Raw genomic sequence first — 57184 nt, 5'->3', positions numbered from 1 at the left:
AGCGGTGGATCGGCAACGGCAAGGCCGAGCGGTTCGACCCGGCCTGGCGGCCGTTCGCGAAGAAACTGCCGCCGGCAAGCCGGGAGACTGCCCGCAAGATCCTGTCGGCCCTGTGCAGCTGGTTGGTTGAGGAACAGTACCTGCTGGTCAACCCGTTTCACGGGCTGCAGAAGGTGGACAGTGCGAAGCCGCTGGTCGACGTGACCGGGCGCACGCTCACGCACGCCCAGTGGCGGTTTGTGCTGCAGACCGTCAGCCGGCCGCTGAACCTGCCCGGCGGCTCGCCCGCCGACCAGCGCGACTATTTCGCGCTGCTGCTGGCGTATGCGACGGGCCTGCGCCGGGCCGAGCTGGCCACCGCCACCACCGGCGCGCTATCGCGCAAGGCACTGGATGCGGCCCTCGAGGACGCCTGGACCCTGCGGGTTATGGGCAAGGGCCGGCGGGAGCGGCAGGTGCCGATGCCGCACCGGCTGATGGAGGCGCTCGCGGCGTCGCTGCTGCTGCGGCCGACGGCCTGCACGTTCGAGACCGCGCCCGCCGGCACGCCGCTGATCGCTCACCTGAAAACCGGCAAGCCCCTGTCGCCCGATGCGCTGGCCCGGCTGTACAAAGCCATCTTCAAGCGGGCCGCGGACGCACTCGCGTCCACATACCCCGGTGCCGCGGCGGATCTGAAACGGGCCAGCACACACTGGCTGCGCCACACGCATGCGAATCACGCGCTCGACGCCGGCAGTGACCTGCGGGACGTGCAGACGGGCCTGGGCCACGCCAGTCTCGGCACGACGACCCTTTACACCAAAGGCGACGCGGCCCGGCAGTACCGCGCGGTGGAACGGTTTTTTGATGCGGCGCTGGAGGATGCTGCCGCCGCGTCGCCAGTCTGATCCGGCCGAATTCTGGCCAGCAGGCTCGAACTTTGAGAAATCTACATGACTGGCCGCGTGCGCTGTCGTAAGGTCCGAGGCGGGGCGTAGCTGACCAGCGGATCGACGTGGACACTTCTGGGGCAGTTGTCGGCACATCTCGGCCCCATATGCGGCCCCAAGTGGCCTGTGCTGCTACGTCCAATCGGCACTCGCGGTAGCAGCCATAATCCGTTCCGAATAGCGTTCGGATCGCGACACTCCACCCATGGCATGCGGCCGCGGAGCATTTTCGCCGCGGTACATGACTCGGGGCCCCTCGCAAGCAGGGCCTCCTCCGGCGAGTGTGCCTAGTAGCACACTCTTCCTGCGCCCCGCCGCTAAGGAGGCGCCGTCGGGGGTGGGCTAACTCCAGCCGTACGGCCCCAAGGATTTCACGGCTATTCATTCGACTCGGGTGAGTCGCCTCGGAAGCGGGGCTCGTCCAAAAAGTGTGCCTAGTAGCACACTTCCGTTCGTCACCCTGCGCCTCCGGTGGACGGCGAACCGCGCCTGCCACCGAGGAACCACGCGGGTGAGCGCACATCGGCATCGCGTGCGCCGGCAGTTGTATAAGCACCCTGAATCTTGCAGCCGAAAAAAAGCCCGCACCGAGGCGGGCTCCACACCTAATGGCAATGCCTCCACTCAAGAGGGGTCGCCGTTAAACAACTCGCTTATGACCTGGCGGATCCGGGTCTCCTGTGCATCTGACAGGACACCCGTTTTGATTTTTACGGTGAAGCTGTTCACGTCCTTGGTAATGCTGCCTGCGTGATTTTTCCCCGCAAAAAATTTTTCAATTGAGCGCTCGCGAGCCGTCTTGCTAGATGCGCGACGACCGACCAGGGCAGCAATCGCCGGCGCGTACTTACCTTGGTCTAGGTTTCCCGATACGACGTCCGGCCAAAGTTCGAGGGCAGCGGCCACCGCTTTCTCACCATGCTTCTTGATCACGTTCGCAATCGCATCGGCGGCATTGCCACCAATAAGCGTCGGATTGATATCGAGGTCGCTGGTGATGAACGCGGGTAGGCTGTCGAATGCAAGGTATCTATACAGCCCGCGCCGACTCATGCCGACAGCTTCGGCCAAACGCGTGCGATTTGGAAATTCCTTTTCGGTGCGGCGAATGGAGATGGAAATCTCATAGTCGGCCAGGTCATCCCGGCCGATGTTTTCCACCAGCGCCAGCACCGCCATATCCTGGTCCGTACAATCAACGACGAGGACTTTGATCTCCTCAGATCCGACCAGTTTGTGTGCGCGCCAACGCCGCTCGCCAGCAACGATCTGATAGGCAGACTCCGCTCGACGAACGACGATCGGTTGTAACAGCCCAACCTCGCGAATCGACTCCGCGAGTTCAGCTAACTTCGCCTCGTTGAAGACCCTCCGGGGCTGCCAAGGGTTCGGCACTATCTCTGACACGGGCAGCACTGATTGCGCGCCGCGCGTTTCCAGTTCCTGAATTTTGATATTGGCCGCAGCCAGGGCAGCAGCCATCCCCGGCCCGGTCTTCGGCTTATCGTTCGTTTGTCTAGAGGCTGTAACTTCGTCTTTCGGGATATCTGAAGCAGCGCGCAGATTGGCAGTCTGCTCGGCCATTCGAGCACGGATATTCATTTGCCGAGTCTCCACTGTTCGACATACATATCGTCAATCCACTTGCAGTATTCCCTGAGCGGCTGACGAACCCGCTCGACAGTTTTCGAACTCGCGTCCTTCTTGCTCAGGTCAAACACCGTCGACAATGCAAGCGCGCCGCTACTCATTGCCGAGCTTGCCGGAATTTCGGTTGTCGTAAGCCAGTCGCCATAGGCCCGTTGTGTCCATGGACGAACCACAGAAGCCGACGAAGTAGGGCTGTTATCGACCTTTGAAAGGATGATCGAAATGAAGTCGTACGCCTTGTTGGCCTCCCTCTCCATGAAGTTACTCGCGATGTCGGAGAACAGCCCCCAGAACGACACAGAACTGATGAAGTCGAGACTTTCCGGAACCAGCGGCATGACCATCGAATCCGCAGCCATCAACGCATTGAGCGTCAGGTAGGACAATGAAGGCGCCGTATCGAGGATGATGTAGTCGTACTGGCTGCGTAGCGACGCGAGACCTTCCCGGAGGATTGCCCAGAATTGAAAACTGGGCTTAGCCTTGAGCATCGACGGGATGTAGAACTCCGCGCTGAACAAGGAGGGGTGGGCTGCGATGACGTCCAGACCGTCCCAGTAGGTCTGCTTGATGAATGATGACAGTCCGCCTTCGATCGTCTGGTCATAGATGAACGGCAAAACAGTTGAATCTTCATCAACCTCCTTCTCTGCATACAGGCCGCAAAGCTCGGAAAGTGATGCCTGCGGGTCCAAGTCGATGGCGAGCACTCGCCGACCGCGGAGCGACAATCCTTGCGCGAGACACATTGATGTCGTCGTTTTGGTCGAACCGCCTTTGAAGTTGGCGACGAGGATGACCTTCCCGTCCGCACCGCGCGACCCGGTGACTAGCGGCGACTGATATATTTCGGATAGCTGCTGCACATACGTCCGCGCCTCGGCCAGTGTGAAATGGCGGCTACGACCAGTACCCGATGCCTCACCCGCAGGCAGCGTGCTTCCTTCCCTTGTGGCCTGGTAATGAATCTTCGTACGGTCCATTCCGCAAAGTTCGGCGACTTCCGCCGTAGTAAATGACGGAGCCGATTTTCGCGGTTTCGGCGTGAGGATACTATTACGCAAGTCTTCCGTGAGCGTGTTGAGCGTCTCCGCGAAACCCGCAAGTTCACCCAAGGTCACTCTTCGCGTAATTGCCGGGAATTCTGCTTTGGACATGGTTTTTAAGGTTTAGCCCGAAATCGATACGAAGCGTAGAATACTAGAAAAATACAAAAATGTGCCCGTGACTTAACCCCGTTTCCTAGAAACCGACGTTAAGTGGCTATTCCGCAACCAAAAACGCGTGCTAATTTCATAATATGGAATAACGCCAACCCCGTGAGGCGTTCTACACATGTTTTTCCGAATGAATTTTGAAAGGTCATGGTGAGGGAAATTGTTGGATTAGTGACGGCTCGGTCACGAAGGTGGGTGAGAAGTTTTGTTGAATACATACCGAGAAGAGGCGAGCGGGTTCAATTTGAAACGGGCGCGATCCGTCTTGCAGAGAATCACTGCGCAAAACCGGGCGCCCCACAATATTCCTCACCATCATCGCTCGCTTTGTCGGTCCGCCCTCCCAAGCCCGCTCACCATAAGTGAGCAGCGTCGACAGCGATCCAACAAAACTTTCTCACCATGCGATCACGGGAGCGCAACTCGGCACCCGCCACAATTCTCCTCACCATCGCGCCGGCAAAGTCGGGTTCTGCCTGGATACTCCCTAACTAGCGAGGCCATAACGCTTTTTTCCTTCTCCTCGTTTCGCCGTAGATAGCGCTGGCCAATACAAATTTGTTCACCGTCGCCAACAAAAAGCCTCACCACCGTCGCGGGTTAGGTCGCAGGAGCCCCGCAACATCAGGCTTTGTCGGCAGATCAGACGATCTTCAACAATTCATCTCACCATCGTCCCGCCCGCAGGAGAAGATCTCACCCTGAACGGGTAAACACTTCACTTTCATAGAGGAATTTCATCCACCTTTGCCTACAAAAGGCCTCACCTTTTAAACAAAATCACTCACCTTTGTAGGGCTAATTCGTTGTTTTTGTTCGAGTTTGATAGGCCCTGTAAGTTGGTAAGTTTGTTTTTTCTAAGACTTTAAAAAACACAAAACAAACAACTCGAGCCTCCCAGACAGAGCAACTTACCGACGCCATGGAGGTTCTGTTCTTGATCAATCAAGTTGCGAGGGTGGGTGAGCCGATTTGTTGAAACAGTATTTTCATGGTGAGCCTTTTTGTTTTGACATCTCACCTACGCGTGCTAGAGTTTCCGCGGCTAACAACTAAGAAGAGAGGGCCACGATGTCAACCGCCGTATCGACAAGCGCAACATCGCGGCAGATGTCGCTCGAACTGTTTGAGGAGATGCTGGCGTCCGACACGCCGATCCATAAATCAACCAAGGAAATCGGCTATCAGCGGAACAACGTTTTCGTTGATGTCACCGACGTCGGAGTCACGGCGCGTCGCCTGCTCGATGCAGCGCACTTCATTGTGGCGCAGGAGCCGACCACTCCGAAATATTACGACGTCGAGCTGAGCTACTTCAGGTGGCTCATGCGTTATGACAGCTACAACTATAAGCATCTGAGAACAGTCGTATCCGAAGCACAGAAGGCACTCATCCAGGTTTCCGCGGCGCCGCACGGTAGCACCTCACCTGAAAACGAAAAATGGGTATCCGTGCAACTGCTCGGCATTGTCGGTATCGACAAGGGACGCATAACGTTTGAAGTCCCGCAACCGCTCATCCGCCACATCAAGGACCCAGAAAAGTCGCACTGGTTGAGCCTTCGCATCACGTCGGCCTTCACCCTCACTTACGCACGTGCAATCTATGACCACGTCATTGCGTACGTGACGGACGGCATCACGGATTGGTTTGAACTCGATGTGATCCGAAACTGGCCCGGCAAAGCGGGCTCCAGCGCAACAGTCTTCAAGTATTTCAAGCGGGACAGTCTCGAGCCTGCGGTAAAGCAAATCAACGAAGTCTCTGACATCGAGCTCAGCTACGAGACGCGCACCGAAAGCCCGAAGTCCAAGAAGATTGACCGGATACGTTTCAGGCTTTCCAGGAAAGAAGGGGCCGACACCGTCCGCGCGAGCTTGATTGGGTTGAAGGAAACCTACACCACGTTGAAAAACGAATTCGCCTTCACCGAAAAGCAGTTCAGTGTCATCTCGCAGAACCGCGCCATCTGGTCCGATGAACGCATCCTTGATGCAATCGAATACACCCGCGCAAAGATTGATGACGCGAAGGTGACAAAGAGTCCTGCGGGCTATCTGATGAAGGCCATCACTGAGGGCTACAAGCTTTCAGAGGCTGAGCGCCGGATGAAAACGGTACTGACCCAGAAAGCTACGGAAGAGCAGGCTGAGGTGACTGCCAGAGCCTCCACGAGAATCGCGGTTGAAGCGAACAGTGCCGCTCGTGAGGAAGAAGCCAAGCTGCGATTGGCCGACGAGGTTCGCGCTGGTCGCGAAGCTTTCGACCACGCCGACGCGCGGGCAAAGAAAGACTTCATGCGCGCGTACATTGCGTCTCCTTCTGGCAAGCTGGCCATCAAACGTCTCAAGTTCGACATAGCCACCATCGGCGAAGCAGATGTGCTCAACCACGCGGACCTTTCCTTTGCCTTCTACCATTTCGTGTACCTGCGCAACAAACCCAAGGCAGCCCGAGCGCGCGCCTGACCGGCAGAAAACTAACGGGAGCGTTGCCAACCTGAGGAAAAACGCGCACACGGTGGTCAACTACAGCGCCCGGCATCGCAAGGGCCTGCCGATCAGCAGCAGCATCGCCGAGTCCGCGGTGAATCAGGTCATCAGCCACCGCATGGCCAAGAAGCGAAAGATGCGCTGGACTGACGAAGGGGCGCACTGCATGGCGCAGGTCAGGGTCGCGGTTTTGAACGGGAAATTCTCGCCCCACCGCATCTCGGCGCTCGAGATAGCCGCCCCGCGTCACGGCAAATGCATCGGCGCAGCATCGCCTGGCCGGCACCGACCAACGAACAGAACAGACCGTGCAACCATGCCGCACGCCAAGGCGGCCTGACGAAATCGGCCTCCCCAACTTTTGCACACTCCCGCCTGCGCGGGTCGTCGATCTCCCCCCAAAGGGGGTTTGGGGGCGATCATTCGCTGAAAGTAACCTGCAGTCCGGCCCGGACCGGCGATGCCCTGGCAGCAACTATCTTCTCTGCCATTTTGGTGTAAAATGGATGCCAAATGGCAGAAGGTGAAACCGATGAACGTCATCGAGAAGGTATCAGCCGATTCATTGCTGGGAGGCCGGTCGGTATTTCCGCGTTCTCCCCGATCCGGCCTTGAATGGGTGGACGTGGTCCGCCACGGCATTTCGTCGCGGGCGCTGGACGCGATGCTCAAATCCATCGGACTTTCGCAAGCAGAACTGGCGCAGGCGCTCGATATCCCGGAGCGTACCTTGGCGCGTCGCAAGCGGGAAGGGGTGTTGAGCCGTGAGGAGTCAGCCAAGCTGCTGCGACTCGCGCGTGTCGCCGCGCGCGCTGCCGAGGTGTTTGACGATCTCGACCTGGCACTCGCCTGGCTTAAGACGCCGGTTGCTGCCCTGGAAGACGCCACTCCACTGAGTCTTGTCGATACCGACATTGGCACCGATAGCGTGATGGATACGCTGGGACGCATCGAGCATGGCGTGTTTGCGTGATGTTCACGGCATGGCGGGTAGTAACTGAACGATATGCGGATACCGCTTTTTCTGGGGAAGGAGCGCGATTGTACGGTGGCCGGTGGAACCCCAAAGGCGTCGCGATGGTGTATACGGCGCAGACGCAATCGCTCGCTCTGCTCGAGATGTTGGTCCAGGATTCACCGCTGCGCGCCCGCTATGTGATGATCCCGGTCAGTATCCCGGAGAAAATCGTCGAACGTATCGATCCCGCCAGTTTGCCTCGCGACTGGCGGGACATTTCAGCGCGGGCCGAACTGCAGCAACTAGGATCGGCGTGGGAGCGGAAGCGAACCAGCGCCGTGCTGGCTGTTCCCAGTGCGGTCGTTCCTGCGGAATCCAATTATTTGCTCAATCCCAATCATCCGGACTTCGCGCTCGTCCTGGTTGGACCGCGTGATGAGTGGTTGACCGACCCTCGGTTATTGCGGCGCGCGGCTGCAAAGGGATCGTGACGGGCATCTCATGTGGCGGTGGCAAGCGGACGATGGCGTGTGATCAACCAATCCGCCGGACATGCTTCGCTGGATGCCGCCATTCAAGGTGCCTGTGTGTTGTCAAAACCGGTTGCATCATGCGTTCAGGGACGTAGCCAGTCAGGGACCACCGGCGGAACCGGTTCTGCAGGATCTTGAACTGACTCGTGCCGATCCAGTCAGTGGGGGATTATTTTTCGTTACGGTCACGGTCGATGTAACGGTTAAATGCGGCTTCGTCGTCGTAAAGTGACCTCGAAAACGTGTCGTCGGCCCAGTCGATCAGGCGCTCGATCACCGCGCGCCGGGACAGGCCGAAGTGCGCGACCAGCCGCTCCAGCGCGAAAAACTGGGTGCCAGTCATCGTCAGGTTCAGACGCCGCTCGCCAGAATCGGCGTCTTCCTGACGCGGAAGCCGTCCGAGGACCGCCGCCGCATCGGAAGGAGCCCGGGCGGACGGCTTCGCCCGTGACACAGTCTCAAGCTCGCGCCGCGCCTGTACCAGTTCACCACGCAGCTGCTCGCACTCCCGCATCAGGGCGTCATGGGCGTCGGCAGGCGGAGGGATATTTTTCGTTACAGTAACGGATTTTGTGCGCGCGCCATGTCGGGCTCGCCACGCTGCCTGACGCTCGGCGTTCGACATCGCATCCGGCTTCCGTGGCCGGCCACGGCCACGCTTTTCAGTGCTGCCGGTTACCTTGTCGTTTGCCGGTGAAGGCATGATCCATCCTGGTGCGGTTGACCACATCAATTTTACGTTATTCATAACGATAGATGTGATATTTCGTTACGCGTAACGTAAATGTGCACAACCTGCCTTGCACGGCACGTATTCACCCGGGCAGATGGTTGCAGGTGTCGGGTCCCAGCCCGGGTGTCGGTCCTCGGAGAGGATCGCTCACGTCGCAAGGCCGATTGCAACCCGACATGGTCTCTTTATCTTTATTCGTTTTGTTACGTGACACACTCGGGGAGGCCGTCAGGGAAGAGGGCATCTGAAGATTCGGAAATACTGGGATGGCCCCAGCCTCGCGTACGTAAACGTCCGGATCTTGAGGGGCACCCCGATCAGTCGCGACCCCCGGCGTGATACAGGAACCGCAGGATTGCGAATCATCAGCGTATCGAGGCTATTCTTCTGTTTCCCAGATGTGGCCAAATCCGGCGGCATGGCAGAGTAGCGCCCATGCGGAATAGGGGATTTCATTTTCGCCGCTGATCCAACGACGTATCTGCCGCCCGCTCTTGTCAGCGAGGTCCAGAAATTCCGCTGCACTACGTCCGGTAAAACCGGCCAGCCGGACTACCTCCTGGATTTCAGCCCCGGTCGGTTTGGCCCAATAGATCGCGGGCTGCAAGCATTCGCGTCGGATTGTCGTGGTTGTATCAACTGCCATATGCTTTTCCCCTGGTACTCTTACGTTCGTCTCAACTACTGGCGCATAAGGCGTGCGCCCGGAATCTAAAGCCACTGCGGCGGGAGCTCGCCTTCCTTCATGTCGAGTGGCCCTTCGTGCCACTCACGCGGCCGCCACGCCCCGCGATGCAGGTCGATAAGATCGCGGCTATACGCTCCGAGTCGCCAGCTGAAAAGTGTAGTTCGATCGGCAGCTGGCGTGCAGAGTCCCCGTCAATCGCCACCGCGAGCGTCATATCGCGATAACCTGGTGCTTCCTGATTCGTCACGGAGCGGGCCTGATAGCGTTCGCCATGAACCGGCGCCGGCTCCGGCGCGGGGCGTTTGTCCAGATTCCAGCGCGTGATTATCTGCTGCCAGCGCTGCTCACCGCCAGGAAAATAGCCGTGCACTTCAACAGTCGGGCGGTGGTCGAGTCGCAGCACGTCGAGACAGTGCTCGAACAGATCGTCGTCTAACGCCCGCAGCGCCGTGAGGTCGAAACGGTAATCGGTGCCGTTGTACAGGCCCGCGAGAAATTCGGCGACGGTCTCCGCCTGTTCGGTGGCGCCTTCGGCCACGTCAACGAGCTGCAGGAGCGAATCGAGGCCGCGGTCACGATCGCCAACGCGGATCTCCGCTGCGCGCTGCGCTGGCGTCTGGCCGCCGTGCGCGTTCGCAAAAGACTCCGTGATGGTGTTCCGGAACGCCTCGAGGAGGTGCTCGGGCACGTCGCTGGTAATCCGGTGCGTTTTCGGGCGGGGCGGAATGTTCATGGTGTTACCTTGATGGTCCGAAGTAGGAGGCTTCGGCCTCGTACCCGCGTTCGGTAATAAAAGCGGCGATGCTGAACGACACTGTTGCATCGAGGGCATCGGCCAATGCAAGCCCGGAAACCATCCCGCGGAAATATTCGCTACTGTACCCAACGCCAGTTCCTTGCTGCCGTTCGCGCCAGGTCACAACCATGTGTGCCTTGAGACGTTTCAGTTCGTCGGCGCGAGCGTAGATCGTTCTGCCTTCCATGTCAGGTCCTGTTGATTCAATCCGTATAAGGGATCGTACGACAGCGCTGGCCTCAGCGGGCCGCAAGCCGATCCAGGATCCAGCCCCCACGGCTTCGCCGCGGAGGAAACACGCAGCCTCCGGCTGCTCGACGACCCCGGCCGCGGTTCGCTTGCGCTGTACCGGATCGTCCCGGCGCTAATGCGCCGCGCCGGCGCTCTCCCCACGCCTACTGGCGCGGGTCCCCGTGCGCCTCGATCCGGGCGCGTCGGCGCGCGCGTGACGCCTGCGGTTATCCGGGCTCAAGGTTTGGCAGGAAGGGGGTGCCCTTTCCGGACGGCTGGGACGCCCATGTCGCCGAGGCTATTTCGGGCAGGCATGAGCCGGAAGGAACCACCGCAGCCCAGGGTCTCAGCGTCAACTCCTGTATTGGTCAACAGCCCCGGCATGAACCGGGGCCGACATGCATCATTCCTGACGCCGCGCGAGTTGCGCCCGCTTGAGTTCGCCAGGCGCGCCGAAGTCGAAGTTATCGACCGTGAAGTTATATCCGTAACGCTCGATGCCTTCACCGTCCGTGAAATCGTTGTTCGACAGCTTCGCCTCAACGATCAGTTGATCGCCCTTCAGAACGTTTCTGGCGATGGCCTCACCACGCGAACCAAAGGCGGTGAACTGGATTTTCACCTGACGCTCTTTCGCTTCACCGCTGCCTTCGTCGCGACCGGCGTACTCGTTGGAAATCAGGGTGAATTTCGTCACCTTCGAATCACCGTGATTCGCAAGCACAGGGGCGGCGGCAACACGGCCAGTAAAGAAAAGCTTGTTCATGATTGGTACTCCTTAAAGTTTGAATGAAACAGAGGATAACTTTCGTTCAAAATCCTGACTCGGGTAGGGCAGGCTGCGGGGCACGGGGTGGCACACGATGAAACTCGGAGAGAGCGTTGCGGGCTATCGCGCGCAACTCTTCCCGGTGCATGTCGATTGGGTGCCCGTCGCGGTCCAGCATGTTGGCAATCCGGTCGAGTGCTTCGGCGGAGCGCGCTGCGGCATCGGCGGACAAGGCCATGCGGAACAGTTCCGCGCGGACCAGAGAACGATCGCCGTATTGATAGACGGCCAGCAGCGGAAGGAGGGCGGACAGCCACGTTGGGCGGATGTGAGCGGTATCCATGTCGGTTTCCATAGTTGAGGTCATGCCCGGCCCGAAGGCCGGGCGCACCTGTCAGCCGCGCAGGCGGCACAGTTCGTCGGCGAGCACCCAGAGGGCGCGGTTAAGCCTGATGTTCTGGTCAATGCCGGTCACGGCGCGGGTTGTGGTCGCCCGCCCATTCGCATTACGACCGCGCAGGCCGCCGTTGATCATTTTCTCCTGCACTCGATTGAATGTTGTCCACAGGTCTGGTGCGCGATCCTCCATGCGATGCGGTGTCAGAAGTTGCTGTTCAGTGATCGGCGCGGGCCTGTCGTCGTCGTACCGCAGCGTAAGCGCGGACCGCGCGAAGGCGGTCTGTTCGCCGTCGGTCAACGCGAGACCGGCCATCTTCTCGCGCTGCTGGGTCGCCGCCTCGAAGCTGTCGAGCACCTTGAACGCTCCCTCGATCACCTCGCCGACCACGTCGCCCTTATGAGGCACGCGGATATCACCAATGGTGTCTCCGCAGACCATACCGTTCTGGCACACAAACCGGAACATCCCGGCGAGCATCTGGTAGCTGCTGCTGCCGTCGTGGCTGTTCAGAAGGATGATTTCGTTGGCTTCGCGGCCCGCGATCTGGTCGGCGTGGCGCAGGCGGACCATATGTTTCGTGTGTGCGCGCTTGTCGTCGGCGCGTACGCGGGTCTGACAGGCCATGAAAGGCTGAAAACCTTCCTTGCGCAGGCCGTCTAGTACGTCGCTGGTTGGAATGTAGGTGTACCGTTCCGAGCGGCTTTCGTGCGCGGACGGCGCGAAGATCGACGGGGCAACCTCTGCAATCTCGTCATTCGTCAGCGGGCGATCCGAACGTGTGCCAACTGCGTTGCGTCCGAAGCGGCTTGTCAGGTAAGTGGTGCCCATGCTGTTCCCCAATATCAGGATCAGCCCCAGCCCACAGGCCGGAGCCGTGAGTGGTCAATGCGTCAGTCGATGGCGCGCAGAATGTTGGCGGCCTCTACGTGCTGCGCCGCGTAGGCCCGCAGCGCGTGGTAGTGGTCAATGATCCTGTCATCGCCGCACTTTTCCGCCAGATGACACAGGGCAAACAGCGTGACGACGATGCCGAACGCGTCAGCGCCCATCGTGTCGCTGTAGCCGTTCATGTGCCACCGCACATGCACCCGTCCGCAGTTCGCTGGAGCCATATAGAAGCCGCTGTTCGACAACTGGAAGAAGTCCCACGAACCGCCCTTGTAGGCACTCGAAAGGCGGGCAGCCCAGTCGTACACCAATGCCTCGCCCCGAAGGTATTGCGCGCCCAGGTAGTGAGGAAGGAAATTCAGACGCAACTCATCGACGACGACTGCCGACGAGATTCTGGTTTCATTGTCAATCACGGTTATCTCCGGAAATGGGCCGCAGCGGAATGCCGGGCCACGCTTTTATATTAGGTCGTATTGACCGTTATATCAAGATTTTAACGATCTTGTTTTTCAATTATAAATATAAACCTATTTAAAATATAAATCAAATCATTGTGTTTTATAAGGGCAATTAGACCTATCATATCCATGTGGCCGGGCATTCCGCTGCGGCCCATTTCCGGAGGCATCCATAATGGAAGTCGTTGAAATCCTTGTAACTGAATCCGTTCTCGAAGCTATTTCGAGCACGTCCCGAAAGATCGTATCGTGACCGTTGTTGGCGAGACGGTTTCCCCGCAGGCCGTAAGCGAACTGCGCGGGATGAAAAAGGGAGATGCCGCTGCTGCCGCCGAGCTTCGCATGACGGACTCGGGCTGGTTGCCGGAAGTGCTGCGCAACCGTGAGGTGCCGAAACATGTCACGGACGGCCATTGGGAGGATGACGAGGAAAGCGACGCCGACAGCACCCAGGATGAGTGCAACGACGGGGATGCGGAGGAAGCCGAAGCCGCCTGAGCCCTGATGCACTTTGCGTAAGTGCAGGCATGTCACATGCCGCCGTCCGGGTGAAAGTCCGGGCGGTTTTTTGCTTTACGAGTACTGCATAGGAAAAAAGAAGCCGGTACGCAGCCCGGCTTTCCGAGGCTCCTACCGCGTGCCTTTGGGGACCAGGCAGCTGCACGACGAATATGCCAGGCCGCGCGTCTGATGAGACCGCGATTTGCGAAACAGAATGTAACTACGCGGTGCGAACCAAGGCGGCATCGCGCGCGCCGCGCGCCCGTATCGAGGGCCACGGGGACCCATGCAGAATGCATGGGGAGCGGCCCGACCCGGCGCAGCGCGGCGGGGCGATGCGGTTCAGGGTTTCGTGTGCCGAGGATATTTTTTCTTGAGCGCATCAATATCGGCATTGCTCACGCGAGGTTCGCCGTACTGTTCGGCGTAGAGGCGGTTCAACTGCATGCTTGAGAGGTGGGTATTTTCGGACTGCAATTGCTCGAAGGTTTTGATGCGAGTCTGGGCCGGTGCCGGTGCATCGGTCGTGGGAGGCGCAGGCTTGTGCGCTTCGAGAGGGGGTGTTGCTCGGGAGGCAGTCACGGGGGCCGGGGCGCTGGGGCGGGCTGCCGCAGCGCCGGATTTGCGTCCGGAACCGGGCGTAGAGGCGGTCTTTCGAAGCCTGTACAGGGTTCCGTGAAACGTCCGAAGGGAGATATCGAGTCCCTGTTCGCGCAAGGTATTCAGGATTTCAACGGCGGGAACGCGAGCGGCGAGCGCCGCCTCGATGTCCGGAAGGAGGGTCTTGAGATGGGAAGCCTTGCTGCGTTTCGGGCTTGTGCTGGCAAGGCGGCGCAGCGCGGAAGCAAGCTGTTCGTGATTCATGGGGAAATGGCGAATAAATGTAGTATGGGCGTAGTATGAATGACGACAGCATGTAGGGGCAAGGTTGTATTGTGTAGTATTCCGATGCAATGCGTGATGTATTGGTGTAGTAGGGCCGTAGAATATGCGTTGGAAATAATGTGTGGCGAAAGCGGGGCGAGGCACGTCGAATATGTTTACGTAACGCTACGCGTTCCGTAAAATATTTCGTGCCAAAGGGGCGAGCCCCTTTGAAACCCCGACGCGATCTACTGCCGCGTCAGACTGGTCGGTGGCTCCGCCACCGACATTAAGCACTGCCTGGTATGCGTAATGAATACGGAGGTGCAGTCATGATTCCTTGCAGCGAATGGGTGATCCAGCTTGTAGTGGGGCCGCGTGCCGACGAGCGTGGCAGCGAGCCGCGTTATCTGCCGTGGGCGGGCTATACGCGGCCAATGACGGGCGACCAGGCGATGCGTGCGTTGCGCGAGTGCGAGTCGCGCTGGCCGGAATACGAGTTTCGCGCGCATCCGATCGAGGACGATGGCAGGCCGTTCGCGATGGTCGGTGCTGACATCGACCGTAGTCGCTCGACGGGGCTCTGGTGATGCCCAAGCAAAAAAGCAATGGCGGGGCAGGGCTGGGCAAGCCGATCGCGTTCCGTCTGTCGGATGCGGATCGCGATGCATACCTTGCAAAGGTGGCGCAAAGCGGGATGACGCAATCAGAATTCTTCCGGCAGGCGGTGCTGACCAACCGTACGCAGGTGATCGCGCGGCCGGTGGCCAGCGGGGACCGCAAGCGGCTGCTGTACATCTTCAACAAGACCAGTAACAACCTGAACCAGATTGCACACCGCGCGAACTCCGAACACGTTCGCGGGAAGCTTTCGGAAGCGACTTACGAGCAGTTGCTCACGCAGCTGCAGCTGATCGGGCAGTACCTCAGGGCAACCCTGAACAAGGTCGACTGATAGCGATGGGAATGGATCAAAAGCAGGCGGCCATCATGGCGGTGATCGAGCTGGAGACGAAGCTGCACTTCGATCGCGACCATGACGGTGCGCATACGCTGACGCAGACGGACTGCGACAGCGCCCGGGCGTCGGTCTCCGCTGCCGGCCATCTGTTGCCGTCGATCGTGCACAGCACGCTACTGTTCCGAATCGAAGGGGAGCAGCGCTGGCTTGCCGAGCGCAAGGCGCAGGGGTAGGGCGATGCTCATACGCGTACGCGGCTATCACGACGGGATCAAGGACTATCTGGAGAAGGGCCAGAAGCAGGGTCGCGAGATGGAGCGCGACGAGATGGATGACCGCGTGATCCTTGCCGGCGATCTCGATCTGACGAACGACATCATCCAGTCGATCGACACGGACGCCGAGCGCTACCTGCATGTCACGCTGTCATTCAAGGAAGACGAGGTTGACCACGAGCTGTTAGGTGAGATTGTTCGGGAGTTCGAGGCGTTTGCGTTTGCCGCGTACCGTCGGGACGAATACAACTTCTACGCTGAAGCGCATGTGCCGCGGATCAAGAGCTATGCGGACCGCAAGACGGGGGAGCCTGTCGAGCGCAAGGTGCACGTGCATATCGTGATTCCGGAAATGAATCTTGTGACAGGCCGACGGCTCGATCCGTTCGGGAAGGTTGACCATAACGAGCGCTACCTCGAGGCCTTTCAGGAGCACATCAACGCGAAGTACGGACTCGCGAGTCCGAAAGACAACCGACGTGTGCAGTTCACCGACGCGTCCGAGATGATCAGCCGGTACAAGGGCGATGTGTTCGAGGGCGCTAACCGCGAGCTGAAGGCCTCGATTCTTGAGGCAGTGATGACGCGTGATGTGTCCAGGTATGACGACTTCAGGGCCTTGATCACGGAGTACGGCGAGACGCGCACACGCAATGCGGGCAGGGAGTCGGAGTACGAGAACGTCAAACCGGCCGGTGCCGCGAAGGGTGTGAACCTGAAGGAGTTTGTGTTCTCGCGTGAATTCATCGAGCTCGATGCTACGGCCAAGCGTGAGGCGCTCGAATCGAATGTGCATGCGCAGTATGTCGAGCCAGGCGTATCGCGCGATACGCCGCAGATCTATCTCGATTCGCTCAAGACGTGGCACGACACTCGCGCGCGCGAGATCAAGTATCTGAACAGCGGCAGCAGTTTTTACAAGACGTATCAGGCAGCGTCGCCGGCGGAGCAGCGGCGCATTCTCGATCACCGCGAACAGCGGTTCTACGATGCAACAGGAGGGTTCAATGAGCGCACACGAGAGCGAAGACAACAGCTCCACGATCGATCCGGACACTGGCGAGATTGGAGCCGGCTGGGGGCCGCCGGAGCAGGAGGGCGGGCGCGGGAGCGCGGCGCCGGGCGGGAGCCGGAAAGGGCAGGGCAGTCGCAGCAATGGTGGAACGAGCTCGAACGCGCGCACCGCGAAATCACGGGGCGATGGCGAGTCGGAGCGGATCACGACTTTGACGCTCGCTTCGATCGATCCGGCGCGCCGTCCCAATCCACCCACCGTGTGCATGGCATGCCCAGCCGCGGTGTGGATGGCGACGCCGCGCGACGTCAAGTGCTTCTGCCGCCTGATGCATTACTGGAGCTGGGAAACCAGCAAGCCGAACGAATTGACGCATTGCGATGGTCTGGCGATCGCGAGCGAGCGGGAAGAGAACAGCTAGAAACATCGGTCCCCCGGCTGCGATGGCGCGAAGGTGCCGACCGCGACTTCGAACCCGGCGGAAGTTACGACGAGAGGGAGGGGCGCTGGCAATCGTCCGGCGCTCGCGATGCCGTTGACGGGTCCGACGGCGAGCCGGAGTGGAAAGTGATGGTCGATCGCATGTTTGTCGCGTGGGACCAGGCAGATGAGGCGGGGCGGACGCGTCTCACGCGCACCGGTGCCGAGAAGTTCATGCGGGCGGGAGGGCCGTTCGGCGCACGCGAGCCTTTTGGTCTGAGCGGCGGCCGCCTGCCTGCAGGGTTCGGACCACGTGAGGAAATCCGCAGCCTCGCGGATGTGCAATCGTTCGATGCGATCGAATCGTTGCCGTTCGAGGTCCGGCCAACTGATGCGCCGCCGACGACGGACGCTGCGTCGGTCGATTTCAATGCGAGTGCGCACGCGTCGACGGGCCGGGCAGCCGATACCGTTCGCGACCAGTTCGCACGTGACCTGTCCGAGGCTCGCACGGCGCGACGTGCCCGGGAGCGGGATGAATTCACCGAGATCCGTGCGACGCTAGACGCGGGCCGGCTGCTGGCCGCGCTTGCGCACTCGCACGGACTGATCGTCGAAAAGTATGCGATCGGTAAAGGCGCGAATGGCGGTGACAGAATCCGGGCCGGTTCGCGCAATCTGAATGTGTCTGACTTCCTCACCAAAGAGATGAACCTGTCATGGGAGGACGCTGCGCAGCTGCTGCGCGAGACCTATCGTGCACAGACAGGACGTGATCCGGAGCATGCGCCGAGGCGTACGCCTGAACGGGACCTATGGGGCGAGTTCCAGCAATGGCGATCGGCATACCGCAACGAGCTACGTCGCGCGTGGGATGCGCAGGCCGATCATGAGAGTGAGCGGCGAAGGGCGGTCAAATCGGAGTTCTACCGTGCCCGCAGCGCGCTTGTCGACCGCATCGACCTGTCAGGCGCGCAGCGCCGCGAGCAGCTGTCTGCAGCACGTGTTGCGCGCCTTGAGGCAGAGGCCGCGCTGCGTGTGCAGATTGCGAAAGAGCGGGATGCGCTGAAGGGCGCCGCAAGCCGGCCGTTGACCGAGCAGTATCGTGACTTCCTGCAGGAGCGCGCGCAGGGAGGCGACGAACGGGCGCTGCGTGAGTTGCGCCGGATGCAGCAGATCCGCCTGCGGACGAAACGTGCAGACGACGAACGCGCGGTCATTTTCAGTACGCCGTCGCGTGCTGTGGAGCGACCGGCAGCGCACGATCGCAACGAGATCATCTACGCCGGCCCGTCGATCACGTACGAGGTGCGGGCCAGTGGCGAGGTCGACTACCGGAAGGACGGCGTGGCGTTCCTCGTCGACGAGGGCCGCACATTGCGCCTGTGGGATAGCGAGCGCGAGGCGATCGAGATTGCGCTGCATTTCGCGCAGCAGAAGTTCGGCTCCATGCTCTCGCTGTCCGGACCCGAGGCGTTCCAAGCAGCCGCCGCGCGCGTAGCAGCCGACACTCGCATACGCATCGTGTTCGATCAGCCGCACCTGGAGAGTATCCGGCAGGTCCGGCTTGCGGAGCTCGATGCCGAGGTGCTGGAACGTCGGGCAGCGCAGCGTGAGCGCGACGCATGGGAGCGCAATGAGCTGCGCGATGCCGTGCGCCATCCGCCGCCACCCACTCCGGAAGATCCGGCCAATCCAGACCAGGATGCGGCATCGCCTGCTGATCCCGATGCACCCGACAGTGGGCCAGATATTGACCGATGAATCATCAAACTGAGAGAAGAAAATGAACCAGCTTGCACACATCGACCGCGACGGCCCGGTTGCGGTTGCGGTCGCGTCCGGGCCTCGGGCCTTGTTGCCCGAGTTCATCACAAAACTGATTCTCGAACGGTCCCCGTCGATTGGTCGAATTCGCAACCTGAGGATTATTTGATAATCGTGCCTTGGTGGCTCATGGCATGAACAAACCGTGACGAGCCCGGATTTTTGAATGAGGTGGAAATGTGAAGGGTCGGATAATTTCAGTTTCCGAACCTTCGTTTGCGCGCATTGGACGAACGAATGGAAATGAATCGCCTCGACTGGCCACCGCGCATTCAAAGCCATGCTGCCTCGCCAACGCGTAGCCGGCCGGCATTCGTCCTACGGGATTGCCAGTGATATGGCGCAGAAGTTGGCCGGAACGCAGGGCACGAGCAGAAGAGGGCTGAACACCCGTAGCATGGACTATCAAGTCACCTACCAGCACAGCTTGCGGTCGGCGCCGGAAGATTTCATCGTTCACGTCCCGTCGCAGATGGTCTGCAATGTACCGGCCACGGTTGACCAGATAATCCAGAGGCTTTGTCCGTCTGGAGTTCTGCCTCAATCTGCCTTCGGAGGCAACCGGCGTTGTCGCCGATGTGCATGGTTGCAAGGGGACGCGATATTTTCGACTTTGCGCGTCCTGAGCGGTCGGCGGGCCGCCGGATCATTAAACGCAACGCAGCTAATACGACTTATCAGCATTGAAACGACCGGAAAGCGCCGGAATGAATGACGCGCAGCCGTTCTCACAGCCGGCAGTAAATTGAGAGGGGTAGATAGTCCGAGCTATCTACCCCTTCATTTGCGGACATTAATTGACGGGTCAATGGATTTCGCGCTCACACAACCAATTTTGTTACTAGTTTTCAAGTAAATTTGTTTCTATCGCCCGGTGCGGCCCGTCGATCAACGTGATTGCGCTGAATAGTCTGTCCCGCTGCTATGCCGTGCTGGTCCGCCATCGGGAGCGCGCGACGTTACCCGCGAGCCGTGCCTCGCCACCGGGAGCCGCGCCGGGCCTTCACGATCGATAAACAGCCGTTAATCAGCTGCGACGATCGCTGGGTCTCACCATCGGTGCGGACATAGGGATAGGGGAGCGCGTTTTACCCACTGATTTGCGGACATAGCATCGTGCAGCGTCGCAGCGTCGCAGCGTCGCAGCGCCTCAGGGCCGCGATAGCGGCAACCCCGACCGCACATTGCGTTACAAAATCGCTTGCAACCCGTCTGCAGAGTGGTAACAAAATTGGTTGACGTCGAAAGCGCGCCTACGCCTATCTGCGAAGGTCACCACGGGAATGGTCCGTCGCGTACCGCTAATAACAAATTTGCTTGTGCGAGCGGGCGACGTCGCCGATGGGACCTGGCGTGATGACGCGGCGCGCGTAACCTGAGGACGCGGGACTGGATTTGTCGCCACAGCGGCGAAGCGCGCGGCTACGCGCAATAGAAGACGTTGAAAACGCAGAGACGTGCGACCCTCGGGAACGACTGGACCTCCGGGGAGTTGACGTTTCGCGGTCAGCGTCCTGGACCGGTGCACGGGCCAGATTCCCCCAGACGACTTCTCCCGGTGCTTGCCCGGCACGACAGGACGACGTGCCTGTCGCGGACCACATGCCGCTGCGTGCCGATTGCGCAAAGGCGCGCCGATCGGGTAGGGTGACGAGATTTCAACCACAACGAGGAAGTCACAATGAACAAGCAGGAACTGGTGGATGCAGTCGCCGCGAAGACCGGCGCAAGCAAGGCGGCCGCCGGCGAGGCGATCGATGCGTTTATCGGCACGGTCACCGCGGCCGTCACGAAAGGTGACACCGTGCAGCTGATTGGCTTTGGATCGTTCTCGACGGGGGCACGCGCCGCGCGCGTCGGCCGCAATCCGGCGACCGGCGCCGAAATCCAGATCGCGGCTGCAAAGACGGTGAAGTTCACGGCGGGCAAGGCGTTCAAGGATGCCGTGAACGGCGCCTGAGACCGGACGCAGGCCGTCGGCCGGATGTCTGCGCGATGGCGCGGCTGCCAGCAGTAGCCGCTGCAGGAACTGGCGGCAGCGACGGCGCGGCGTGATCGGGCGGGGCCTGAACCCCGGCCAGCCGGCCTGGTAGGATCAGTGCGAGATGCCGCGACATACTGCGGCCCCCTTGCGATTCGCTGCACATCTATATAGATAGCCGCATGGAAAAGAAACGATCGCGGACCGGGCGCGAAATCTCGTGCCCAACGATCGGCGCTTTACTGCGCTACCGGACGCGCATCGTGCGCGTCATTGCGGAAGCCCGCGGGCAACGCGCGATGATCGAGTCGCTCGACACCACAAGCAGGACCTTCGTGAGCACCGTGAAGTGGGTCAGCCTGCGTGAGCTCGGCGATCAGCTTTTCTGAAGCCGGATGTATTCGCGGGTGAGCGGTGAATCGCTCCGGGAGGCCAGCGGATCAAATACCTCGACTCTCCAGTTCTGATATACGCGCCGACGCCCGATCGTGGCAGGTGCGTGCTCATCCGATCACTCTGGATGGGGAAATTTGCTACTCGTATACTGGCGCTAACATTGGGAAAGGAAATTGTATGAGGCGCGTAGTTGTCCGGCGGTCTCCAGTTCACGGCAAAGGCGTGTTCGCCTTGCAGACGCTCGCGGCGGCCGAACGCGTGCTTGAATACAAGGGTGAAATCACCTCGTGGCGCAATGCGGTGCGACGTCACCAGCATGAAGGCGTCGAAGGACACACATTCCTTTTTGGCCTGTCGGACGGGCGGGTGATCGACGGCAGCCGTGGCGGCAACAGCGCGCGCTGGCTCAATCATGCGTGCGCGCCCAACTGCGAGGCCATCGAGGAGGAGGGACGGATTTTCATCCACACGCTCCGGTCGATCGGGGCCGGTGAGGAACTGTTCATTCAATATCTGCTCGCCACTGACGATCCGCTGGATGAAGACGTCCGGGCGCACTACGCATGCCGGTGCGCCACGGCGGACTGTCGTCACTCGATGCTGGCCGACGCAGCGTGAACAGAGGGGCTGAGGAGCTAGCGGGCAGCATCGATATCCCGAGAAGTGTCGAGGCCCCGAAGCGGGAGAAAGATGGATTTGTCCGGCTCGGCGTGAATGTGGTTTTCCATTTCGACGTGCTGAAGCAGTCGTTGCCGAAGGGAAGTGTATCCAACGGTGCTCCTGGCGGAAACGCGAAGAAACAGATGTCGCTGGAGCTTGACGATTGGTGGTGACGTCGATGCCAGCGCGTATCTCGACAGCTAAGGGGGAGTGGACTCATGCAGAAGCGGACGTTCGCGCGAAAGAGAGCAGGGGGAGTGAGTCTACCGGAGCTGCTGGACCAGCTTGAACTGGCACTGACGGGGATGCCGGCTCGCACGTCTGTTTGCCAGGCGCTATTGGATCTGAACCGGCGGCTTGATTCGGCCCGAAAGAAAGCCCCCGTCCGGAGCCTTCGATCTGTGTCACCACGGCGTCGGCTTCAGCCGGTCGTCGAATACTTGCCGCTGTTTTGATAAGTCTTGGACAGGCCGAGTCGGGATTTAGGTTTCACGCATAGGGGTAAGGCAAGCCCAGACCCCCGCCGCCGGTGACTCGCTGGCCAGGATAGAGCTTGCGGTTTTCAGATTTCAAGCCCACCAGGCTGCGAATCCCGACACGAACTCCGAGGTTGAGTCGATCGTGGTAGATACCATCTCTGCCAGGTCGGACCGTGAGTCGATTGATGCGTTGGGTCTCATATTGCATTCCTTACGACGACCGTTCATTGCTGGTTATTGCGCCAACTCGAACAGCGCTTTTTGGTAGCGCTAAGAGTATCGTGAGGCCGCCCGCCACCATTATCGCGGCGATGACATAGATACCGTTCGAGAGGCTGCCGGTGTGAGACTTGATGAAGCCAAGAAGCGTCGGGCTCACGAATCCACGCACGCTCGAATGTCCGTTGACTCATGAACGAATTTGATAGGTCCTTGCGTTCCATCGCAGCTAGTGCGAAACGGATTAGATGATTACATTGAGTGAGTATATTTTTGCTCTGGGAGCGATGCTTCTTTGCAGCGCGACCAAGTACATCAGATAGTTCGCGCAGACGACCCACACTAGCCTCCGTGAAGGAGGAGGGGTTTTGCCGGCCACTCTCGCGTGGATCAGGCGCGGGTCCGTGGACAGTTACGCGTGCCTGGCATGCTGAGGAGTCGTTCTGTCAAGCCAGTCGTGCGCAAAAAGACGGCCCGGATCGGGACTGCGGGAGCAGCGTTTGGCTTTGGATTCGAAACCATGTACCGCGCAATCAAGGATCGCATTGATGAGGCATATCGTGCCAGGTTGGTGGTAGCAAACCTTGATCCGATGGTAGATGAGCGATCTCGCGCGACAATGAACAGGATTGTTTTGCTGGATAGAAATCGCATAACACGCCCTGAACCGCGCGCTGCTATGAGCTCGTCGTGATCCATCGACTTTGGTAATTCGTCTTTTCCCTCGCGCTGGATACCCTGCGTTGATATCGCAGCCCGGCTTCAATTTCAAGGGTCCCCATGACAATTCGCGTAGTACCAGAAATTACCCGACGTGAATTCCTCCTCGCCGGTACGGTGGCCGCAGCCACTACGATCGCGCCGCAGATCGCGTTCGGCGTTGCGCCCAACGGCGACAGTTCTGCCGCACCATCGATCGTAAACCTATCGATAACGGTCAACGGTGAACAACGTTCGCTCGAACTGGATACCCGCACTACCTTGCTGGATGCGCTACGTGAGCACCTGCATCTGACTGGCACCAAAAAAGGCTGCGACCACGGACAATGCGGCGCATGCACGGTGCTAGTCAATGGACGCCGGATCAACTCATGTCTGACGCTCGCAGTCATGCATGACCTCGACCACGTCACAACCATCGAAGGACTGGGCGCTCCCGGCCGTTTGCATCCGATGCAATCAGCGTTCGTCAAGCATGACGGCTATCAGTGTGGGTACTGTACGCCGGGCCAGATCTGTTCGGCGGTTGGAATGCTCGATGAAATCAGCGCGGGCGTTCCCAGCCACGTAAGTGCCGATCTGAGTGCTCAACCTCGCGTGACGCCGCTTGAACTGCGCGAACGGATGAGCGGCAATATCTGTCGCTGTGGGGCCTATTCGAACATCGTAGAAGCCATTTCCGAAGTCGCTGGGAACAACACATGAAAGCATTCAGCTATGAGCGGGCCACCTCTCCCGTCGAAGCCGTGCTCGCGTTCTCCCGTCATCCCGGCGCTCGCTTCATTGCAGGCGGAACGAATCTGCTCGACCTGATGAAGCTGGAGATCGAAAACCCAACGCACTTGATCGACGTGAATGGTCTTGCGCTCGATCGGATCGAGCCGACGCCGGACGGTGGGCTGCGCATCGGAGCCCTTGTGCGCAACACAGATCTGGCGGCGAATGAGCGTGTGCGGCGCGACTATGCGTTGCTGTCGCGTGCGGTGCTGGCAGGCGCATCCGGTCAATTGCGCAACCGCGCGACAACCGCCGGCAATCTGTTGCAGCGTACTCGCTGCCCATACTTTTACGACACGAACCAGCCGTGCAATAAACGTCAATCGGGCAGTGGCTGCGCCGCTATCGGCGGGTTCAGCAGGCCGCATGCGGTGGTTGGCGTTAGCGATGCATGCATCGCGACTTATCCGGGCGACATGGCGGTCGCTCTGCGGGCGCTTGACGCGACGATCGAAACCGTTCAGCCGGACGGTTCGGTACGACAACTGCCAATCGCGGATTTCTATCGCCTGCCGGGCGATACGCCGCATCTGGAAACGGTGCTGAAGCCCGGAGAGTTGATTACCAGTGTCACGCTGCCTCGTCCGATCGGCGGAGTGCATATCTATCACAAGGTCCGTGACCGTGCGTCGTATGCGTTCGCGCTTGTCTCAGTCGCTGCGATCGTCCAGCCCGACCGCACCGGACGGGTCGCATTAGGCGGTGTTGCGGCCAGACCCTGGCGTATCGAATCGGCGGACGCGCAGTTGCCTCGCGGCGCGCATGCGGTAGCGGAACCGTTGCTGGCGGACGCCAGACCGACCGCCGAAAACGCGTTCAAACTAACGCTGGTCGAACGGACGCTGGCGGCTGTCCTGAACGAAGCGGGGGATGCGTGATGAAGTTCGATAGCCCGGCAAGCACTAATCCCATTGATCAGCTCAAGGTGGTCGGGAAGAGTACCGATCGAATCGATGGTCCATTGAAGGTCACCGGAGCGGCCACCTACGCCTATGAGCAGTACTTGGCCGCGCCCGACGCCGTGTATGGCTACATAGTCGGCGCGGGGATTGCGAAAGGGCGCATCACGTCGATGGCTCTTTCGAAGGCGAAAGCCGCGCCTGGTGTGATCGCGATCGTGACGGCGGAGAACGCGGGTGCGCTTTCGACCGGTGAATTCTATATCGACCGGCCGTTGGCAGGACCGGAAGTCGATCACTATCACCAGGCGATTGCGCTGGTGGTGGCGGAGACCTTCGAGCAGGCACGTGCAGCCGCGGCGCTGGTGCGCGTGACTTACGCCCGGACCAGTGGATCATTCGATCTCGCCGCAACGAAAGACACCGCGGTGACGCCGCCGCGCGGCCAGTTTGGACCCCCGCCGCAAACTTCACTCGGGGACTTCGACGGCGCGTTCGAGGCGGCCCCGGTCCAGTTGGACCAGACCTATGTGACGCCCGATCAGACCCACGCGATGATGGAGCCGCATGCAACTATTGCGAAGTGGCAAGGGGATCAATTGACATGCTGGAGTCCGATTCAGCAGCTCAACTGGGGCTTGCGCGATCTGGCCAGAATTCTCGGCATGCCGAAGCATAACATCCGGATCATCGCGCCGTTTATCGGCGGTAGCTTCGGTGGCAAGGGCACCATCCTGTCCGATTGCGTGATGGCGGCGCTCGGCGCACGGGCTGCGGGCCGGCCTGTCAAGGTCGCCTTTACGCGACCCATGATGTTCAATATCACCACGCACCGGCCGGCTACAATTCAGCGCATCCGTCTCGGCGCAACCAAAGAGGGACAACTCACGGCAATCGGGCATGAAAGTTGGTCGGGCAATTTGCGTGGTGGCAGACCCGAGTCCGCAACGACCTCGACGCATCTGCTGTACGCCTGCGCGAACCGGATGACGCATTTGCGTCTCGCGGTCCTCGATCTGCCCGAGGGTAATTCGATGCGCGCGCCTGGCGAGGCAACCGGGATGATGGCGCTTGAGATTGCGATGGACGAAATGGCGGAGAAGCTGAATCTCGATCCGGTTGAGTTTCGCATTCGTAACGATACACAAGTGGATCCTGAAAATGCCGAGCGGCCCTTCTCAATCCGGCAACTGGTCCAGTGTCTTCGTACCGGCGCCGATCGATCCGGTTGGCAGAATCGCCCGGCCCGGCCGGGCAGTGTTCGAGATGGCCGCTGGCTGATTGGGATGGGCATGGCTTCCGCGATTCGCGGTGCGCCCGTCCTGAAGTCGGCCGCGCGGGTGCGTCTCGATTCGCGGGGCATCGTCACCGTAGAAACCGACATGACCGACGTCGGCACTGGGAGCTACACGATCATCGCGCAGACCGCCGCCGAAATGATGGGCATCGGTCTCGATCGCGTCGTGATACGGCTCGGCGATTCACGGTTCCCTGAGTCTCCAGGTTCGGGCGGCCAATGGGGCGCGGCATCGTCGACGGCTGGTGTGTACGCCGCATGCGTGAAACTGCGTGAACAGGTTGCGCTCCGTCTTGGCTTCGAGCCATCTAATGCCGAGTTCGTCGACGGGCAGGTTAGCGCCGCCGGGAGAAGCGCGCCGCTGTGGCAGGCAGCTAGGGAAGCGGAACTCATCGCAGAAGACGACATCGAATTCGGCGACCTCAACAAGCGATACGCGCAGCAGACTTTCGGTGCGCATTTCGTCGAAGTTGCAGTTGACAGCGCAACCGGCGAAATCCGGTTACGACGCATGCTCACCGTGTGCGCCGCAGGTCGCATTCTCAATCCAAAAACTGCGCGCAGTCAGGTTATTGGTGCCATGACGATGGGCGCTGGTGCTGCGTTAATGGAATCTCTTGTGGTCGACAAGCGTTACGGCTACTTCGTGAACCATGACCTGGCAGGATATGAAGTGCCGGTGCATGCCGACATTCCTCATCAGGAGGTGATTTTCATCGACGAACTTGATCCGACGATTTCACCGTTGAAGGCCAAAGGGGTGGGAGAACTAGGTATTTCTGGCATCGCCGCCGCGATTGCCAATGCTGTTTATAACGCAACTGGCGTGCGGGTTCGCGATTATCCAGTCACGCTCGACAAGTTTCTCGACCGCTTGCCATTGGTCGCGTAACGCTTCGCCGTGAATTAGCGCCTACGTGCGATCGACGGCAAGATGCTCGGCGATATCCGCTCCGCGCGGCCGATAGCGGGAAGCCAGATGACGGTCCCAGTTAAAAACTGCGTGGGGGCAGCCAAACCGTCAGCGGCCGGTTGAAGGTCATCTTGACCAGCGTCTCCACCGCAACATTGCTTTGTACGGCAAGTGGCGAGGTCCTACCTCGGTATCTTCATGCGCTGTGGCTTGTCGGCGTCCGCCAACACCACGATGGCTCGGATCCGGGGAACGCTGGCGCCGTTGCAAGGCCGCCAACGAAGCGTCGGTCGAGACGCGAATCGGCAGCAGGGTGATGGTATATGCGCTGCTAAGTTGAACTGCACCCTACACGATTATCGCCGATACCTGAGCGTCTCGACGATCAGCGAAAGTGCGGGCGAGGATTGTCGTCGGCTCGCATAGAAAATATGTAGACCTGGAAACGTCGGGCACCAGTCCTTGAGTACCGCCTGCAATCGGCCGCTAGCCAAGTGCGCGCGCGTAAGTTCTTCCGGGACATAGGCAAGGCCAAATCCGGCCAGAGCGGCGTCGACAACGGGGTAGACGGAGTTGAAGGTCCAAGGTCCTTCTACACGGGCCCGCAAGTTGCGCTTGCCCTTCCTCAGTTCCCATGGATACACGCCGCTTCGATTCGAATAACGCGTGTTGATGCATTGATGGTGGGACAGATCAGCCGGCAGATTCGGCGGCGGATGTCGTTCGAGATAGGATGGCGCGCCGACGATCGTCATGCGTATATCCGGCGATATCTGAACGGCGGTCATGTCTTTGGCGATCTGGTCGCCGAATCGCACGCCGGCGTCGTATCGCTCCTCGACGATATCGGTTAGCCCTGGGTCCATGAATATCTCGATCTTGATGTCGGGGTACTCGGGTTGCAGTTTCGATAGCTTTGGCCACAAGACGGTGTTGGCCGCGAAATCCGACGCGGTGATACGCACGGTGCCGACAGGCTTGTCACGCAATTCGTTGAATGCCGCCAGTTCATCGGCGATGACCTGAAAGCGTGGCGCCACGCTCTGGATCAATCGCTCGCCCGCCTCCGTGGGGGAGACGCTGCGGGTGGTGCGTGTCAGAAGCCGCAGACCCAGTCTCGCTTCGAGTCCGCGGATCGTGTGGCTCAACGCCGATTGCGATACTCCCACTTGCGCCGCGGCACGGGTGAAACTTCGCTCGCGTGCAACGGCGAGAAACGCAAGGATGTCCCGGAAATTCTCGCCAGACATATTGGTTGCCACTCCGTGATACGGCGGGATTGAATGGTCCACCCGTTACACAACGGACTGGACTTGCTAGTAGGGGGCAGCCGCGTATGCACCGGAGCCCAGGTGAATGCTAGAGCCGATCAGCGCTTAAGGCAAATGTTTGATGAGTGAAATTGATAAGCGCATGCGCTTTTGAAGGCTGTTTATCTGGCGAATCGTCTGGTAGAAATCGGCATCAGGCGACTTACATTCACTTTGAAAGTCACGTCGTCTGTCCGGATCTGTTGCAATGACTGGAGTCACCTGTATGAACAAACTCGCTGTGATGGCGACAACGCTCGTATCGCTGTCATCGGGCGTGGCCTCTGCCCACGAACTCGCTGCTTCGCAGATCACCATCACGCCGCAGGCATCGCGAGGCGCGATCCAAGGACCAGCGGCGTATTTCACCGGCTCCGCCAGCGTACAACAATTTTTCGGACCCACGCAGCCGGCGCGCTCCTCGGCTGGCTTGGTCACCTTCGAAGCAGGGGCCCGTTCGGCCTGGCATATGCATCCTCTTGATCAAACGCTGATCGTGACCTCCGGTAAGGGTTGGGTGCAGGAATGGGGGGGCGAGAAAAAGCTGATCGTAGCGGGCGATGTCGTGTTGTGCCCGCCGGGCGTCAAGCATTGGCATGGCGCTACGGCCACGGACGGCATGTCGCACATCGCGATTCAGGAAACGCTCGACGGTAAGAACGTCGTATGGATGGAGAAGGTGAGCGACGCACAGTACTACCAATAACAGTTAGCGCATGCCATCGCCCTTTATGCCCTGTGACGCAACACGTCGATTAGCAGGGTCATCGCGTGCGAAGGTTGTCGGCGGTTCGGATAGTAGAGATGGAGTCCTGACCAGATCGGGCACCAATCTTCAAGCACCGACACCAACTGTCCTTTGGCGATGAACGGACGCACCAGGTCCTCCGGCAAATAAGCGAGTCCAAATCCACATTTGGCGGCTTCGAGAATGTCGTAGGCGTTATTGAAGACGAGCGGTCCATCCACGCGCGCATTGATTGACCGCTTGCCCTTCACGAATTCCCATTCGTATAAGCCGCCATACGTCGAGGTGCGCAAATTGATGCACGCATGTTCCACGAGATCGTGCGGCGTTTTCGGCAACGCATGTCGCGCGAGATACGATGGCGTACCGACCACTGTATTGCGAACGTCCGGACCGATCCGGACCGAGATCATGTCCTGGGCCAATTCTTCGCCAAAGCGAACGCCAGCATCGTAGCCTCGTGCTGCGATGTCGACGCTGGCATATTCGTTGACAAGTTCGACCTTGATATCCGGATATTGCGGCAAGAACTTCGCCAGTTTCGGCCACAACGTGCTTCTGATCGCATAGTCGATCGCGGTAATGCGGATCGATCCCATCGGTTTGTCACGAAACTCGCTCAACGCCTGGATCTCCGACTCGATTTCATCGAACTCGGGCGCCAGGCGATCGAGTAGCCGCTGGCCGGCTTCCGTCGGCGATACGTTGCGGGTGCTACGCATCAGCAGACGAACGCCGAGTTTCGACTCCAACTCGCGAATGGTATAGCTCAGCGCTGGTTGGGACACGCGTAGTTGGGCTGCCGCGCGCGTGAAACTACGCGCTCGCGCAACGGCAATGAAGGCGAAGAGGTCGCTGAAGTTGTCGCGCGGCATTGATGATTCCTCGTTATAAGACCTTGCCGATTCTACAGGCTAGTGGTCAGCAGGTGGAGCGTATAGAGTTCCATCTATGAATTTAAAGCATATTCCGCTTGAAAGACGGTCGGCGCACTTATGCCATGAGACTGGCGGCAACCGCGATTCCACGCCGCTTGGACATGTGGCCGAAATTTTGCCGCGTCCGGTGTTCCTGGTCGCGGGCGGCAATGCCGAAACCCCGAAACTTAGCCGGCAAGCGTATGCGTTCGGCACGGAACACAAAGAGTTGATGGTCGGCCTCGGCGCGTCGCACTTCGATCTTTACGACAAGCCGCAATACACCGAGTCCGCGGTCACGAAGCTGGCTTAATTCTTTGCGCTTAATCTTTAATCCCCGCGTCCGGCCGAAGGCCATCAGGCTTTGAAAGTGCCCTGGATGGCCCCGGTCGGTCGCGATTCAAATGGAGTAGAAAATCATGAGCTTTTCATTCGAGAATCAGGTTGCCCTGGTGACAGGCGCCGCTTCCGGCATGGGACTGACTGCTGCCCGCGCATTCGCGCAGGCGGGCGCGGCCGTTGCGCTGGTCGACGTTAATGCCGACGCGGTCAATGCGGCTACTGAGGAATTGGCAAGCGCCGGGCACAATGTCATTGGCATTCGCTGCGATGTGGCCGACATGAATCAGGTCGAAGCGATGGTCAAGCAGACGGTAGCCACCTTCGGCCGCCTCGACGCCGCCTTCAACAACGCGGGCGTGCAGAGTCCCGTGGCGGCGACGGCAGATGCGGATCCAAAAGATTACGACTTTGTGATGGGCGTGAATCTACGTGGTATCTGGAATTGCATGAAGTTTGAGTTGCAGCAGATGCGCAAGCAGGGTAGCGGCGCAATCGTCAACAATTCGTCGCTGGGCGGACTTGTTGGCATCGCGGAGCGCGGCATTTATCACGCGTCGAAGCATGGCGTGGTCGGTTTGACGAAAAGCGTCGGGCTGGAATGTGCGCCGCTGGGTATTCGCGTCAATGCAATTTGCCCCGGCATCATCGAAACGCCAATGGTCTCCGGCATGCTGGAAACACAGCCTGAAGCGATGGCCGAGTTAATGAAAGAAGTGCCGATAGGCCGGCTCGGTCGCGCCGAAGAAATTGCCGATGCAGTGCTGTGGTTGTGCAGCCCGGCGTCAACCTTCGTCATTGGCCATGCACTGCCGGTCGACGGCGGATACACCGTGCGATGAAGGCTTCGGCAGTCGGCGACCGTATTGCATACGCTCTCCATGCTGACAATCAAACGGGCGGATCGTAGGAGCGCAAGGCGATTACGACGTGTCGCCGATGTTCGGCCCGGCGAAGCCAAGGCGCTCGCCTGAGCGTGGATCGATGTGTTCGCGCTCGTTCTGGCTTACTACGTTCGTGCTGCAGATGTTCGTCACGGGAAGGTTGATGCGTTTGCTCGGGATGAGCGATGCGGGGTGGGCGCGCCCGATGAAGCGAGCGCGCAGAAGGTCAAGCAAGAGTAAAGCGACGACAACGCGGAAAGCCTCCTTTGCCTCGCTTTACCCCTTTTCTGGCTCAAGCCATTAGCAATGCCTTGATCGCGCGGCGCTCGTCCATGGCCTTGTAGCCCTCGGCCACCTGTTCGAACGGTAGCGTCAAATCAAAGACTTTGCCTGGATTGATCTTGCCAGTCCAGACCAGGTCGATCAATTCGGGCAGGAATTGCCGCACCGGTGCGGGACCGCCATGAAGGTGAACGTGCTCGAAGAAGAGCTCTTCGACGTTGAGCTCGACCCCATGCGGTACACCCACATAGCCGACATGTCCACCTTGGCGGGCGCAATGAATCGCCTGCATCATCGACTCCTCGGTGCCGACGCACTCCAGCACGGAGTCCGCGCCAAGGCCGTCGGTCATGTCCATGATCCGCGCGACGCCGTCGCTGCCCCGCTCGGTCACGATGTCGGTGGCGCCGAACTCGATTGCGAGCTTTTGCCGTGCTTCGTGACGGCTCATCGCTATGATCCGTTTCGCACCCATCTGTTTCGCCGACAGCACGCCGAGCAGTCCGACCGCGCCATCGCCGACCACCACCGCCGTCGAGCCGGGTTGCACGTTGGCTGCCGCCGCGGCGTACCAACCGGTGCCGAGCACATCGGATGTGGCCAGCAGGCTCGGAATCATCTCCTTTGATGGAATACCCGGCGTCGCGACCAGCGTCCCATCGGCTAGCGGCACCCGCAGCGCAGGCGCTTGCGCACGGTTGATGAACTCCGAGCTTCGGCACGACGACTGGTAGCCATGCTGGCAGACCGCGCAAGTATTGTCCGACGCAAAAAACGAACCGATGACGAACTGCCCCGGCTTGATCGACTTCACGGCGCTACCCACTTCCTCAACGATCCCGCAGTATTCATGGCCCATGGGCATCGGCTCGTTCACCTGCTGAATCCCGCGGTAGGGCCATAGGTCCGACCCGCATACACAGGCTGCTTCGATGCGGATGATCGCGTCGGTCGGCTCAACGATGGTGGGGTAAGGAACTTCCTCAAGACGTATGTCGCGGGGGCCGTAAAGATAGGTTGCTAGCATGTCAGGATTTCCGTTTGGCTCGTGCCGTCATTTGTGTCGAACCCACTATATCCGGGCATCGTTCGCACGATTAGACGGTTGAATCGATATGGACATATAAATCCCATTCACTAATTGGAGTGTTGAACCGGCGGGCCCAGTGTCGCCGCGTGCAGGATGCGAACAGTGAAAGAGAAGAGGGCTAACGTGCGGTAGACACATCGCGTGCAATCGCATGTCCGATATGTGCTGGGTGAGACGAACCCGGCACCACCATGCTGACACTGGCCGGTCGCTGTTGGGCGGTAGGCGCTGGACTACGCAACCGGTCCCCCTCTACATGCCTGGCGGTCTCGAACAGTTCGACAAGCCAGTCGACGAATACCCGCAGACGTGGCGACACATGCCGGCCCTTGACATAGACCACGGATACGGGCGTCGAGACGGGTCTCCATTGCGGCAGCACCTCGCACAGGTCACCGGCGTCGATCAGCGGCTGCGCCGCGATTCGCGGCGGCTGGATTAAACCGAGCCCGTGCAGGCCCGAGGTGAGATACGTATGTTCGTCGTTCACGGCGACGAAGCCGCTCACGCGGACGGTCAATGGCCGGGCATCCACATCGAAGTCGAGATCGGCGATGCGTCCGTCCACACTACACATGCAATTGACAGCGACGTGCTGCGAGAGATCTTCAAGAGTCGTCGGAACGCCCTTGCGGCTTAGATAGTCCGGGCTTGCGCATGTTACGTGTTCGAGTGCGCCAAGGCGACGTGCGGCCAGCAGTGAGTCCGGCAAATCGCCGAACTGGATGCTGCAATCCACGGCATCGGCGACGAGATCAACGTTACCCTGGCCGACGCCTATAACCAGATCGATGGCGGGATATCGTGCATGGAACTGGTTCAGCGCCGGCAGCACCAGAGACGTCGCGACGACACCCGGCATTTCCACGCGCAGCCGGCCGGCCGGATTCTCGCGGGCCTGTTTGAGGTTCGCTTCGAGTTCGTCCACTTCGGCCAGGATCCGAGAACAACATTCGTAGTAGGCTGCCCCTTCCGGCGTCACGCTGACGCTTCGGGTGGTGCGCATCAGCAGTTGCGTGCCGAGCATCGCCTCGAGTTGCTGCATCAGCGTGGAGGCGGTTGCGCGTGGCATATCGAGCGATCGAGCCGCACGGGTGAAGCTGTTAGTTTCGACGATGCGGGTAAAGATGCGCATGGCCTGAATACGGTCGATCACGGATTTCTCCATTAGGGGAAATGACACAGTTGGCGACCGGCCCACGAGAGACACTCCCCGCGAGATGCGTCGTGCAGTCGTAGCGCCGACTGTCCATCGTCCATACTAGTGGCGAAGGAGACAACGATAAAGACGGGCAACGCGCAAGGACACATAACCTGCATTCATCAATCAGTGTTCGGCGATGAAGGCAGCCGAAAGCGGATCTGCATAAGGATTTGCATCGATGAACACCGCTTATAGCTGCTTGCGGATTTTTGGTTCTAGTCAGTCGACGACGAGCCGCATACAGTCCTCTCATGATGAATGCCGCGCACCGCTCACGTGAGGAGAATGAGATGACAAACCACTTTGAAGGTGCAGTAGCACTCGTAACAGGCGCTGGTGGAGGATTCGGATTGGCCACGGCCAAAGCATTCGCAAGCGCTGGCGCTGCGGTGATTCTGGTGGATCGAAGCCAGTTACTGCTCGACGCAGCGGTTGAGGACATACACAGGTCCGGCCAGCAGGCAGTGGGCCTGGTTTGTGATGTCTCCGATGCGGCACAGGTCAGGGAGCTAATCGCCGAGGCGATTGCAGTGCACGGTCGGGTCGATGCGGCGTTCAATAATGCGGGTGTCAATAGCAAAGCCGCGAATTTCCTGGAAACGACCGACGATGAATTCGAGCGCGTTCTAGCTACGAATTTGCGCGGAATATGGAACTGCATGAAGGTTGAAGTGGCGCAAATGCTGAAACAGGGAAGCGGCGCCATCGTCAATTGCTCGTCGATCGGCGGAGTGGTCGGCAGCCCAGGACGCTCGGCCTACAGCGCAAGCAAGCACGCGATTATCGGACTGACAAAAAGTGCGGCGATCGAGTATGCATCACGGAACATTCGAATCAATGCCATCTGTCCCGGCATCTTCAATACGCCCATGACCGGTGAAGTCACAAACGGCTACGACCCCACGATTGTGGAGAAGATGCTCGCGCAAGCGCCGATCGGGCGCTTTGGCGAGCCGGAAGAAATTGCAGCTGCGGTCCTCTGGTTATGCGGACCCGGCGCCTCGTACATGATCGGCCATGCGCTGGTTGCCGATGGCGGATTTCTCTGCCGCTAGCGGATTGGTCGGGTAGGTAGCCGCGCTTTGACAGGCGTCTAATTCAGGCAACAAGACCTCGAGGTAGGAGCACGTCCACGCAAAAATGGACACTTAGCTGTGAAGCAATGCAGCAAAGTGGAATTGGCCCGTGAATCGTTACGGTTGCGCGCTCGTAGATGGGGTCGGGCAAAGGAGAATTTGCTTGAGCGTCAGCGAAACTTACCGTCGCTGCCACAAAAGTCGACTGGACCCTACCTCCAAAGAGCGTGAAAATGGTTCGGAAGGTCGGGTGAGCCTTTGCCGCCGGTGGTCGCATTTCCCGCCTCGCGCCCACCGACTACCGCGCGACGCGCAACACCAGATCGACCGTGCGTAGACCGGGCGAAAAATGAAGGGCGGCTTGTCGTCCGGGAGACATGAGTACCGTATGGAATCGAACGAATACGATTTTATCGTGGTTGGCGCGGGCGCAGCAGGCGGAGTGCTTGCCGCTCGGCTGTCCGAGTGCGGGAAATATAATGTTTTGTGTCTAGAGGCAGGACGGGCCGGCCCTAATTATATTTGGTCCCGTCCACCTACGGGTAGCGCGTTCATGTTCGAAAACGCCGCCGTCAACTGGTGTTACCACTCGGAACCCGACCCGACTCACGGTGACCGGCCATTGTATGTCCCTCGCGGCAAGATGCTCGGAGGATCGACCTCGCTAAACGGTATGGTCTACAACCGGGGGCAGCCGCTCGACTATGACACTTGGGCGCGACTGGGTTGTCCGGGTTGGAGTTACCGGGACGTACTGCCTTTTTTCAAAAAGCTCGAAAGTACAGATGTCGGATCCGATGAGTATCGTGGCCGCACTGGCCCGATCAAGGTCACCGTCGCGCCTAAGCTGTCAGCCTTCTATGATTTGTTTCTGAAGTCAGCCGAAGCTATCGGCATCAACTACAACGACGACTACAGCGGCGAGACCCAGGAAGGGACCGGGATGGCTCAGCAGACCATTTACCGGGGATTACGCGTAAGCACAGCGACGCACTATCTCAAGCATGCGAGCAAACGAAAAAATCTGACCATCGCGCGAAGTGCAGAAGCGACTTCCCTGATCATGGATGGCAAGCGCTGTGTTGGAATTCGCTTCGTACAGGCCGGCTTGACTCGGGAAGCGCGCGCCTCCCGGGAAGTCATCGTGTCTTGCGGAGCGGCGAATACGCCGAAACTCCTTGAGCTTTCCGGCATCGGAAATTCGGACATATTGAACAAGCACGGTATTAAGGTTGTGCACGAGCTGAAGGGAGTGGGCGAAAACCTGCGAGATCACTTTGCGGCCGCAACCAAGTGGCGGTTCAATAGACCGAATTTGTCGCTGTCTTCTCGTGGCAGAGGGTTCGGTCTTATTCGAGAGATCGTGCGCTTCGCGCTTTTTCGCACAGGCTTTATCGCGCTGGTTTTTGGTAGTATTCGAGCGTTCACGCGGTCACGCCCCGAACTTGATTCTCCGGACATCATGCTGCTTGCCGTGCCGTTCATTGTCGAGATGAAGCCGGGAAAGCTGCGCAAAGTCTTGCCGATAGAAGGGTTCTATTTAAACGGCCACGTCCAGCGACCTGAGAGCACTGGAAGCGTCCATATCCGATCGTCGGATCCGTTCGCGGCCCCGCGTATCAATTTCCGCTTTCTTGACACCGAGAATGACCGGAATGCAGCGATTGCCGCTGTCAGATGTATGCGCAAACTCGCATTGGCGGCGCCTCTGGGCGAATTCATCGCGGAAGAACTCGCACCCGGCTCGCATGTTCAAACCGATGAAGAAATCTTGAAGTTCATTCGGGAAAACGGCCAGATCACACATCACATGGTCGGTACCTGCAAGATGGGCAATGATCCAATGGCTGTCGTCGACGAACAGTTGCGGGTTCATGGGATCAGTGGGCTAAGAGTTGCCGACGCATCAATTATGCCGAGCATGCCGTCGGGTAACACAGTTATCCCGACCATCATGATTGGCGAGAAATGCGCTGCGGCCGTTTTAGCAGACGCTGCAGGAAACGCACCCGTCAAAAATGAAGTCCGCCAACGATCCGCATTGGCAAATTCCCTGTAGATTGGTAATAACGGATGCGCTCGATCATAGCGAGAAAAGGTATTCAATGAATAAGACCGGATCACCGCGGACCATTATCCAGAAGATTCTGGATGCACACACTGTTCACAAAGAGGGAGGGCGAACACTCCTCTATGTTGATCGGGTGATCCTTGCCGATACTGCTCGATCCGCGTTTAACCTGTTGAAGAAGGAGGGTCGAGTGGTCAGGCGGCCTCTTCAGGTCATTGCGATTCCTGATCACTTCACGCCGAGTTCAGGCGCAACATTCGATGATATTGTTGACGATGAACGGCGCACTCTGATTCGGGACGTTGAGGTAAAAGCAAAAGAACAGGGGATTCTGGTATTCGGAATGGGTGATCCGCGGCGAGGCATCCAGCATATCGTATCGACTGAGCAGGCGCTCGCCCAGCCAGGCGTGATCATTGTTGCGGCAGACTCGCATACTCCGACGCAAGGAGCCGTTGGCGCCCTTGCGTTCAGCGTCGGAACTGATCTTGCACATGCGCTCGCGACACAGTGTGTATGGATTAAAGAACCGCGGACACTGCGGATACAACTCGAAGGATGTGTCGCTAAGAATGTGACGGCCAAAGACGTGGTGATGGCCGTCATAGCCAGGTTGGGCTCCACGGGCGCGTCAGGTCTGGCAATCGAGTACGGCGGCAGTTTCATCCAGCGCCTCCCCGTCGAGTCCCGCATGACGCTTTGCAATATGTCCGTAGAGATGGGGGCGCGATTTGCCATTGTGCCCCCGGACGAGGTCACGTTCGACTACCTTCGCGATCGACCTTTCGCGCCATCGGGCCGCGATTGGGAGAATGCGCTTGAATACTGGCGAACACTTTTGTCGGATGACGGCGCGACATACGCTAGCGAGATGACGCTCAATGTTGCGGATATCCAGCCGATGGTAACGTGGGGATGCAACGCGGAGAACGCTGTCGCCATCTCGAGTGCGGTACCCGACCCCGAACTCGAGGACAACGACGAGCGTAGGGCTCAAATGCAGAAGTCCTTGGAGTATATGGGCTTAAAGCCCGGCACCAGACTCACTGATGTGCAGCTCGACCAGGTGTTTATTGGCTCATGCGCCAACTCGACGCTAGAAGACCTGCGGGCGGCCGGACAGATATTGCGGGGGCGTAAGGTCAAGGTGCCTACGCTCGTGGTTCCAGGCTCCGGATTGGTCAAGGCAGCGGCTGAAGAAGAGGGGCTTGCCGAAATATTCCGTTCTGCGGGAGCCGCTTGGGGAGAGGCGGGCTGTTCAATGTGTAGCGCTATGAATGGAGACACGGTCCGCTCTGGAGGGCGCTGTGCATCAACATCAAACCGCAACCATATGGGAAGACAAGGTCCAGGCAGTCGAACGCATCTCGTATCCCCGCCGACCGCAGCGGCTTCCGCTGTGATGGGACATCTTGCCGATGTTCGAAATCTGGAGGGGATATGACAAGCCATTTCGAAGTTCTTCGTGCAGTCGCTGTACCGATCGCGATGGACAATGTCGACACTGATCAAATTTTTCCGTCGCGTTTTGTGAGCAAGGATCGTGCGAACGGGAAGTATGGTGATTACTTTCTGCATGATCGGCGGTTCAATGAGGCCGGCCAGGAAAACAAAGATTTTATCTTGAACAACCCACAGTACCGTGGCGCAAAAATAATCGTTGCGTCAAAAAACTACGCATGTGGGTCCGCTCGTCCCGGCGCGATTTATTCGCACCTCGATTACGGCGTTTCCGTGATCATTGCTGAAAGTTTTGGGTCTGTTTTCCCAACGGTCGCCTACAAATCGGGTCTTCTGACAATTCAGGTCGAGAAGGACGTCGCGCGTGAGATTCGAGAGGCACTCCTTCGCGATCCGGGGTCCGAAGTTGAGATTGATCTGAGAGATCAGCGTATAAGATTGGCGGACGGTAGGCAATTTGACTTCGAAATTGATAATTTCATCAAAACCATATTTGTCGAGGGAATCAGCGAGATCAGTCTTACTCTGAGATACAGGTCAAAGATCGAAGAGTTCGAATCTACTCTTCCAGACTCTTTTCCTTGGCTTTACGGGAAGGACCGATAAGACGCTTTTTCAGTTTTATAGAAAGACCAGATATTTCCAATAATTGACTGGTTGTGAAGGAGACGCCATGGATCCCCGAAAGCTCGTATATCTTGCCGCGGTGGTGGAGCGAGGCAGCTTGGCGAAAGCGGCCGTCCAGCTGTCGGTATCTCAGCCCGCGCTGTCGAAATCGATGGACCGGCTCGAGGCCGAGCTAGGGGTGAAGCTGTTAGAGCGCGGGGCGGGCGGCGTAACGCCTACGAAGGCGGGTGAGCGGATCTATTCTCATGCGCGATTCATACGGGACGAGATGGATCTCGCGAAAACCCGTATCGAGGGGGCACATAAGCCTAGTGAAGTGTTGACCGTCGGCACGTTGCCAAGTCTTGCGAGTAGCGTTGTTGCCACCGCGGTGGGTAATTGGAAGGCGCAGCACCCAGGCGTGTTGCTGAGAATCGTAGAGAAGGTACAGGTAGAGCTTCTTCTTGGGCTATTGCGGGGAGAGTTCGATTTCATTGCTGCGCGAACAGAATTCTTTGACATCTCCTTTGAAGGTCTGAAGCAACGTGTTTTGTTTCGGGACCGCTTATGTGTTTTTGTTCGGTCGTCACACCCGTTACTGCGCCTTGAAAATCCCACGTGGGCCGACCTGGTCGAGTACCCTTGGGTATGCCCTATGGTCGGTTGGCCGCAGCGAAACATTCTCGAAAAACTCGTCGTATCGGAAGGTGTTGAGCCTCCTCGCAATCTTGTTGAATCCGGCTCAATCGGCTTCACCCGATCTCTTGTCGCGACGAGCGATCATCTGGCTATGTTGCCCGCGCATTCAGCAAAGACAGATGTTGACGAAGGCAAGATAACCGCGCTGCCGATTTCACTGCCCATGCTTAAACGGGACATCGCGGTTATTTTCCGGGAAGGCTCGCCGCCTGACGAGACGGGAAAAGATCTGATCAATGCAATCGGCGAGGTTGGAAACGTCATGGCCAAATACTAGTTAGCAATCCTTGAATGGAGAGGAATATGAAGTCACTGCCAGCGAAGCTATTAGTGGGTTTTCTCGCAGCGAACGCGCTCATTTTGAGCTACGTCGTTCCCGCAGCGGCGCAGTCCAGCGGTGCGTCCACATCGGATAGCACGGCTGCTTCAGCGCCCATGACAAAGGCGGAGAAAAAAGCGCAGCGAAAGGCGGCCCGTAAGCAAGCACGAGCGAAGAACACTGCCGAGCTAAAGCAATTGGAAAACAACGGTTATCAGCCAGCCGTGAATGACCCTAATTATCCGCAGGATCTGCAGAATGCGGAAAAGAAGGCAAATGCAGGACGCGCAGCGAGCCAATAGACGGAATTGCTCCAAGGCGCCGTGCCCCATTGTTGGGACGCAACGCCATTGCAATTTCTCGGGCTTTAACTTGAGTTAGCACATTAGCACTATGGTGCACTTCTCAAGCGTAGTAATCGCAGCCCGGCAGTTATTCAGCCAACGCCGTCACTATCTCTATCATCCTGTCGAGGATAGGATCTCGGTGTCCTTTGACCCAACCAAAAATAAAGCTGGTCGGATAGTTGACGTCTTCGAGTGGCACTACGGAAAGCTGATGAGGGTAGACGAAATTTTTCCCCATAACAGCGAAACCGATCCCCATTCCAACAGAAATAAGGTTGAGTTGCGATGCGACCGTGCTCACCTCTTGAACGACGTTCGGTTCGAAGCCAGCTTGCTGGCAAAGTGTATAGAGTTGCCCGTAACTCGGACTGCTGCTGGACTTCGGCACTACGACCAGCCTCTCGTCGGCGAGCTCGCTCAGCGCAATCGACCGACGTTGCGCAAATCGATGTTCTGGGGGCACCGCTACGCCGAGCGCGCCCGTTTGGATGCTTATATGGTCAAGCACTGTCCCGTCGCGCTCAGACAGAAACTCCGTTCTGTGCTTGCCTGCGGCACCAAGAGTTGGGCCCACGTGCATGAAGCCCGCATGTATCTTTCCCTCGGCGAGAGCCTTCGGCTGTAGCGTCGTTGCGACTTCGATCAAAGACAGGGTGACATCCGGGTATGTCTCATGAAACCGCTTAACGGCCGCACGAAAAATTGAATGCATCAGCGTTAGCGAACCATACCCAATATTCAATGTACCCGTCTTTCCCTGGCCAACTCGTCGGGTGACGACGAGCGCCTCGTTCAGATCAGCCATAACGCGAACGAGGTGGCTCAGCAAAATTCGACCGGCCGCCGTGAGCCTAACGTTATGCGCTAGACGCTCGAAGAGTAGTGTTCCAACTTCTTCTTCCAGATCAGCAATGATTTGGGACACTGCCGGCCTTGTGATATGCAGGCGCTCTGCGGCCCGGCCGAAGTGCTCTTCCTCGGCTGCCGCGATGAAATAGCGGATGTGTCGTAGTTCCATGGCTTCTGTCTCCTCCAGCCGGGCTCTTATTTTCAGCGAGCGTAAGTTTCTCCATCAATTATATCCAAGCAGGTAAGTTAAAGAAGCCTGTCACGGATCAGTTCACGCGGAGAGCGCGCGGGCGATAGCGACGCGCGTCGCCCCCCGATGAGCACGGTTAGGCTAGCTTACCGACAAAGCCACTAAATGCGACTTTACGTAACGGAGGGCGGCAAGCAAACTGGCATTGACATTGAGGGCGACGTGTCAAAGAAAATCAGGAGACAAATCTTGCAGACCACGGGCGAGTGTTTTTGCGCTTTGGTGAGCGCACACGGCAACGGCGACCACGTCCAGAATCTGGCAAAGCCGACGGCCATTAGCTGCGATTGCCTTTCGCGCACACAACCATCATTCCGCTCGAGCTATGAATCCGCGCCTCTCCAGGACCCACCACCTCTGTTTTTCTTCAGAGGCACGCCACTGTTGCCTGTGAGTGTGGCAATGGCATGCGCCCTCGCGAGATCAATCGTGCAACACGTCCCGCATGGCGGATTGTCGCGCTTACTCGGGATGATCCTGGTTGGGAGGTGGAAGCATGTCGACTAATAGGGTTAACGCTGGCGCCCGACTCGATCGTCTGCCTATCGGGCCTTTCCATACGCGCGTGCTTTGGCTGGTCGGATTGGGGATGTTCTTCGATTCGTTCGACAACACGCTGTCGGGCGGGATCCTCGCGTCAATGCTTCATAGCGGCTGGTCCACGCTGCATTTGAATTCCCTTTTCATGTCGGCCACGTTTGTGGGGCTCACGATCGGTGCCGCGCTCGCCGGCTGGATGAGTGACCGGTACGGAAGACGCTTTGCGTATCAATTCAACCTCGCAATTTTCGGGGTGATGTCGCTCGTATGTGCGCTTGCTCCTTCCATGCCATGGCTAATTGCCATCCGTTTCGTGATGGGCATCGGACTCGGAGCCGAACTGGTGATGGGCTACGGCCTCATTATTGAGTTCGTTCCGCCGAAACAACGAGGCCGATATTTGGGAATCATGGGACTGATTACGGGGACCGGTGTCTTCGTTCCAGCGATGCTCGCAACCTTCGTGATTCCGTATCTCGGCTGGCGCCCCATGGTTGTGTTCGGCGGGGTAGGCACATTATGGGTGTGGTGGCTGCGTCGTCATTTGCCTGAATCTCCGCGCTGGCTCGAACGGGTCGGCCGCCTTGCGGAAGCTGAAGAGGTGATGCAGGGAATCGAGAAGGACGCGGGCGTTCGGGGAATTCTTCCTCCCGTGAAAGACATGGTCAAAGACGAGCCGCGTTTCGTGCCAGTCTCGGTCCTTTTCTCGAGGCCGGTAATCCGTCGCACTCTGCTGGCGGTCAGTGCGAATGTTATTTGTTTGTTCGGAAACTATAGCCTTTCGGCGTGGTTGCCCACTTTTTTTGTTAGTCAGGGAATGAGTGTTGCCCATTCGCTGCTGTTCAATGCGGCAATGATGGCAGGATGGATTGCAGGCCCCTTGCTGCTGATATTTATTTCTGACCGGATTGGCCGCCGCTGGGGCATGGTGACGTTTGGCGTGCTATGTGCTGTATTTGCGATCACTTATCCGTTCCTCAAATCGGCCAACCTCATTATTGCGTGTGGATTTCTGCTGGTTTCTGCGGTTTCCATCTTTTCAAATTTTGCCTTGGGTGGCAGCCCGGAGTTGTTCCCTACCGAATATCGGTTTCGTGGCGGTGGCTTCGCGCAGATGGTCGGTCGAGTCGGACTGATCGGATCGCCATTCATTGTGATGTCATTGTTTGCTCGTTTTGGAATCGCGGGAGTTGTCTTGACAATCGCGGCGGGGTATCTGGCCGTGGCACTGCTCATGGCAGTCGCCGGTATTGAAACTAACCTCCAATCGCTTGAGGCAATCGAGCCAGAGGCGTCGCTGGGTCCGGAAGATACGATCCCAAACACGGTTCCGCTCAGGTAAGCGTCGAATACATTAGAGAGGCAGACTGTATGCGCGGCATTGTATTTAGTGGCGATTGCACACTCGAACTCGCAAACTTTCCAGACCCCACACCAGGATTTGGCGAAGTTATTGTCGAGATCAAGGCATCTGGAATGTGCGGCAGCGATCTGCATCTTTATAGGCGGCCACGCAGCGCGCTGGTGGCACCAACAATTGTCGGTCACGAGCCCTGTGGAGTCGTGGTGGCGGCAGGGCCTGGCGTTTTCGGAAAACATGCTCAGATTGGCAACCGTGTAATGGTGCATCACTACCAGGGGTGCACCGGCTGCGACGAGTGCCGCTCTGGCTGGCCGCAGTTGTGTCAAACGGCGCCTCCAACCGTGTATGGTTTTGATGCTCACGGTGCTCACGCGAACTACATGAAAGTGCCAGCTACTACGCTAGTACCGCTCGACGAGCGCCTGAGTTTTGCTGCGGGCGCAGCGGTTTCTTGCGGCACGGGCACCGCGTGGGGTGCGTTTGAACGGATAGGTTTAACTGGGCGCGACACGATCGCGATCTTTGGCCAAGGCCCCGTGGGCCTGTCTGCAACATTGCTCGCAAAGGCACAGGGAGCACGTGTGATCGCCCTTGACATCGACGAGAATCGTCGTCGCTCGGCGATATCGTTTGGCGCGGATTATGTGTTGAACCCACGGGATGGCCGCACATCCGAAGCGATCCGGGAGGTGACTGACGGACGGGGAGCGTCCGTGGCGTTGGAGACGTCGGGCGCATCACAGGCGGCTCAGGATGCTCTCGATTCGGTAAGGCCATGGGGTACTGTCTGCCTGGTTGGCATTGGCGCCGAGATCAATTTCTCAGTGGCGAATATGCTGCGCTCCCAAGTCCGCATTTTGACGTCTTTGACGATGTCGATTCAGGCTCAAAGCGCCTGTGCGCGCTTTGTTGTCGAAAGGGGCATCGACCTCGATTCGCTATTCACGGACCGCTGGACCCTCGATGAGGCAGAACTGGCTTATCAAACGTTCAATCGACAAAGCGGCGGTAAGGGCGTGTTTCTGTCCTGAGACGCTATGTCTGCCGCAGAAGGAATGCACGTGCGGTTAGTTTCGAACGCGCGCACGATTTAATTTTCAACGGAGAATGAGTAATGTCTAATGCTTCGCCCGCTTCGGCTTCAGTATCTGCTCCCCCGGTCAGCAGGGGACATCGTAAAGCGCTTGAATGGCTCGATTCATCCGCACCGAAGCGGATGCTAATTGATGGGAAATGGGTTGGTGCGGTTTCGGGGAAGACGTTCGAGACCATCAATCCTTCTACTGAAGAAAGGCTGGCCTTGGTGGCTGAAGCAGACAGCGCAGATGTCGATGCCGCGGTGAATGCAGCGCGGCGCGCATTTGAGTCGCCGTCGTGGGCCGGCATTTCACCCCACGCGCGCACGAGGTACCTGTTGAAAATCGCCGATGCCGTCGACGCGCATGTGGAAGAGCTTGCAGTTCTCGAGACACTCGACAACGGCATGCCACTTTCGTCAAGCATCGCCCGGGCCACTCAGGCAGCCGAGATATTCCGCTACTACGCCGGTTGGCCGACGAAGGTTTACGGCACGACAAATCCGACCGATAGCGCACGTTTCATCTACATGTTGCGGGAACCCATGGGCGTTTGCGGGCTGATCAATGCCTGGAATGTTCCGCTCGTGATGGCCGCGATGAAGATTGCGCCCGCGCTCGCCTTCGGCAATACAGCGGTGCTGAAACCCGCTGAACAAACACCATTGACGACTTTGCGGCTTGCGGAGTTGATCGAACAGATCGGCTTGCCGCCGGGCGTGCTGAATGTCGTTCCTGGCTATGGCGCAACCGCTGGCGGTGCACTGGTCGCCCATCCGGGTGTCGACAAGGTTGCCTTCACAGGATCGACTGCTATTGGCAAGCAGATTCTGCAGTCGTCAGCGAGCAATATGAAGAAAGTGACGCTGGAGCTCGGCGGGAAGTCGCCGAATATCATTTTCCCTGATGCCGATCTCGACAAGGCGCTCGCAACGGCGGTGGCTACGTTCTGCGGCAATTCCGGACAGATATGCTCTGCCGGCACCCGGCTTTTTATCCACGAGTCTCTGCATGACGAGGCGACCGAGCGGATCGCAAAAATCGCGGCCACCTATAAAGTTGGGTCGCCTTTCGACGCGGACACCAAGCTTGGCCCGCTGATTTCAGCCAGACAGATGGAGCGGGTGTTGTCCTACGTTGACATAGGTAAGAGTGGTGGCGCGAACTTGTCTCTCGGCGGCGGCCGTGTTGGCGATCTAGGATTTTTCGTTGAGCCGACGGTCTTTAGCTCGGTTGCCAATGACATGAGGATCGCCCAGGAAGAGATATTCGGCCCCGTGCTTTCAATCATCCCTTTTAAAGACGAAGATGACGTCATCCTGAAGGGCAACGATACAGAGTATGGTCTCGCTTCTGCGGTGTGGACGCGCGATATTGGCCGAGCACATCGGCTCGCAAGGTCACTCAAAACCGGGCGTGTGTGGATCAACACATACGCAGAGGCGGATGCGGTCATGTCGATGGGTGGCTATAAGCAGTCCGGGTTTGGTCGTGAAATGGGCGCGGAGTCCATTGAAGCATATACACAGACAAAGTCAGTCTACATGCGCTTTTGATGTGTTGGGGCTGCTCGGCAATCGTTGATCGACTGTCGCGTCTGCCTGCCTTCGCGAGCTACGATAGTCAGGATGTTCGGATCGAGGGGGCTGAATCACCTTTACGGAATCTTTTTCTCCGTGAGTCCGGCGTCCGATGTATCCCCCGCGCAGATCTTTCATTATGTGCGACTGTTCGACGTCGATGCGACGCTTCAATGGTCAATCGCCGCGACACCCAGAATGCCCGCGCCTATCGATCCGCCGGCGTGATGGTTCGCTGCGTAGTTCGAACTGTCTGGATTGCTCGGACGATCTGGAAAACAGGCAGGACGTATCGCGAGATTGGTCGCCGGTTCCCCTCTGATTCACCATGAGGAGAGGTGCCCGGTTATGGAGCTGCGATCCTTCGCCACTTCATGGCCTTCGTGTTGAGCGCACTCGTAGTTTCATACCTGCATTACTAATCTGGGGAACCTGATGACCACACAAGCCACCGGCCAATCCGCTCGTATCTATGAGCAAGTGCCGCAATTAGCCCGACTGCGCGAGGAGGTGTTACTCGGAGACGTCTGGAAACAACCCGAGATGTCGACGCGAGACCGGATTCTTGTTACCTGCGGTGTGCTCGCTGCAAGCGGGAAAGAAGAAGAACTCAAACATTGGATGCGTCGCGGTGTCGACAACGGTATCTCGCTTGATGAGTTACGTGGATTGATCGTACAGGTCGCCTTTTACGCGGGCTGGCCAGCTGGATTGTGCGCAGGTCGAGCAGCTCTCGAATTGTTCGAGTCTGAGGCTCGTGAATGAAGGCGGTGGGCGCGAATGTTCACCGCCTTTGGAGTGCGAGCAACCGCTGTTGAACTGCCGTTGGTCTGTCAGGAATGGATCGCTACGTCTTGAGCCCCGAGGCATACGAGTGATCCGCTTTCGTCGGCATCAGGGGTGGCTCTTCCTTGCGTGCATGCAACACAGTCCTGTTGGCGGTGCATGTGAAACGCCCCTGAATTAGGGGAGACGAAGATGACACAAGAGACGAAGGGAGACGGAGATGAATCAGGAGTTCTATAGTGCCGCGCGTGGGACGACGTCCCGGCAGCGCGCCCGCACCGCAACCTGGGCGAGCATGATCGGGGCGGTTGCGGACTGGTACGACTACTTCCTCTATGGCACGGCTGCAGCGATCGTGATCGGTCCGCTCTACTTCCCGGGCAGCGTAGCGCATGGCACGCTGGCGGCATTCGCCAGCTTTGCACTGGGCTTTTTCTTCCGTCCGGTGGGCAGCATTGTGTTTGGCCACTTCGGTGACAAGCTCGGCCGCAAGCGCATGCTGGTTCTGACGATGGTGCTGATGGCGGGGGCCAGCACGCTGATCGGCCTGCTGCCCACCTACGCTCATATCGGCATTGCTGCCCCGATCCTGCTGGTGACTCTTCGTGCTCTTCAGGGCTTTTCGGTCGGCGGCGAATGGGGCGGAGCCGCGCTCATGGCGGTCGAGTCCGCGCCGCCGGGCGAGAAGGCTTTGCGAGGGAGCGTGGTGCAAAGCGGCGCGTTCCTCGGTCTGCTGCTCGCTAACGGCACGTTCTTCCTGTTCGCCTGGCTGCTCTCCGATGAGGCGTTCAGGAGCTGGGGCTGGCGTATTCCGTTCCTGCTCAGCTCGGTCATCCTGGCCGTAGGCTACTGGGTCCGCCGCAAGGCGCAGGACACGCCGGAGTTCGAGAAGATCAGGCAGGAGGGCAAGGTGGTGAAGATCCCGCTGGCCTCCGCCGTGGCCAGACAACCGGCGTCGTTCTTTATCATCATCGGCCTGTACCTCGGAGCGAACGTCGCGACCTACACCGTGTTGACCTTCGCGATCGCGTACGGCACCGTGTACGCCCACATCGGCAAGAGCGTGCTGCTGATTGCGTCGATGGCGGCTGCGGCAGTTTCCCTCGTCACGGTTCCCCTGTTTGCCAGGTACGCAGACAACAAGGGCTATCTGCGCGTTTTTGCCTTTGGCGCCGTGCTGGCCATCGTCATGGCGTTTCCCTTCTTCTGGAGTCTGGACAGCGGCAACGCGTTCCTTGTGATCCTCTCCACCGTCGTCGTGCTCGCCGGCGCGGCCGTCGCCATGGTTTCGGTGCAGCAGCCTATCTTCACGGAGCTGTTCAGTGCTGAATTCCGCTACAGCGGAGCGGGCTTCGCATATGGACTGGGAGCCGCGCTCGGCGGACTGAGTCCTTTCATCGCGACTTATCTGACGGACTTCGGAGGAGGCACGGCCACCTACCCGGCGCTGTACATGATCGGCGCGAGCCTTATCACACTCCTCACTGCGCTCGCCGTGCGCGCCCGAATCAATGGCATCTACCGCCGGGATGCGGAGCCACTGCCAGAAGCGAGAACGCCAGGGACGATCAAAACGGTGCGCTATTGATTGACCGAAGCAAAGCCCAACCAATTTACCTTCATCGTTGCGCGTGTATGGAATCCGCGCACTAGCTGGTTTGAAGCAGACGCGCGCGCACCAGGGTCAAGGCTACGGTCTTCGTGATGGCAAGTGGGGTTATCAACTTGCCGATTGCGCCACTTCGAAGGCGCAGCCGCAGGCGGCCGAGTCGGGCTGATGCAAATATTTGATTCTATCGACCTTGCGCCGATCCGGCTATTGACCACGGTAGGCTTCCTCTCGATAACTGCGAGTTATACCCAAGGGGTTTCCAAGTCTAGCGCTCGTCTGTCAGCGGCTCTATATTCCCTGAATACAACGAAGAAACAGTACCCCAAGATGCATCACGGTGGATCCGAGACAGGTGTCATCAGCGTGATCCTCACGATCACAACAAGCTAAAGGTATGCGGGCTTCTCCAGATCCACTGGCGTGACGCTAGCAGCGAGTACTCAATTGATGACTTATTTTGTACCACCTAGGCATTCGAGTACGGACCTGGGCAGAGATTGAACGCCGCTGACGAGGGCATACCGTCAGAACACTTTGCGGCTTACACATCGGCTGACCCTCCCGGGAACAAAGGACAGATGTGTTGAAAACGAAAGCAGAGAATTTATTCAACAGTCCAAGCGGTTTTGAAGACTTGCGGATTTGACTCTGTCAAACGAAGGCAAAATTTGTGCGGGAGTGTTTCATGAAGGCATTAATTTATAGCGGCCCCGGAATGATCAGTTGCGAGAGCGTTGCGGACCCAACGCTAATCGACGAGAAGGGGGCAATCGTGAAGACGACCTCCTGCTCGATCTGCGGAAGCGACTTGCATCCGTACCACGTCGATCTGGGGCGACCGACTTATTGCATTGGCCACGAAGCAGTCGGCGAAATTGTCGAACTAGGTCGCGAAGTAAAGAATTTTGCTGTTGGGGATCGCGTTCTTTTGGCCGCCTCGCTCGGATGTGGGCAATGCCAGCCCTGCCGCGAAGGCAATGTGGTGTTCTGCCAGACGCATCGAAACCTGCGTGCGTTTGGTCAAAGCCTTCCGGACATTGGCGGGTGCCAGGCGGAAGGGGTCGCGGTCCCGGTCGCAGACGACAACATGTTCCATCTGCCCGAAAATTTGCCCGATGAAGTCGGTCTCATGCTGACCGATACGCTTTCAACTGCCTGGTTTGCTGCGCGCCGTGCGCGAGTTGGACCCGGGGACGTGGTGGCCGTGATCGGACTGGGAGCAGTCGGTCTGTCGTCGGTGATGTGCGCACTTGCGATGGGTGCGAGCCGTGTGCTCGGCATTGACCTACTGGCCAACCGTCGGCGTCACGCCGCGGAACTCGGTGCTGAAAGCGTAGAGAATCCCGACGTCGCGGCAGGAGTGAAGGAACTGACGAACGACCGGGGCGTTGACGTCGTGATCGATGCTAATGGAGGCCCAGTGACCACCGCGCTTGCTGTCGAACTGATTGGGAAAGGCGGCCGCATTTCCACGGTGGGTATCAGCGAACAACTCACCATCCCATTTCCGATCAAAGCGGGCCTATACAAGAACATGGAGTTTCACACCGGGATCTGTTCGGTTCAGGCGCAGGTTCCCGCACTCCTGCGCGAATTGGAGAGTGGGAGACTGGATAGCACAGCCCTGTCGAAAATGATTACTCACCGTATGGGGTTGTCCGAGGGAAAGGAGGCATACGCGTTTTTTGACTCTAGAAACGATGGTGTGCTGAAGGTGTTGCTTGATCCATCCATCTAACTTGCGATTTCTATGGAAGCCAACTGGATGACACCCCCAAAGACAGCGCTCGTAACCGGTGGGTCGAGCGGAATCGGTCTCGCGGTAGCGCGGAGATTTGCGAAGGCAGGAATCAGGACAATTATTACGGGCCGATCTCACACCGCAATTGAGATTGCCGGTTCACTTTCCGATGAAGGCGGCTCTGTCACTGGTCTGATACTGGAGCTTTCGGATCTCTCAGCTGTGCAGTCCTGGTTGCGCGAAGCTCCGCAGCGCTTGGGCTCAATCGACATTGTGGTCAACAATGCGGGCATACATCCGAAACAGAATGGCGGCAAATATCTGACTGAAGAGATCGATTCCAAGCAATGGCACGAGGTTATCAATGTCAACCTCACTGTGCCTTTTATGATATGCGCGGCGTTGCTACCAGCAATGAAAGAACGTGGCTGGGGCCGGGTGATCAACATCGGATCGAGTGGCGCCCGCAACAGGCCAATTGCGCCGAGCGCACACTACGTGGCTTCGAAGGCAGGGCTTGAAGGATTGACTAGATGCATAGCCGAGGAGGGCGCGGGGGATGGCGTTACCGCCAATTGCGTGGCTCCCGGGCCTGTGACCACCCGGCTGACGGCCAGCTCTTCGAAAGAAACCATCGCCGGATTGACCCGCACCATTCCCGTGGGCCGTTATGGCACTGCTGATGAGATCGCTGCATTGGTTGAATTTTTGGCATCAGATGAAGCGTCGTTCATTACCGGGTCTGTGATTGATGCGAACGGTGGACTAACAATGAACTAAACGCGGATTTTGAGCGTCGAGTCGGGTTGATTGGCTGCTCGAGAGCGGTTCGGAAGACTCGCGGTTGCTACAAATGCCGGCACGGCGCCGACCGACTGTCTCGGCGGCTTTTCGACCGGGTTCCTAGTGGTCGGTTTCGCCCCTGATGCGCCGCCCGGCGCGATTAAACGTCGGATTTTGTGTAAATATAATGATTAAGGAGTACATAGAAATGGAGACGAAGTTTAAGCGGTCTATTTTGTGTCTTGCCATGCTCGGTGCCGTTTCGCCCACAAGTTATGCCCAGAGCAGCGTCACACTCTACGGCGTCCTGGACAATGGTGTCATGTATCAAAGCAACGTAAAGGGTGGGAAGAGAGTCTCGCTTGATGCTCTTACCGGCCTTTACGGCAGCCGATGGGGATTTACCGGTGTCGAAGACCTGGGTGGGGGCCTGCGCGCAATCTTCACACTCGAGTCGGGGATCAATTTGAACAACGGACAATTCGGCCAAGGCGGGACCGCATTCGGTCGGCAGGCCTTTGTCGGATTGAGCAGTGATCGTATGGGAAGCCTGACGTTTGGCCGCCAGTACGACATGATTTTCTACTATCCGTTGCCTCTGACCCCGGGAACGCTAGTCGGGGGACCTGCCCCCGTGCACCCAGGCGATGTGGACAATGCAGCCAATTCTATACGGATCAACAATTCCGTCCGGTATATGAGCCCGAGTTTTCACGGGCTGACATTTGGTGGTGAATATAGCGTGGGAGGAATCGCTGGAAACGTGACGGCGAACAGTGGCTATTCCGTAGGAACCGCTTATGCATACGGTCCGTTCAAGGTTGGTGCGGCGTATGAGTATTTCAAGAATCCGACTTCGTCGACTCCGGGTTCTGGCTTTTTCACAGCTTATGCAAACGGCGTATCCACTCTTTCTCAGTCGCTGAACAAAGGGTACGTGAGCGCGCAGGCTTATCAGTCAGTGGTTCTGGCAGCGAATTACACGATTGGGAAACTTGTCCTCGCGACCTCGCTCTCGAACGCCCAGTATGCCAATCTAGGGACAACGTTTTCCAACGGAGCGGTCCACTTTAACAACGTTGACGTTGGAGCGACCTATCTCATCACGCCGTTTCTATTCGTCGGAGGAAGCTACGACTATATGACGAGTAAAGGCGTCCAGACCTCTGCCGGCCAAACCGTCGGGAATCAGCATTATCATCAGCTCGCGCTGCTGACCGACTACCTGTTTTCCAAGCGAACAGACGTTTGGTTCACGGTGGGTTGGCAACACGCGTCGGGCACATCGTCGATCGGTTCCCCAGCAGTTGCGGATATTGACAGCTTAGGTGACTCGTCGAACAACCATCAGCTCCTGCTGCGCGTTGGGCTTAAACATAAGTTTTAAGGAAGTTGCGTCGATCGCTGAACCGGTTCCGCATCTCGTGCCACACACAATGCGGAGTGCGCATTCCGAGCATGCAGGATGCCGGTTCCGTCGAGCGCAAGATGGTAGGTTATGGTTGGCACCTGTCACTGCTTGCGTGTTTAGTATGCAGGTCGGCAGTTCGGGCAGGACGACAGTTGCAACTCGGTATGGGTCTTTCATTTTCGTCTAGCGTGGGGCGCGCACCGCAGGGTGTTTGTCTGCGCCTTTCGAAAGAGAGTAGGAGGCTTGAAGTGAGAATCCGCGACCGGACAGATACACCCACCGGTTATCGTGATGCAGCGGTGGTAGCAGTGGTGTGAGACCGTCTACCTCGACTGATGTATTGATTGGCCCGAGGTGTCCTTGTCGGAATGCAGGGTGTCAGACGTCCTCCGTGTGACGTTCGACCAGATCCCGCTAGCGACAAAATTTCCCTATTTCTACGCATCACTCGTTATCCCTCATGCTCTCGGCGCTGCGTAGCATCTATGCGGTCCGAAGACGTCTGTCGAGCCACGCCAGATTCTGCGATTTTGGAAGCGCAGATACGAACACGAAGCGCTGGATAAGAAGGTGAAGCGTTCGGAGAGTTTCGGCAATGCCGTAACATCACAGGCATTATGGCGACGAAGGTGCGCGTGCGATATGGCTTAGTGTCTCGCGAACGGACCGTGCGTTCAGGAGGCCGGCGCCGCCGTTCGTGAGACGGTTGGAATGCTAAAGTCTGTACAGCCTCGTGCGCGGCCTGCTGACTGGATCGACTACCATACGGCCGATAATGACTGCGTGACGAGTGTCGCGCCGATCAGCTCACGCCCTCAATGATGCGGACGTCTCGCTCGGCGCCGTTGCCCAGTGCCCGCAATGCCTCTTGGTAGCCGGGGCTGTCGTGCGCAGCAATCGCTTGCTCGACGCTGTCGAATTGGATCAGGACGGTTCGTTGTTCGACGCCTGCCTCATAGACAATCGAAGGTGCAGCGCGGCCTAGAAACGTTCCCCCTGCTTTTAATAGTGCGGGGCCCGCGAGCTTCCCATACTCCGCCAGTGCTGCGGCGTCGTTGATAGCGCGGTATGCGCATACCCAATAGGCTTTAGGCATGATTTGATCCTTTTTAGTGGTTAGGATGATGTTACTTGCTTAGAGCTCTAGCATCTGCTTGACCTTCGCGGTCGCAGCGGAGAGCAGGAACGAGAGGTCTGTCCCTGTAGACACATAGCGTGCGCCGAGCTGGATGAGCTGTGCGGTGAGTTCCGGATGTCCCGCAAGCCCGCCAATGCCGAGGTGCTTACCGTTCCTTCTGCACGCTTCTGCACACTGCCGATAGGCCTCAAGCACCAGGTCGTGATCGAGCTGCCCGGGAATTCCGAGCGATGCGCAAAGATCGTTGGTGCCGATAAACAGGATGTCGACGCCGTCGACGGAAGCGATCTCTTCAACAGCCTTGAGGGCGTCGCCCGACTCAATCATGACGACAACCATCGTGGCCTCGTTCAGCACCTTAACCACGTCGGCAGCGGGCAGTGTGCGGAAGCCAAAGTGGGGCAAATTGCCGGCGATCGATCGGTCTCCCAGCGGGGGGAATTTGGCCGCGCGGACGATCTGCAGCGCATCTGCCGCAGATTCAATGTGAGGCGCTATCACACCAAGTGCACCTCCATCGAGCACGCGCGGAATCTGTTCATGTGAGGGCACGCGCACGAAAGGCGTCACGCCAGCTGCCAATGCTGCCATGCAGATCTGTCCAGCAGTGTCGAGGGAGAAGCTGTTGTGTTCCAGATCAATGTACAGAGAGTCAAATCCAGCAGCGGAGGCGATTGAAGCAATCTCAACCGTGCGAACCAGTCGTACGGCCATTGAAAGCACCAGTTCATTGCGGCCTAGTTTCTCCTTCACCTCATTTCGTACAAGTTCCTTTGCAGACTTTTTCATCTGACTTCCTTCGTGTTGCTGCTTCGTGGCAGAAGAACCACTGCGCCGGCATGCTTCGAGTCCGCCTCCGCAGGGGTGCATGCCCGGCCACAATCGCTACGTTATTCAAAGCGGTTGCGGAGTTCACCAATTCCCGAAATGGAAATCAAGACCTCATCTCCGGCGGCGAGGAAGCGAGGAGGGTTAAAGCCGATACCGACACCAGCCGGTGTTCCGGTGGCAATGACATCGCCTGGCTGCAGTTTGAGACCGGCGGAGATCGTCGCGATCAGCGTCGGGACGTCGAAAAGGAGATCCTTCGTATTGGCATTCTGGCGGAGTTCGCCGTTTACCCAGCACTTAACTTCGAGGTTGTCGGGGCTCAACTCGTCGGCAGTCGTGATCCACGGACCCATCGGGCAAAAGGTATCCAGCGCCTTTCCCAGGAACCACTGCTTGTGGTTGCGTTGGCGGTCACGTGCCGTTACGTCGTTTACAATGGTATAGCCCCATACATGGTCGTAGGCTCGGTCCGCAGGAATATTACGACCTGCTTTTCCGATGACCACGGCCAGCTCCGCCTCGTAGTCGACTGAAGAGGTGACGTTGCTATGCAGGCTGACAGTCCCCCCAGGGCCGATTACAGTTGTTGGAGGCTTGGAAAATACCGCCGGGTATTGATCGATCTCGGCCCCTTTTACGGCGCCAGCTTCGAAGCCGCTTCCCGCAAACTCTTTCGCGTGCTCACGGTAGTTTTTCCCAACGCAGAAGATGTTGCGCAGGGGGACGATTGGCGCAAGGAGTTCCACGTCGCTCAACGGGATGCGCGTTTCTTCCTGAGAGATACGCGATTTGACTTCGTCGTATCGCTCAATCAGTCTGAGCATGTCGCCGATAGCCGGGTCCAGAGGGACGATACACGAAGCGGCTACGTCGACAACGCCGATTCGACTGCGCCCATTTTCTATAAAACTAGCGAATTTCATTGAGGTTCCGAATTGAGAGGATGATGGGAGGTCCAATCCGCCAGGGAATTGAAGTTCAGAAAACCGGCAGAATCACACGGTAGAAAGTGTTCGGTGTGAGTGCTTTCAGCGCGACCGGCCCCTCGTTTGCTGCAAACTCGAAGGCAGTTCCCGGACCAAAGCTTCGTCCCTCATACTGAACCTCTCCCTCGGTCAGGTAGAGTAGTTCGATCGATGCCTGCTCTCCTGCCTGAAAAGCGGAATCTGCGTCGACTCGGGTGAAACCAACTCTCAATCCTCGTTCTGTAAATGAGCCAAGCCATTTAGTAGATACGCCGTGTGTAGATTCAGGCACCCAGTCGTAGCTGGACGGGTCCATCAAGATTGGTTCCTCATATCTCGGTTTCGCGTACTGCACTTTCTGACCAGTTGCCTCTTCGAAGCAAGCTTCGGAACCGTCCTGATTGTGACGTTGGCCATGCTCGTCGAAATAGGTGAAAATTCCGTTCTTGAATTCGCCTTTCTTCTGCAAGGCTTCGTTTGCCGCCTCCCGTCGTTCGACGCTTAGATATCCAGAGCCACTGGCGCCGCCGAACTGAAGGGTAATCATCTCAAGCCCTTCCGGCCGGTCTTGAGGACCGTATCGGACGCTTTCCGGAAAGTATCCAACCCAGCCCTCGTGCATCACCTTTCCGTTCGCGTACGGATAGGTTCCTTTGATGACATATCGGAGCTGGTCGAAATTGTGTCTGTGCCGAGGCGTAGTCCAGCCGCCCGAACCTGCGGTGCTTACGAACATCGCGTAGTTGTTGGGATCATCATCTTTGCCGGTCAGCAAAAACTTGAGCTTGAGCACTCCTTCGCGCATGGTGCCAACTGCGGCTGGAGAAGATGATGGTGTATCAGAAACTTGCATGTGACGACTCCTTGGAATTCATTTTCAAAACCGCTGCGGGATTAAATCCTTTGTCTCGTGTCAATATATGCCCGCGTCGCCGACACGGCTAGCTGCTTCATTAACCGGCTATAACCGCGGGTTATTGTCCCAATGTGCGTGATACTTGTAATCAGTCGCAGGCCGAAGCTGGCGCTTCACGCTCCAACGGAACGTGGCGTACAGATCAAAAAATTAAGCCGTAGAAAGTGAGTACTCGAATAAACCACTTGAGAAGGCAAACGATGCGCGAGTCAATAAATAATGGCCGTCGCGTCGGGTTGCGCGGAAGCGGTCGCGAAAAAACAGACGCCTGGCAACGCGCGTACGTATCCCTTGGCGTGGCTTTCGACACGTCTCCAGATTTGTCCCAGGTTCTGTACGCGCCGGCCACGGTAACCAGGTACGACCCGGGCGGGGCGCGCAGGTTGGTGCTCAGGTCGCGATGCGGTAGACGCGAGCTGCGTTGTCGTGAAAGAGCGCGTTCTTCTCGCTTTTCGATGCCTGTACGACGAGATGCTTCAGTGCGTTCCACAAGGTCACGTAGTCGCAGGAACGTCGGTCGGCGGGAAAATTGCTCTCCATCATGCAGCGCTGGACGCCAAAAATTTCAATGACGGCTTCGGTCCATGGGCGCCAGGCGGATGCGAGTTCGAGGTAGGTGGGCAATCTGTCCTGCAGCTCAAAGCCGAAGCCGAAGTACGGTTGTCCCATGCCGCCTACCTTGCACATGACGTTCGGTCGTCGCGCGAGCTCGGCGATGTTTTTGCGCCATTCGGCAAACGCCTGCGTCGGGTCGGAATTCTTTAACGCCGTGCCTGCGACCTGCCCGATGTGGTTGAGCACAATGGTGGTATTCGGGAAATCATCGGCCAGGCGTGTAATCTCGGGCAATTGATGATGGAAGACGGCAGCGTCGAAAATCAGATCGCGCGCGGCCAGTTGCCTGAAGCCATCGCGAAACTGGGGGTGACTCATGATGCCGGCTGCCGGCGGATGAGGAACGTATCGCCAGACAGCGGGATCGAGGTGCTCGAGGGTGCATTGGCGGAAACCGCGCAGACGGTCAGGTGCGGCGGCCA

General features: G+C 58.3%; 55 protein-coding genes and 2 pseudogenes (1 of these 57 cut by a window edge). 35 read left to right on the top strand and 22 right to left on the bottom strand.

From position 1 onward, the window contains the following. Window positions 1-890, top strand: the 3' end of a protein-coding gene (locus tag AC3WOG_RS37095) for a site-specific integrase (protein WP_492582813.1). The gene continues 1039 nt to the left of window position 1, outside the view; the window shows 890 of its 1929 coding nt (coding positions 1040-1929); its start codon lies beyond the left edge, outside the window; it ends in the stop codon at window positions 888-890. 666 nt (window positions 891-1556) lie between these two features. Here the strand turns inward: AC3WOG_RS37095 and AC3WOG_RS37090 are convergent. Continuing rightward, complete coding sequence (locus AC3WOG_RS37090; RefSeq protein WP_233465000.1) at window positions 1557-2534, bottom strand: ParB/RepB/Spo0J family partition protein; 978 nt, start codon at window positions 2532-2534, stop codon at window positions 1557-1559. Next, complete coding sequence (locus tag AC3WOG_RS37085) at window positions 2531-3739, bottom strand: ParA family protein (RefSeq protein ID WP_154564496.1); 1209 nt, start codon at window positions 3737-3739, stop codon at window positions 2531-2533. Before AC3WOG_RS37085 ends, AC3WOG_RS37090 begins: the two co-directional genes overlap by 4 nt. Window positions 3740-4870: 1131 nt before the next feature. Here AC3WOG_RS37085 and AC3WOG_RS37080 point away from each other — a divergent pair. The 4 genes and pseudogenes from AC3WOG_RS37080 (at window position 4871) to AC3WOG_RS37065 (ending at window position 7741) form a co-directional block, all read left to right on the top strand. Then, entirely contained in the window at window positions 4871-6268 is a 1398-nt protein-coding gene (locus AC3WOG_RS37080) for a replication initiation protein (RefSeq protein WP_492582812.1), read from the top strand. A gap of 58 nt (window positions 6269-6326) precedes the next feature. Continuing rightward, window positions 6327-6491, top strand: a pseudogene (locus tag AC3WOG_RS37075) (ISKra4-like element ISBte2 family transposase); the annotation flags it as partial. Between the two features lie 333 nt (window positions 6492-6824). Then, a complete protein-coding gene (locus AC3WOG_RS37070) occupies window positions 6825-7265 on the top strand; it encodes an Xre family toxin-antitoxin system antitoxin (RefSeq protein WP_201124142.1) in 441 nt (146 codons plus the stop codon). Continuing rightward, complete coding sequence (locus AC3WOG_RS37065; protein ID WP_492582895.1) at window positions 7265-7741, top strand: RES family NAD+ phosphorylase; 477 nt, start codon at window positions 7265-7267, stop codon at window positions 7739-7741. Before AC3WOG_RS37070 ends, AC3WOG_RS37065 begins: the two co-directional genes overlap by 1 nt. Before the next feature lie 211 nt (window positions 7742-7952). Here the strand turns inward: AC3WOG_RS37065 and AC3WOG_RS37060 are convergent, their stop codons facing one another. From AC3WOG_RS37060 to AC3WOG_RS37025, 8 genes and pseudogenes are all read right to left on the bottom strand, one after another. After that, the gene (locus AC3WOG_RS37060; RefSeq protein ID WP_492582811.1) at window positions 7953-8408 is read right to left on the bottom strand and encodes a hypothetical protein; all 456 of its coding nucleotides are present in this window, start codon (window positions 8406-8408) and stop codon (window positions 7953-7955) included. Window positions 8409-8895: 487 nt separating this feature from the next. After that, complete coding sequence (locus tag AC3WOG_RS37055) at window positions 8896-9162, bottom strand: hypothetical protein (protein WP_007731376.1); 267 nt, start codon at window positions 9160-9162, stop codon at window positions 8896-8898. Window positions 9163-9227: 65 nt separating this feature from the next. After that, window positions 9228-9937, bottom strand: a pseudogene (locus AC3WOG_RS37050) (DUF7673 family protein). A 4-nt stretch (window positions 9938-9941) separates the two neighbouring features. Beyond that, window positions 9942-10187 (bottom strand): hypothetical protein, encoded by a 246-nt coding sequence (locus AC3WOG_RS37045; RefSeq protein WP_154564506.1) that lies wholly within the window; start codon window positions 10185-10187, stop codon window positions 9942-9944. Between the two features lie 447 nt (window positions 10188-10634). Further along, complete coding sequence (locus tag AC3WOG_RS37040; RefSeq protein WP_429320098.1) at window positions 10635-10997, bottom strand: single-stranded DNA-binding protein; 363 nt, start codon at window positions 10995-10997, stop codon at window positions 10635-10637. Window positions 10998-11043: 46 nt separating this feature from the next. Continuing rightward, the gene (locus tag AC3WOG_RS37035; protein WP_154564510.1) at window positions 11044-11343 is read right to left on the bottom strand and encodes a hypothetical protein; all 300 of its coding nucleotides are present in this window, start codon (window positions 11341-11343) and stop codon (window positions 11044-11046) included. A 51-nt stretch (window positions 11344-11394) separates the two neighbouring features. Next, complete coding sequence (locus AC3WOG_RS37030) at window positions 11395-12228, bottom strand: DUF932 domain-containing protein (protein WP_492582810.1); 834 nt, start codon at window positions 12226-12228, stop codon at window positions 11395-11397. Between the two features lie 62 nt (window positions 12229-12290). Next, window positions 12291-12704: an antirestriction protein gene (locus AC3WOG_RS37025; RefSeq protein WP_168435869.1), complete on the bottom strand. Its 414-nt coding sequence runs from the start codon at window positions 12702-12704 to the stop codon at window positions 12291-12293. A 294-nt stretch (window positions 12705-12998) separates the two neighbouring features. Here AC3WOG_RS37025 and AC3WOG_RS37020 point away from each other — a divergent pair, with 294 nt between their 5' ends. After that, complete coding sequence (locus tag AC3WOG_RS37020; protein ID WP_429320101.1) at window positions 12999-13247, top strand: hypothetical protein; 249 nt, start codon at window positions 12999-13001, stop codon at window positions 13245-13247. Window positions 13248-13592: 345 nt separating this feature from the next. Here AC3WOG_RS37020 and AC3WOG_RS37015 read toward each other — a convergent pair whose 3' ends face one another. After that, window positions 13593-14114 carry a hypothetical protein gene (locus AC3WOG_RS37015; protein WP_492582809.1) on the bottom strand — a complete coding sequence of 174 codons (522 nt, stop codon included), beginning with the start codon at window positions 14112-14114 and terminating at the stop codon, window positions 13593-13595. A gap of 332 nt (window positions 14115-14446) precedes the next feature. On the opposite strand from AC3WOG_RS37015, the gene AC3WOG_RS37010 reads away from it, so the two are divergent. From AC3WOG_RS37010 to paoC, 12 genes are all read left to right on the top strand, one after another. Next, window positions 14447-14704 carry a hypothetical protein gene (locus AC3WOG_RS37010; protein WP_492582808.1) on the top strand — a complete coding sequence of 86 codons (258 nt, stop codon included), beginning with the start codon at window positions 14447-14449 and terminating at the stop codon, window positions 14702-14704. Next, window positions 14704-15069: a plasmid mobilization protein gene (locus AC3WOG_RS37005; RefSeq protein ID WP_408293243.1), complete on the top strand. Its 366-nt coding sequence runs from the start codon at window positions 14704-14706 to the stop codon at window positions 15067-15069. Before AC3WOG_RS37010 ends, AC3WOG_RS37005 begins: the two co-directional genes overlap by 1 nt. 11 nt (window positions 15070-15080) lie before the next feature. Beyond that, window positions 15081-15308 carry a hypothetical protein gene (locus AC3WOG_RS37000; protein WP_492582807.1) on the top strand — a complete coding sequence of 76 codons (228 nt, stop codon included), beginning with the start codon at window positions 15081-15083 and terminating at the stop codon, window positions 15306-15308. A 4-nt stretch (window positions 15309-15312) separates the two neighbouring features. Further along, a complete protein-coding gene (locus tag AC3WOG_RS36995) occupies window positions 15313-18549 on the top strand; it encodes an LPD7 domain-containing protein (protein ID WP_492582806.1) in 3237 nt (1078 codons plus the stop codon). Between the two features lie 22 nt (window positions 18550-18571). Next, complete coding sequence (locus AC3WOG_RS36990; RefSeq protein WP_492582805.1) at window positions 18572-18721, top strand: hypothetical protein; 150 nt, start codon at window positions 18572-18574, stop codon at window positions 18719-18721. A gap of 1572 nt (window positions 18722-20293) precedes the next feature. Further along, complete coding sequence (locus AC3WOG_RS36985) at window positions 20294-20572, top strand: HU family DNA-binding protein (RefSeq protein WP_110406412.1); 279 nt, start codon at window positions 20294-20296, stop codon at window positions 20570-20572. Window positions 20573-20775: 203 nt separating this feature from the next. Beyond that, window positions 20776-20982 carry a hypothetical protein gene (locus AC3WOG_RS36980; protein ID WP_429361619.1) on the top strand — a complete coding sequence of 69 codons (207 nt, stop codon included), beginning with the start codon at window positions 20776-20778 and terminating at the stop codon, window positions 20980-20982. A gap of 184 nt (window positions 20983-21166) precedes the next feature. Continuing rightward, window positions 21167-21607 (top strand): SET domain-containing protein, encoded by a 441-nt coding sequence (locus AC3WOG_RS36975; protein WP_492582804.1) that lies wholly within the window; start codon window positions 21167-21169, stop codon window positions 21605-21607. Continuing rightward, on the top strand, window positions 21604-21822 hold the full coding sequence (locus AC3WOG_RS36970) for a hypothetical protein (RefSeq protein ID WP_492582803.1): 219 nt from the start codon (window positions 21604-21606) through the stop codon (window positions 21820-21822). Before AC3WOG_RS36975 ends, AC3WOG_RS36970 begins: the two co-directional genes overlap by 4 nt. Before the next feature lie 1305 nt (window positions 21823-23127). Next, entirely contained in the window at window positions 23128-23772 is a 645-nt protein-coding gene (paoA, locus tag AC3WOG_RS36965; RefSeq protein WP_492582802.1) for an aldehyde dehydrogenase iron-sulfur subunit PaoA, read from the top strand. Further along, window positions 23769-24722: an FAD binding domain-containing protein gene (locus AC3WOG_RS36960; protein ID WP_492582801.1), complete on the top strand. Its 954-nt coding sequence runs from the start codon at window positions 23769-23771 to the stop codon at window positions 24720-24722. The genes paoA and AC3WOG_RS36960 overlap by 4 nt, the downstream gene beginning before the upstream one ends. Beyond that, entirely contained in the window at window positions 24722-26932 is a 2211-nt protein-coding gene (gene paoC / locus AC3WOG_RS36955) for an aldehyde oxidoreductase molybdenum-binding subunit PaoC (protein WP_492582800.1), read from the top strand. The genes AC3WOG_RS36960 and paoC overlap by 1 nt, the downstream gene beginning before the upstream one ends. Before the next feature lie 377 nt (window positions 26933-27309). Here the strand turns inward: paoC and AC3WOG_RS36950 are convergent, their stop codons facing one another. Further along, window positions 27310-28203: a LysR family transcriptional regulator gene (locus AC3WOG_RS36950; protein WP_492582799.1), complete on the bottom strand. Its 894-nt coding sequence runs from the start codon at window positions 28201-28203 to the stop codon at window positions 27310-27312. Between the two features lie 286 nt (window positions 28204-28489). On the opposite strand from AC3WOG_RS36950, the gene AC3WOG_RS36945 reads away from it, so the two are divergent. Then, window positions 28490-28969, top strand: coding sequence for a (R)-mandelonitrile lyase (locus AC3WOG_RS36945; protein ID WP_492582798.1), 480 nt, complete (start codon window positions 28490-28492; stop codon window positions 28967-28969). 23 nt (window positions 28970-28992) lie between these two features. Here AC3WOG_RS36945 and AC3WOG_RS36940 read toward each other — a convergent pair whose 3' ends face one another. Then, entirely contained in the window at window positions 28993-29886 is an 894-nt protein-coding gene (locus AC3WOG_RS36940) for a LysR family transcriptional regulator (RefSeq protein WP_492582797.1), read from the bottom strand. 166 nt (window positions 29887-30052) lie between these two features. Here AC3WOG_RS36940 and AC3WOG_RS36935 point away from each other — a divergent pair, with 166 nt between their 5' ends. Together AC3WOG_RS36935 and AC3WOG_RS36930 are read left to right on the top strand one after the other, a co-directional pair. Next, window positions 30053-30241 (top strand): hypothetical protein, encoded by a 189-nt coding sequence (locus AC3WOG_RS36935; protein WP_492582796.1) that lies wholly within the window; start codon window positions 30053-30055, stop codon window positions 30239-30241. Between the two features lie 106 nt (window positions 30242-30347). Beyond that, window positions 30348-31109 (top strand): glucose 1-dehydrogenase, encoded by a 762-nt coding sequence (locus tag AC3WOG_RS36930; protein WP_492582795.1) that lies wholly within the window; start codon window positions 30348-30350, stop codon window positions 31107-31109. 81 nt (window positions 31110-31190) lie between these two features. Here the strand turns inward: AC3WOG_RS36930 and AC3WOG_RS36925 are convergent, their stop codons facing one another. The 3 genes from AC3WOG_RS36925 to AC3WOG_RS36915 form a co-directional block, all read right to left on the bottom strand. After that, window positions 31191-31385: a hypothetical protein gene (locus AC3WOG_RS36925; protein ID WP_492582794.1), complete on the bottom strand. Its 195-nt coding sequence runs from the start codon at window positions 31383-31385 to the stop codon at window positions 31191-31193. A 58-nt stretch (window positions 31386-31443) separates the two neighbouring features. Then, window positions 31444-32460 (bottom strand): zinc-dependent alcohol dehydrogenase family protein, encoded by a 1017-nt coding sequence (locus tag AC3WOG_RS36920; RefSeq protein ID WP_492582793.1) that lies wholly within the window; start codon window positions 32458-32460, stop codon window positions 31444-31446. Between the two features lie 181 nt (window positions 32461-32641). Further along, entirely contained in the window at window positions 32642-33679 is a 1038-nt protein-coding gene (locus AC3WOG_RS36915) for a LysR family transcriptional regulator (protein WP_492582792.1), read from the bottom strand. Window positions 33680-34017: 338 nt separating this feature from the next. On the opposite strand from AC3WOG_RS36915, the gene AC3WOG_RS36910 reads away from it, so the two are divergent. The 6 genes from AC3WOG_RS36910 (at window position 34018) to AC3WOG_RS36885 (ending at window position 40261) form a co-directional block, all read left to right on the top strand. Continuing rightward, window positions 34018-34782: an SDR family NAD(P)-dependent oxidoreductase gene (locus AC3WOG_RS36910; RefSeq protein WP_492582791.1), complete on the top strand. Its 765-nt coding sequence runs from the start codon at window positions 34018-34020 to the stop codon at window positions 34780-34782. A 409-nt stretch (window positions 34783-35191) separates the two neighbouring features. Next, window positions 35192-36862 (top strand): GMC family oxidoreductase, encoded by a 1671-nt coding sequence (locus AC3WOG_RS36905; RefSeq protein ID WP_492582790.1) that lies wholly within the window; start codon window positions 35192-35194, stop codon window positions 36860-36862. Next, a complete protein-coding gene (locus AC3WOG_RS36900) occupies window positions 36822-38318 on the top strand; it encodes a 3-isopropylmalate dehydratase large subunit (RefSeq protein ID WP_492582789.1) in 1497 nt (498 codons plus the stop codon). The genes AC3WOG_RS36905 and AC3WOG_RS36900 overlap by 41 nt, the downstream gene beginning before the upstream one ends. Continuing rightward, window positions 38315-38941: a 3-isopropylmalate dehydratase small subunit gene (gene leuD / locus AC3WOG_RS36895; RefSeq protein WP_492582788.1), complete on the top strand. Its 627-nt coding sequence runs from the start codon at window positions 38315-38317 to the stop codon at window positions 38939-38941. The genes AC3WOG_RS36900 and leuD overlap by 4 nt, the downstream gene beginning before the upstream one ends. A 67-nt stretch (window positions 38942-39008) precedes the next feature. Next, window positions 39009-39917, top strand: a complete 909-nt coding sequence (locus tag AC3WOG_RS36890) for a LysR family transcriptional regulator (RefSeq protein ID WP_492582787.1) — start codon at window positions 39009-39011, stop codon at window positions 39915-39917. 26 nt (window positions 39918-39943) lie between these two features. Continuing rightward, entirely contained in the window at window positions 39944-40261 is a 318-nt protein-coding gene (locus AC3WOG_RS36885) for a DUF4148 domain-containing protein (protein ID WP_492582786.1), read from the top strand. 130 nt (window positions 40262-40391) lie between these two features. On the opposite strand, the gene AC3WOG_RS36880 is transcribed toward AC3WOG_RS36885, so the two are convergent. Continuing rightward, a complete protein-coding gene (locus AC3WOG_RS36880) occupies window positions 40392-41324 on the bottom strand; it encodes a LysR substrate-binding domain-containing protein (protein ID WP_492582785.1) in 933 nt (310 codons plus the stop codon). Between the two features lie 670 nt (window positions 41325-41994). Between AC3WOG_RS36880 and AC3WOG_RS36875 the strand changes: the two genes are divergently transcribed. The 8 genes from AC3WOG_RS36875 to AC3WOG_RS36840 all read left to right on the top strand — a co-directional run bounded on the left by AC3WOG_RS36875 (window position 41995) and on the right by AC3WOG_RS36840 (window position 52273). Further along, window positions 41995-43287, top strand: coding sequence for an MFS transporter (locus tag AC3WOG_RS36875; RefSeq protein ID WP_492582784.1), 1293 nt, complete (start codon window positions 41995-41997; stop codon window positions 43285-43287). 29 nt (window positions 43288-43316) lie between these two features. After that, on the top strand, window positions 43317-44339 hold the full coding sequence (locus AC3WOG_RS36870; RefSeq protein ID WP_492582783.1) for a zinc-dependent alcohol dehydrogenase family protein: 1023 nt from the start codon (window positions 43317-43319) through the stop codon (window positions 44337-44339). An 83-nt stretch (window positions 44340-44422) separates the two neighbouring features. Next, window positions 44423-45940, top strand: a complete 1518-nt coding sequence (locus AC3WOG_RS36865) for an aldehyde dehydrogenase family protein (protein ID WP_492582782.1) — start codon at window positions 44423-44425, stop codon at window positions 45938-45940. A 459-nt stretch (window positions 45941-46399) separates the two neighbouring features. Beyond that, complete coding sequence (locus AC3WOG_RS36860) at window positions 46400-46729, top strand: carboxymuconolactone decarboxylase family protein (protein WP_492582781.1); 330 nt, start codon at window positions 46400-46402, stop codon at window positions 46727-46729. A gap of 241 nt (window positions 46730-46970) precedes the next feature. After that, window positions 46971-48338 (top strand): MFS transporter, encoded by a 1368-nt coding sequence (locus AC3WOG_RS36855; RefSeq protein ID WP_492582780.1) that lies wholly within the window; start codon window positions 46971-46973, stop codon window positions 48336-48338. 709 nt (window positions 48339-49047) lie between these two features. After that, on the top strand, window positions 49048-50100 hold the full coding sequence (locus AC3WOG_RS36850) for a zinc-binding dehydrogenase (RefSeq protein WP_492582779.1): 1053 nt from the start codon (window positions 49048-49050) through the stop codon (window positions 50098-50100). 12 nt (window positions 50101-50112) lie between these two features. Then, window positions 50113-50883: an SDR family NAD(P)-dependent oxidoreductase gene (locus AC3WOG_RS36845; protein ID WP_492582778.1), complete on the top strand. Its 771-nt coding sequence runs from the start codon at window positions 50113-50115 to the stop codon at window positions 50881-50883. 211 nt (window positions 50884-51094) lie between these two features. Then, window positions 51095-52273, top strand: a complete 1179-nt coding sequence (locus tag AC3WOG_RS36840) for a porin (RefSeq protein WP_492582777.1) — start codon at window positions 51095-51097, stop codon at window positions 52271-52273. An 826-nt stretch (window positions 52274-53099) separates the two neighbouring features. On the opposite strand, the gene AC3WOG_RS36835 is transcribed toward AC3WOG_RS36840, so the two are convergent. The 5 genes from AC3WOG_RS36835 to AC3WOG_RS36815 all read right to left on the bottom strand — a co-directional run. Next, window positions 53100-53393 (bottom strand): DUF1330 domain-containing protein, encoded by a 294-nt coding sequence (locus AC3WOG_RS36835; protein WP_492582776.1) that lies wholly within the window; start codon window positions 53391-53393, stop codon window positions 53100-53102. Between the two features lie 39 nt (window positions 53394-53432). Continuing rightward, window positions 53433-54224 carry an HpcH/HpaI aldolase family protein gene (locus tag AC3WOG_RS36830; protein WP_492582775.1) on the bottom strand — a complete coding sequence of 264 codons (792 nt, stop codon included), beginning with the start codon at window positions 54222-54224 and terminating at the stop codon, window positions 53433-53435. 101 nt (window positions 54225-54325) lie between these two features. Then, the gene (locus AC3WOG_RS36825) at window positions 54326-55189 is read right to left on the bottom strand and encodes a fumarylacetoacetate hydrolase family protein (RefSeq protein ID WP_492582774.1); all 864 of its coding nucleotides are present in this window, start codon (window positions 55187-55189) and stop codon (window positions 54326-54328) included. 55 nt (window positions 55190-55244) lie between these two features. Continuing rightward, window positions 55245-56084, bottom strand: a complete 840-nt coding sequence (locus AC3WOG_RS36820) for a cupin domain-containing protein (protein ID WP_492582773.1) — start codon at window positions 56082-56084, stop codon at window positions 55245-55247. 453 nt (window positions 56085-56537) lie between these two features. Further along, the coding region (locus AC3WOG_RS36815) for an amidohydrolase family protein (RefSeq protein ID WP_492582772.1) at window positions 56538-57184 on the bottom strand (647 nt) is incomplete at its 5' end.

It is taken from the genome of Paraburkholderia sp. FW306-02-B, from assembly GCF_058782725.1.
The sequence above is the reverse complement of the archived record's forward strand: the minus strand, read 5'-3'. Positions and strand labels throughout refer to the sequence as shown.

Coding starts and splice junctions, on each gene's coding strand:
- AC3WOG_RS36975 (WP_492582804.1), top strand. CDS start 21,167: ATGAGGCGCGTAGTTGTCCGGCGGTCTCCAGTTCACGGCAAAGGCGTG.
- AC3WOG_RS37045 (WP_154564506.1), bottom strand. CDS start 10,187: ATGGAAGGCAGAACGATCTACGCTCGCGCCGACGAACTGAAACGTCTC.
- AC3WOG_RS36880 (WP_492582785.1), bottom strand. CDS start 41,324: ATGGAACTACGACACATCCGCTATTTCATCGCGGCAGCCGAGGAAGAG.
- AC3WOG_RS36845 (WP_492582778.1), top strand. CDS start 50,113: ATGGAAGCCAACTGGATGACACCCCCAAAGACAGCGCTCGTAACCGGT.
- AC3WOG_RS36890 (WP_492582787.1), top strand. CDS start 39,009: ATGGATCCCCGAAAGCTCGTATATCTTGCCGCGGTGGTGGAGCGAGGC.
- AC3WOG_RS36885 (WP_492582786.1), top strand. CDS start 39,944: ATGAAGTCACTGCCAGCGAAGCTATTAGTGGGTTTTCTCGCAGCGAAC.
- AC3WOG_RS37070 (WP_201124142.1), top strand. CDS start 6,825: ATGAACGTCATCGAGAAGGTATCAGCCGATTCATTGCTGGGAGGCCGG.
- AC3WOG_RS36910 (WP_492582791.1), top strand. CDS start 34,018: ATGACAAACCACTTTGAAGGTGCAGTAGCACTCGTAACAGGCGCTGGT.
- AC3WOG_RS36940 (WP_492582797.1), bottom strand. CDS start 29,886: ATGCCGCGCGACAACTTCAGCGACCTCTTCGCCTTCATTGCCGTTGCG.
- AC3WOG_RS36900 (WP_492582789.1), top strand. CDS start 36,822: ATGAAGTCCGCCAACGATCCGCATTGGCAAATTCCCTGTAGATTGGTA.
- AC3WOG_RS36870 (WP_492582783.1), top strand. CDS start 43,317: ATGCGCGGCATTGTATTTAGTGGCGATTGCACACTCGAACTCGCAAAC.
- AC3WOG_RS36840 (WP_492582777.1), top strand. CDS start 51,095: ATGGAGACGAAGTTTAAGCGGTCTATTTTGTGTCTTGCCATGCTCGGT.
- AC3WOG_RS37060 (WP_492582811.1), bottom strand. CDS start 8,408: ATGTCGAACGCCGAGCGTCAGGCAGCGTGGCGAGCCCGACATGGCGCG.
- AC3WOG_RS37030 (WP_492582810.1), bottom strand. CDS start 12,228: ATGGGCACCACTTACCTGACAAGCCGCTTCGGACGCAACGCAGTTGGC.
- AC3WOG_RS36950 (WP_492582799.1), bottom strand. CDS start 28,203: ATGTCTGGCGAGAATTTCCGGGACATCCTTGCGTTTCTCGCCGTTGCA.
- AC3WOG_RS37005 (WP_408293243.1), top strand. CDS start 14,704: ATGCCCAAGCAAAAAAGCAATGGCGGGGCAGGGCTGGGCAAGCCGATC.
- AC3WOG_RS36825 (WP_492582774.1), bottom strand. CDS start 55,189: ATGAAATTCGCTAGTTTTATAGAAAATGGGCGCAGTCGAATCGGCGTT.
- AC3WOG_RS37035 (WP_154564510.1), bottom strand. CDS start 11,343: ATGGATACCGCTCACATCCGCCCAACGTGGCTGTCCGCCCTCCTTCCG.
- AC3WOG_RS37015 (WP_492582809.1), bottom strand. CDS start 14,114: ATGAATCACGAACAGCTTGCTTCCGCGCTGCGCCGCCTTGCCAGCACA.
- AC3WOG_RS36960 (WP_492582801.1), top strand. CDS start 23,769: ATGAAAGCATTCAGCTATGAGCGGGCCACCTCTCCCGTCGAAGCCGTG.
- AC3WOG_RS37000 (WP_492582807.1), top strand. CDS start 15,081: ATGGATCAAAAGCAGGCGGCCATCATGGCGGTGATCGAGCTGGAGACG.
- AC3WOG_RS36945 (WP_492582798.1), top strand. CDS start 28,490: ATGAACAAACTCGCTGTGATGGCGACAACGCTCGTATCGCTGTCATCG.
- AC3WOG_RS36855 (WP_492582780.1), top strand. CDS start 46,971: ATGAATCAGGAGTTCTATAGTGCCGCGCGTGGGACGACGTCCCGGCAG.
- AC3WOG_RS37040 (WP_429320098.1), bottom strand. CDS start 10,997: ATGAACAAGCTTTTCTTTACTGGCCGTGTTGCCGCCGCCCCTGTGCTT.
- AC3WOG_RS36990 (WP_492582805.1), top strand. CDS start 18,572: ATGAACCAGCTTGCACACATCGACCGCGACGGCCCGGTTGCGGTTGCG.
- AC3WOG_RS37010 (WP_492582808.1), top strand. CDS start 14,447: ATGATTCCTTGCAGCGAATGGGTGATCCAGCTTGTAGTGGGGCCGCGT.
- AC3WOG_RS37080 (WP_492582812.1), top strand. CDS start 4,871: ATGTCAACCGCCGTATCGACAAGCGCAACATCGCGGCAGATGTCGCTC.
- leuD (WP_492582788.1), top strand. CDS start 38,315: ATGACAAGCCATTTCGAAGTTCTTCGTGCAGTCGCTGTACCGATCGCG.
- AC3WOG_RS36875 (WP_492582784.1), top strand. CDS start 41,995: ATGTTCTTCGATTCGTTCGACAACACGCTGTCGGGCGGGATCCTCGCG.
- paoA (WP_492582802.1), top strand. CDS start 23,128: ATGACAATTCGCGTAGTACCAGAAATTACCCGACGTGAATTCCTCCTC.
- AC3WOG_RS36860 (WP_492582781.1), top strand. CDS start 46,400: ATGACCACACAAGCCACCGGCCAATCCGCTCGTATCTATGAGCAAGTG.
- AC3WOG_RS36830 (WP_492582775.1), bottom strand. CDS start 54,224: ATGAAAAAGTCTGCAAAGGAACTTGTACGAAATGAGGTGAAGGAGAAA.
- AC3WOG_RS37065 (WP_492582895.1), top strand. CDS start 7,265: ATGTTCACGGCATGGCGGGTAGTAACTGAACGATATGCGGATACCGCT.
- AC3WOG_RS36865 (WP_492582782.1), top strand. CDS start 44,423: ATGTCTAATGCTTCGCCCGCTTCGGCTTCAGTATCTGCTCCCCCGGTC.
- AC3WOG_RS36980 (WP_429361619.1), top strand. CDS start 20,776: ATGGAAAAGAAACGATCGCGGACCGGGCGCGAAATCTCGTGCCCAACG.
- AC3WOG_RS36995 (WP_492582806.1), top strand. CDS start 15,313: ATGCTCATACGCGTACGCGGCTATCACGACGGGATCAAGGACTATCTG.
- AC3WOG_RS37085 (WP_154564496.1), bottom strand. CDS start 3,739: ATGTCCAAAGCAGAATTCCCGGCAATTACGCGAAGAGTGACCTTGGGT.
- AC3WOG_RS36985 (WP_110406412.1), top strand. CDS start 20,294: ATGAACAAGCAGGAACTGGTGGATGCAGTCGCCGCGAAGACCGGCGCA.
- AC3WOG_RS36835 (WP_492582776.1), bottom strand. CDS start 53,393: ATGCCTAAAGCCTATTGGGTATGCGCATACCGCGCTATCAACGACGCC.
- AC3WOG_RS36930 (WP_492582795.1), top strand. CDS start 30,348: ATGAGCTTTTCATTCGAGAATCAGGTTGCCCTGGTGACAGGCGCCGCT.
- AC3WOG_RS37090 (WP_233465000.1), bottom strand. CDS start 2,534: ATGAATATCCGTGCTCGAATGGCCGAGCAGACTGCCAATCTGCGCGCT.
- AC3WOG_RS36920 (WP_492582793.1), bottom strand. CDS start 32,460: ATGCTAGCAACCTATCTTTACGGCCCCCGCGACATACGTCTTGAGGAA.
- AC3WOG_RS36850 (WP_492582779.1), top strand. CDS start 49,048: ATGAAGGCATTAATTTATAGCGGCCCCGGAATGATCAGTTGCGAGAGC.
- AC3WOG_RS37055 (WP_007731376.1), bottom strand. CDS start 9,162: ATGGCAGTTGATACAACCACGACAATCCGACGCGAATGCTTGCAGCCC.
- AC3WOG_RS36905 (WP_492582790.1), top strand. CDS start 35,192: ATGGAATCGAACGAATACGATTTTATCGTGGTTGGCGCGGGCGCAGCA.
- AC3WOG_RS36820 (WP_492582773.1), bottom strand. CDS start 56,084: ATGCAAGTTTCTGATACACCATCATCTTCTCCAGCCGCAGTTGGCACC.
- paoC (WP_492582800.1), top strand. CDS start 24,722: ATGAAGTTCGATAGCCCGGCAAGCACTAATCCCATTGATCAGCTCAAG.